Genomic DNA, 57,671 nt, shown 5'->3' on the forward strand with positions numbered 1-57,671 from the left:
GGCGCACCCGTGCTGCTGATCCTCGCCGGCGGGGCCTCGCTCATCGTCTTCGCCCGCAAGCGGGTAGGCAAACCCACCGGCAGCAAACTCACGGACGAAGAGCAGGCCAGGCTCGCCGAGTTGCTCAACCAGACACCGCGACTTTGACGGAGGTCAAGGTCAGTTCGTCCAAGCCGTCCTACTCTCATGGCACCAGATGTTTCCGGAAAGGGAGGTGCACGCATGCAGGCCAAGGACATTATGACGAGCAACGTGGTTTCGATCAGCCCTGCGGCAGGGATCCGCCATGCCGTCGCGGTGATGATGCAAAACAACATCAGCGGGCTGCCTGTCGTTGACGACGAAGGGCGGACCTGCGGAATTCTGACCGAAGGCGATCTGCTGTTGAGGCGCGAGATCCGGCTTGCGCCGCGAACCGCGCGTCATGCGGAGATCACGTCCGATGTCGATCTCGACCGCTACATTCGCGGCAACGGCTGGTCCGTCAGAGATATCATGTCACGCGACGTCATCGTCGCCAGCCCCGACAGTGAGGTCTCGGATATTGCCGAAAGCCTCGAGGTCCATCGCATCAAGCGTATTCCGGTCGTCGACGCCGGACGGCTCGTCGGGATCGTCAGCCGGCGCGATATCCTCGCTTTGATAGCGGACGCACCGACGCTCAGGTTACCGCGCGAGGATGACGCGATCCTCCTGGCCGTTCGAGCACGCCTGAAATACGATCTCGGCCTGACGCCGCAAAGGATCCGCGTCTCCGTCCATAACGGGCAGATCACTCTCGAAGGAAATGTGGAAACCGACTTGCAGCGTCGTGCCGTGCTGGCGCTCGTCGAGAATCTCGGATCGGGAGGCTGCCTCGATCGGTTGCAGCTTGCCGCAGGTTCAGATCCGGACAAGCGGTCGCAACAGGCTTAAGTCCAAGCCACTGATCCAGTCGCAGGCGAGGGGCTTCCGTCAGCCGCCGGCAGCCAATGCCTTGTCGAGTGCAGGACCGATGCCTGTCGACAGGGCCTTGTCGTCGATCGGGCCGACCTGCTTGAACAGGATGTGGCCGTCGCGGTCGATGACGAAGGTCTCCGGCACGCCGTAAACACCCCAATCGATCGCCTCCCTTCCGGTCGGATCGAGCCCGATGGCAGCGTAGGGGACTGGATGAGTTGATGTGCGATCGCACAACGATCGTGATCGCGCATCGGCTTGCCACAGTGCTCAAGGCGGATCGAATTCTGGTGATCGATGGCGGCCGGGTGATCGAGGAGGGGACACACGCCGCACTGATCCGCAAGGGCGGAGTATATTCCAAGCTTGCCGAACTGCAGTTCGACCTCTCGGAAGCAGCGGCTCTCAAGGAGCACGCGGCATGAGCATTGTCCCGATCGATCGCCCACGAGCTGAGAAGATAAGGCCTTTTGCCGCCAAACCTCTCCTATAGGGCGGCTCCTTCTATCCGAATACCTGGAGAGGTCTCGCGACGCCTCCAACCGATTCGAAATCGAACATTTTCTGAGTTACCAACGCTGCGGCGCCGCGTGCCCATGAATTGTCCTCCCAATCGGGAAGAATGGGGGGGGGCATCCTGAAGGTTCTAAGCGCCAGGGCCTCCCGCAGAGGCGCCAGGAAGTGTTCGCCGAGTGAAACAGCTTCTCCGCCCGCCACGACCACTTCCGGATCCGTCACATTGACGAGATTGGCGAGAGCCGTTCCGATGCCGCGCCCGGAATCCTCGACGATCCGCACAGCCGTCGGATCTTCTGCAGCAAGCGCCTGGCGCAGCTCGGGTGTGCCCAGATCCTGGCCCCCGCCATTCGCCTCGCGCCAACGCCGCACCATCGAAGCCTCGGAATGGTAGGCCATCAGGCAGCCGCGCTTGCCGCATTCGCAGAGGCGGCCATTCTCCTCATAGAGCGTGTGTCCGAACTTGCCCGCTGCACCGTTGGCGCCGCGATAGAGCTTGCCCTCGATGACGAGGGCGCAGCTGATACCGACGCCGACCGCCAGCACCGCCATGTTGCGATGCTGGCGGCCGAGGCCGAACAATTGCTGTGCGATGGCATAGGCATTTGTATCGTCCTCGAGCCAGACGGGAACATTCGCACGATTGGCGAGAAGGGATGCCAGCGGAACGTTGTCCCAATTGAAGCGGTGGCTTCTGATGCACATCGTCTGCTCGTGGTTGATGACGCCCGGCATCGATATGCCGATGCCTGTAAGCTTGGCATGCGTGCGTCCCGCAAGTCCGACGAGTCGGGGCACGGTTGCAGCCAGGAGGTCTGCGACATCATCCGGCACCTGGCTGGGCATCGGAATCCTGATGGCGGCGAGAGGGCTCGTCGCGAGGTCAGTCGCGACGCATTCCACCGTGTCGGCCATGAGCTTGAAACCGATCGCCAGCCCGTGCCCATAGTTGATTTCCACGGGGATTGGCCGACGACCGGTGAAGCTTGAAACCGCTTCTCCCTCGGTGACGATACCTTCCTCCACGAGATCACCGACGACGAAGGTGACGGCGGCGGGACTGAGCTGGGTGATCGTTGCCAATTCGGCACGGCTCTTCGGCCCTTCCTGCCTCAGCAGGTTCAAGATCAGACGGCGGTTCATGGCCCTGGCAGTCGTCTGGTCACCTTTGAGCTTCACGACTGAGTTCCTTTATTTTGTAAATAAACTATTGCGACGCTGCCTGATCTATGCATAACTTTGCCTCGTCGATCAACTCGGAATGTGGAGATCGACACGTTGAATGCTCGGCGTCGCCGTTGTGGAGGACGGTCGCCGGGACGTGTTGATCTGCTCAACTGGGAGGAATTCAATGGCATTTTCCAAGCATTTTTCGTCGACCACGCGCCGCACCTTTCTGAAGGGCGCAGGCATGGCATCTGCGGCCGCGGTTGCAGGCGGCTTCCCGATCCCGGCAATTGCCCAGGCCCAGGAAGTCAACGTGATTTCCGCTGAAAGCAACGGCAAGGCGCTCGAAGCGCTGAAGAAGATCGCCGAGGACTTCGGCAAGCAGGCCGGTACGAAGGTCGTCATCAACAATATGGACCACGAGGCCCACAAGACGGCGATCCGCAATTATCTGACGGCAGGTGCGCCGGATGTCTGCTTCTGGTTCTCGGGCAACCGCATGCGGGCCTTCGTCAAGCGAGGCCTGTTCGACGACATCTCGGACCTGTTCGAAAAGGAGAAATACAAGGACGTTCTCGGCGCAAGTACGGGCGCGGTTACAGTCGACAATAAGCAGTACGGTCTGCCCACCGGCGGCACGCTCTGGGGCATGTTCTACCGGAAGGATGTCTTCGATCAGAATGGACTGACGGTGCCGACGACGGCAGAGGAATTCGCGGCCTATTGCGACAAGGCCAAGGCGGCAGGACTGACGCCGGTCGCCATAGGCACGAAGGAGCTCTGGCCGGCCGCCGGCTGGTTCGATCAGATGAATCTTCGCATCAACGGGCTCGACAAGCACATGGCGTTGATGGACGGGCAGATGAGCTATCTCGACCCGGCCCTGGCGCCGGTCTTCGATCAGTGGGAAGCCATGATCAAGAAGGAGGTCTTCACCCCGAACCACACGTCGTTCGGCTGGCAGGAGGCGGCAGCGCTGCTCGCTCAGAAGAAGGCCGGAATGATGAACCTCGGCGCCTTCCTGCGCGCCGCCTTCACGGAAACGGACCTGCCGCAACTGTCTTTCGCACCGTTCCCGATCCTCGATCCCAATGTTCCCCGCTTCGAGGAGTTCTCGCTGAACTCGGTCCACATTCCGACGAACGGCAAGAACAAGAAGGGTGCGTGCGAATTCCTCGCCTATTTCTACAAGCCGGAAAATCTCGCGACCTATCTGGAGCCGGGCGGCAACGTGCCGCCGCGCAGCGACCTTCCGCCCAGCAAGGATCCGCTGGTCAATGCCGCAGTCGAATCCTTGAAGCAGGTCAAGGGAACCTCGCAATATTACGACCGCGACAGCGACCCGGATATGGCGCAGGCAGGCCTTGTGGGCTTCCAGGAATTCATGGCCAAGCCTGACCGTCGCCAGGCGATCCTGCAGCGCCTCGAAGGCACCCGCAAGCGTATCTACAAGATCTAGCTCTCCTCCCGGCGACCGGGGAGCGGAACCGCGGTTCCGCTCCTTCAATCCTCCAAGAGGTTCTGGACAATGTTGACGTTATGGCGCCGCCAGCGTTGGTGGCTCACCCCGACTATGCTTATCGCTCCGGCCATCATCCTGTTTTTCACCGTCATCCTGCTGTCGGCCGTCCGCAGCCTGTGGATCAGTCTCCACGACTGGGACGGAATGGGTCCAATGACGTGGATCGGTTTCGGCAATTATGTCGAGCTCTACAACGATCCGCAGTTCTACACGTCGCTGAAGAACAATCTGATCTGGCTCGTCATGTTCATGGCCGCGCCGCCGCTCGGGCTGGCGATCGCGCTGCTCGTCAATCAGAAGATCCGCGGCATGCGCTTTTTGAAGTCGCTGTTCTTCATTCCGCTCGTGCTCGCCTCCGTCACCGTCGGCGTGGTCTTTACCTGGGTCTACACACCCGAATTCGGGCTCCTCGCACTCGTCTTCAAGGCGTTTGGAGCAACGGCGCCTGCCGTGCTTTCGGACGAGCATTTCGTCACCTTCGCGATCGTCATCGCGGCACTCTGGCCGCAGATCACCTTCTGCATGGTGCTCTATCTCGCAGGTCTCAACAACCTGAGCGAGGAGCTTATCGGCGCCGGGCGCGTCGATGGCGCGAAGGGATGGAATATGCTCTGGCACATCGTGCTGCCGCAACTGACGCAGGTCACGTTCATCGCGATCGCCGTGACCGTTGTCGGTGCACTTCGATCCTTCGATATGGTGTCGGTGATGACGCGTGGCGGACCATTCGGCTCCTCGTCGGTGCTTGCCTACCAGATGTTCGAGCAGTCGATCTTCTCCTACCGCTTCGGATATGGCGCGGCGATCGCATCGGTCCTGTTCGTGATCATGGGGGTCTTCATCGCCTGGTATCTGTCGCGGATCATCCGCACCGAAGAAAGGGGCGGCTGATGTATCCTCGTCCAATTCCCGAGGCGGCCGTCTGGCATCGCCGCTTCTATTTCCTGGCCGTGCTCACCGTCCTTCTCCTGTGGCTCTGCCCGCTCTTCGCCATTATCCTGACCTCGTTTCGATCGACTGCGGACGTGATGGGCGGCAACCTCTGGGGATGGCCGACCGAGTTCGGCCTCGTCGACAATTACACCGCCGTCTTCACCCAGACGCCGATGGCGCAATATTTCCTGAACAGTCTGACGATAACGATCCCTTCGGTGATCGGCGTCCTGATTTTAAGCACGTTGTCCGGCTTCGTCCTGTCGAGATACCGGTTTCCGGGAAACATGCTCATCTTTGCGCTCTTCGTCGGCGGCAATTTCCTTCCTCACCAGATCATGATGATCCCGGTGCGCGACCTGATGGTGCGGCTCGACCTGATCGATACGACAACGGCGCTGATCATCTTCCATGTCGCGTTCCAGACCGGCTTTGCGACGCTCTTCATGCGCAACTTCATCGCAGCCCTGCCTGACGAATTGTTCCAGGCGGCAAGGGCAGAAGGAGCCTCGCCTTTCCAGACACTCATCCATGTCGCCGTTCCTCTCGTCCGGCCGGCACTGGCGGCGCTTGCCATCCTCCTCTTCACCTTCATCTGGAACGACTACTTCTGGGCGGTCGTCCTGACGGTGAGCGATTCCGTAAAACCGGTGACCGCCGGCCTTGCCAACCTTCGCGGCGAATGGGTCTCGGCCTGGAACCTCATCTCGGCCGGAACGATCGTCGTCGCCGTTCCGCCCGTGGTGATGTTCTTCCTGATGCAGCGACACTTCATCGCCGGCCTGACGATGGGAGCGGTCAAAGGATGAACGCGCTGAGGAATCCGGAAATCAGATCTTCAAAAGCAGAGAGCCAGGAAGCATGACCAGCCTCGAACTGCGACAGATAAACAAGAATTACGGCGCCTACCACGCATTGCGAGGGATCGATCTCTCGGTGGAGGAGGGCGAGTTCATCGTCATGGTCGGTCCGTCCGGCTGCGGCAAGTCGACCCTGCTCAAGACGATCGCGGGTCTTGAAGGCATCACCTCGGGTCAGATCCTCATCAACGGGCGCGATGTCAGCCGTGAGGAGCCGGGTGACCGCGGCATCGCGATGGTGTTCCAGTCCTATGCCCTTTATCCCCACATGACAGTCGCCGAGAACATGGGCTTCGGCCTTCGCATGGCGAAAAGACCGAAGGCGGAGATCGATGCGGCAGTTGCGCGCGCGGCCAAAATCCTTCGAATTACCGATCAGCTCGAAAAACGGCCGAAGCAACTGTCGGGCGGGCAGCGCCAGCGCGTCGCGATCGGTCGCGCGATAACGCGTTCGCCGGATGTCTTTCTGTTTGACGAACCGCTGTCGAACCTCGATGCGGCACTGCGCACGCAGATGCGGGTCGAGCTGTCTAGCCTGCATTCCGAGCTCGGTGCGACCATGATTTACGTGACCCACGACCAGGTCGAAGCCATGACCATGGCGAGCCGCATCGTGGTCTTGAACCAGGGTATTATCGAACAGGTCGGATCGCCGCTCGCGCTCTATCGAAATCCCGACAACCTGTTCGTCGCTGGATTCCTCGGCGCTCCCAGAATGAATTTCCTGTCCGTCACGGTGGACGAGGTCTCGGGTCGTCAGATCAGGGTTTCCGCGCCGGGACTTGCCCCTACGACGGTCGAACTCTCAGACCTTGCAGCGCTCCAGAAGGGTGCGAGCCTGACGCTCGGCGTGCGGCCGGAGAATATTTCGGTGGTCACGGATGGAGCAGAGAGCGGCGCAGTGAACGGCATCGTCCGACTGGTCGAGCATCTCGGCCGTGAAACGATCCTCTATGTCGATGCCGGCGAGCTCAGGACTGTCGCGTCGGAGAGCGGAACCGGAAACATCACCATTCAGCTCAGTTACGTCGCGCCGTTCAAGGCCGACCAGCCGGTGACGCTGAAACTCGACGCTGCCGAACTCTATCTCTTCACGCCTGACGGGGGCCGCACGATTAGCGCCCGCAAGGCAATCATCGACAAATAGATATCAGGATCGACGCCCGTGTCTGAAAACAAGTCTGCGACAATCTCCGCTTGGAATCCGGTCAAGACCGACCGCTTTCTCGTTGGCGCTCCGCACTATCCCGAACATGTCGATGAGAGCTATTGGGAGCGCGATGCCGAGCGCATGGCCAAAGCCGGTTTCAACGTCGTTAGGATGGCAGAATTTGCCTGGCATATTCTCGAACCCGAGCTCGGACGCTTCGACTTCGACCTGTTCGACAGGGCGATTGCCATCCTCGGAAAGCATGGCATCGATACGATCATGTGCACGCCGACGGCCACACCGCCGCGCTGGTTGACCGTCGCCCATCCCGAGATCCTGCGGGTGGATGGCAAGGGCCGGGTGATGAGCCACGGGTCACGCCAGCACTGCGACACCGCAAGTCCGGTGTTTCGCGAGCATAGCCGGCGTATCACGACGGCGATGGCGGAGCACTATCGTGACAATCCGCGTGTCGTCGGCTGGCAGACCGACAACGAACTCAACACCAGCATGCCCGAGAGTTTCTCAAGGGCGACGCTCAGCGAGTTTCAGGCCTTTCTCGCCGAGAAGTACGGCGCGATCGACAAGCTCAACCATGCCTGGGGAGGGGATTTCTGGGCGACCGCTTACCAGAGCTTCGACCAGGTGGTGCTGCCGATCGATTTCGGGCCGACCTTTCCAAGCCCCGGCCATGTGCAGGATTACCACCGCTTCCTGGCCTTCTCGACGGCCCGCTTCCAGCATGACCAGGTCGAAATCCTGCGCGCCGTCAAACCGTCCTGGTTCGTCTTCCACAATTTGGGCGGCCTGCGGGATATCGACTTCCGCGGACAGTTCACCGCCGATCTCGATTTCGTCGGCTACGACATCTATCCCATGCTCTACGACGAGTTCCAGCGTATCGGCAATCACGCCAAGGTCCAAGCGCTCCATCTCGACATCTGCCGGGGTTTCTCCGGCAACTATATCGTGCCCGAACAGCAGTCGAGCTTCGGCAGCCAGCCGGGCTTCTGCACCTTGACGCCGGAGCCCGGAGAGATGCGCCGAATGGCGATGTCGTCTGTTGCGCGCGGCGCCGATGGGCTGATGTTCTTCCGTTGGCGGCCTGCCCATTTCGGCGCCGAGATCTACTGGATGGGGATCATCGATCACGATGACATCCCGCGCCATCGCTACGACGAGGCGAAGCGCTTCGCGACCGAAATGACGGCGCTGCAAGACAGGATCCTCGGCACTTATGTGCGCATGGATGTCGGCATTGCCGGATCGGATTTCGACAATCAGGAGGCTCACAAGACCTATTCGATCGGTCTGCCGAGCCCACAGGACGACGCCGTCCTGCTGCATCAATATTGCTACGACCTGGGCATTGCCTGCGGGTTCATTCATCCCGAAGACGATCTCTCGAAGCTGAAACTCCTCTACGTGCCGCACTGGGTCATGTGGAAGGACGAATGGACGGAGCGCCTGAAGTCTTTCGCCGAAGAGGGCGGCACGGTGGTGTTCGGTGCCCGGACGGGGACGCGCGACGAGAACAACCACGTGATCAGGGAGACGGCGCCGGGCACGTCGCTTTCGAAGCTGACGGGCGTGCGGGTGGAAGATTTCGGCCGGCTTGCGGCCCCTGGCGCCAAGGGCCTGTTTGAGGTCATGGAGCGATCCGGCGGCCTGGTCGTGCCGCCGAACAGGCCGGCGGAATCCCACCGTCGCGAGCGCCGCTTCAAGATCGGCAATCGTGAACTCACCGCCGGATATTTCTACGAAAACCTGAGCGTCGACGATGATGTCGAGGCGATCGCCATCTGGTCGAACCGATACGCCGACGGAAGGCCGATGGCGACATCCAGGAAGGTCGGCAAGGGCCGCGTCATCTATCTCGGCACCTATCTCACGCCCGATCTGACGGAGGCATTGTCGGAACGCCTGTTTGGGGATGCCGGGATCGAGCCGCTGGTCGCCGACTTGCCCGAGGGTGTCGAGGTGACGATGCGCATGAACGAGGATCGTCGCCTTCTCTTCATCCAGAACTACACGGACAAGCCCGCCACGATCGCTCGGGTTCCCGCCGGCGCCGATCTTCTCGACGCCGGCAAGCCGGTGGATGGTGCGCTTGCGCTCGACGGCTACGGCTGCGCCGTGGTGCAACTCTCCTGAAACACACCGCGGCCGGAAACGCCGTTGGCTCGACAGGCTTAGGAAAACGATATGACCGATACGGATAGAATTCGCTGGGGCATCCTTGGCCCTGGCCGGATTGCGGGCGATTTCTTCGCGGGCGTTGCTCAATCAAAAACTGGCCGCGTGGAGGCGATCGCCACCCGCGACCCGGATCGGCCGGGGCTGGCCGAGCGCTTCTCCGGTGCACGGATCCTTGCCGGCTACGACGCTCTTCTGGCGGACAAGGAGATCGACGCCGTCTACATCTCGACACCTCACCCGACCCATGCGGAATGGGCGATCAAGGCGGCGAAGGCCGGAAAGCACGTGTTGTGCGAGAAGCCGATCGGCCTTTCGGCAGCCGAGGCCGAAGCCATGCAGGCCGCTGCACGTGCAGTCGGGACCTTCCTTGGCGAAGCCTACATGTACCGATTGCATCCTCTGACGCTGAGACTGATCGAGCTTCTGGAGGAAAAGGCGATCGGCGACGTCCGCATGGTCAAGTCGAGCTTCGGTTTTGCCAAGCCGTTCGAAGAAGACCACAGGCTGTTTGCAAACGATCTCGCGGGTGGCGGCATCCTCGACGTCGGTGGATATCCGGTTTCGATGGTGCGGCTGGTTGCGGGCGTCGGCCAGCCGAACGGCCTCATCGAGCCCGACCAGGTGTTCGCCGTTGGACATCTCGGCTCGACGGGCGTCGACGAATGGAGTGCTGCCATCCTGCGCTTCCCGAATGGCATCGTCGCCGAAGTCGCCTGCTCGGTATCACTTACGCAGGACAATGTCCTTCGCATCTTCGGCACGGCCGGTTCGATCGAGATCGATCATTTCTGGTTCGCTGCGGGCAAGCAGGGCGGTACCGCCGTCATCAGGCTGTTCGACGCCGCCGGAAATCGAAACGACATTCCTGTGGAAGAACCCAGGCACGTCTACAGCTTCGAGGTTGACGCTGCAGCAGAGGCGATCAAAGCTGGGCGGGGCGAATTTGCCTATCCCGGGATGACGGCCCTCGACACACTTGGCAATCTCAAGGTGATGGACAAGTGGCGCGCCGGCATCGGGCTGGAATACGCCCTTGAGACACCCGCCGTTCGGACGAGGACGCTGACCGGCGAGACGCTCCGGCGCAAGGACGTGATCGTACCGCGCGGCCACATTCCCGGCATCGAGAAGGAAAGCTCGATGCTGGCGCTCGGCATGATGCTGTTTTCAACTTTCCCCGCCGCTTCGATCGTTCTTGACGAATTCTTCGAAGCCGGCGGCAATCTCATCGACACCGCCTTCCAGTATGGGGGAGGAACGCAGGACCGGCTCATCGGCGAATGGGTCCGCAGCCGTGGCGTCAGGAGCGATGTGGTGATCATCGAGAAGGGCGCGCATTCGCCGCTCTGCTATCCCGACGTCATCGCCAAGCAACTGACGGCAAGTCTCGAACGGATGCAGACCGACTATGTCGACGTCTACTTCATGCATCGCGACAATCCCGACATACCGGTTGGCGAATTCGTCGATGCCATGGATGCGGAAGTCAAGGCAGGTCGCATCCGTGGGCCAATCGGTGGATCGAACTGGACCCGCGAGCGCATGGACCAAGCGATCGATTATGCGGAGCGTACCGGCAAGACGAGGCCTAGCGTCCTTTCCAACAACTTCTCGCTCGCGGAGATGGTCGATCCGGTCTGGCCAGGATGCATCGCTTCGTCGAACGGAGCCTGGAAGAATTGGCTGAAGGAGCGGAAGGTGGTCAACTTTGCCTGGTCCAGCCAGGCGCGCGGTTTCTTCACCGACAGGGCGGGGCGTGAGAAAATGTCGGATGGAGATCTGGTCCGTGCCTGGTATTCCGAATTGAATTTCCAGCGAAAGGCGCGGGCGGAGGAGCTTGGTCATCGCCTCGGCAAGGATCCGATCCAGATTGCACTCGCCTATGTCCTGCACCAGCCCTGGCCGGTCATTCCCCTGATCGGTCCGGCGAGCCTTGCGGAACTTCGCCATAGTCTGGCGGCCTCCGCGGTCCGGCTTTCGCCCGAAGAAGTGCGGTGGCTCGAGAATGGCGAACGGGCTTGATCGAAAATAGAATCCGGAACCGCTTCCGGTCGTCAGCCAGAAGGATTGCATGACGCCAGACGTGCTCGTCTGGGGCGGCTGGCAGGGTACGAGCCGGAGCAATCTGCTGCTATCGTCAAGAAACTCCTGGAAGGGGAGAACGTCTGGCCATTCGGATGTGAGCGAGCTTGACAAGCGCGCTCGTCGATGAGAACAAAGAGCGAACCAACGGGAAGGTGAGCATTCATGATACGTTTCGCGCCGAAGATAGAGCAGGACGCTGCCCCAGCAATCAAAATTGCAAAGCCGAACGCCAAGATACGATCCGACATCGAGCTCTCGGACACTTCCAGCGCTGCCGTTAAGAACGAAACCGACAAGATAGACGGGCAGGCTGCCACGACGACATCAGGACCTGCCGGGCCTGCCGCAAAACTCCTTGAGTTATCAGGCGAGGAGCTCCCTGCGAAAGGCAGAAAGCCGGGTTCCCGGAAGCGCAAAGAGGCAACAAGCCCCAAGCCACCCGAAGTCAGCAAGCGGGGGCGCGATCAACGCGTTGGCGATTTGCTGCTCGACCTCTGACGATAGGCTTCGAGTACCCGTGCGGAAGGGCGTTTGCGCTTTTTTGTAATCCTGCCTGGATTTTTCAGGGCTCACGCCGCATCCGTAGAATGAGCCGCGATCAATTCCAGCTCGCAAAGCTCATCGATAGTCTGGCGACGGCGGATAAGCCGGGAGTTCTCCCCGTCCATGAGATATTCGGCAGCGTGAAGCCGGCTGTTGTAGTTCGACGACATCGACGCGCCATAGGCACCCGTTCCGTGGAAAACGAGCAAGTCGCCGACCTCGGCAGGAGGGAGCGCACGCGTCTCGACCACGCCATCGGCCCCTTGCGTGAATACGTCGCCCGATTCGCAGAGCGGGCCTGCTACGACAGTAGGGCGTAGCTTAGATGGGCTGAGGCTTCGACCATCGTGCGGGAGCACCGAGATCTCGTGGTAGCTGCCATAGAGGGCAGGGCGCATCAAGTCGTTGAAACCGGCGTCAACGAGGGTGAAGTGATTTCTGCCAACCTGCTTGGTGGCGCGGACCTCGGCCAACAGCGAACCGGCTTCTGCCACCAGGAAGCGCCCCGGCTCGATCTCCAGGCGCACGGCATGGCCGAGCCTGCGTTCTGCTTGCCTGCGCACGCTGTCCCACAAGCTGAAATAATGCGCGGCATCGATCGCCCTGTCCCCGTCGCGATAGGGAACTGACAGGCCACCCCCGGCAGAAATCGCCTCGACATCGTGATCCAGATCGCTCAGGAGACCGGTCATCGCATGACAGACCCGCTCGAGATGGCCGTAGTCGACGCCGGAGCCGATATGCAGGTGAAGCCCGACGAGATGCAGGCGATAGCGGCGAACCAATTCGACAGCCTTGTTAAACTCCGCATGCCAGATACCATGCTTGCTGTTTTCGCCACCCGTATTTGTCTTGCTGCTATGGCCGTGGCCGAAACCCGGATTGGCGCGAAGCCAGACGCGGTGACCGGGCGACAGCTCCCCGAGCTGGTGCAGCATGTCGATGGAGCCGATATTCACCTCAACCTTGTCGTTGACGACGCGGCGCAAAGTCGGGCGGTCGAAAATATCGGCGGTGTAGACGATGCCCGCAGCACCTGAGAGGGTAGGGCCGGCGGAAAATCCGGCCCGCTGCGCGCGATCGATTTCGCCGAGAGACACGGAGTCCACAAGCACACCTTCCTCACGCATGAGGGAGAGGATGTGGATGTTGGAGCACGCCTTCTGCGCATAGCGGATCACGTCGAAGGCGCCGAGCTGCCTTATCCGATCGCGGATCGTCGTCGCGTCGTAGACCCATAAGGGCGTCCCATGCTGGTGGGCGAGAGGGGTGAGGTCATTGGCAGAGATGATGGGCATGGCGCTGATTGTCCGTAGATGGCAGCCCTCCGAACCGAAAGATCGTTTCAAGTTGGGCAATGGGGATTTCACGTACGGGTTGACCACGAAACCGGGCATATGAAAAATATCAATTTTTCCAAACTATATTCAATTGTGATATGAGGTGGGCATGGCTGTTACCCTACGGCATATCGAGGTCTTCAGGGCGGTGATGACGACAGGCAGCGTCACGAATGCGGCCGCTATGCTCAGCACCTCCCAGCCGACGATCAGCCGGGAGCTGGCACGGTTCGAGCATCTCATCCAGATGAAGCTTTTTGAGCGTGTGCGCGGCCGCCTCCGCCCGACTGCGCACGCTCTGCAGTTGTTCGAGGAAGTGCAGCGCGCCTATTTCGGGCTGGACCGGATCATCAGGACGGCGGCGTCGCTGCGCCAGTTCGAGCAAGGGCAGCTCTCCATCATATGCCTGCCGGTCTTTTCTCAATCGCTCCTGCCGCAGACTTGCCGGTATTTCATCGAGCGGTTCCCGAACGTGGGCATCAGTATCGTTCCGCAGGAGTCGCCTCTGCTGGAGGAATGGTTGTCGGCGCAACGCTATGACTTCGGACTGACGGAGGTCGATCATGTCCCGCAGGGTACGGAGGTAACCCCACTCCTGACGCTCGACGAGATTTGTGTGCTGCCGGACGCTCACCCGCTTCTTGAAAAGACCGTTCTCTCACCAGGTGATTTCGAGGGGCAATCCTTTGTCAGCCTGTCGGCGATGGATTGCTACCGGCGGCAGATCGATCAGATTTTTCGAAACGCCGGCATCAGGCGGCGCATGATCATCGAGACCCATAGCGCGGCATCCGTCTGTTCGATGGTGCGGGAGGGAATTGGTCTGGCCATCGTCAATCCCCTGACGGCCCTGGATTATGCCGGCCACGGCCTACATCTTCGCCGGCTATCGTTCTCGATCCCTTTTTCCGTCAACATCGTGCGCCCGATCCATCGGCCGCAGTCGCAGCTGGTCGAGGTTTTCGGGACCGAATTGGCCCGGCAAGCAGGGCTGATCGAAGCCCGGCTTGCCACCCTCATTGATCCCTGATGACTTCGTGAAGGCGCATAAGATAGCGGCGTGTACCGATGCCCTGTCACACGTCATCAGTTCAGCACCGGTTCGCCAGCCGTGATGCGCTGCTCGCCCTCGTCGAACAGGTGGACGGCATCATGGAGCGGAGCAATCCGCAGCACGTCGCCGGGGGCTGCTCTGATCCGCTCCCGGAAGACGCAGCTGATCGTCTGCGTGCCGAGACGGGCAACCACCAATGTCTCGGACCCCGTCGGCTCGACAACGGCGGTTGTCACTTCGATGCCGTCGGGGTCGAGTGTGATATGCTCAGGACGAATGCCGTAGGTGACGGCGCCGGACGGGCGCCGCTCGCTCGGCAGGATAAGCCCGTCTTCAGTTCGGAAACCTTCATTCGTCATGCTTCCCTTGACGAAATTCATGGCGGGAGAGCCGATGAAACCGGCAACGAAGAGATTGTTCGGGCGGTCGTAGAGTTCGAGCGGCGAGCCCGACTGTTCGATCAGGCCGTCCTTCATCACTACGATCTTGTCTGCCATGGTCATCGCCTCGATCTGGTCGTGCGTGACATAGATCGTCGTGGTCTTCAGCCGCTGATGCAGTTCCTTGATCTCGGATCGCATCTGGACGCGGAGCTTGGCATCAAGGTTCGACAGAGGCTCGTCGAACAGAAAGACGGCGGGATCCCGGACGATCGCGCGGCCCATGGCAACACGCTGCCGCTGGCCGCCTGACAACTGCTTCGGATAGCGCTCCAGGAGCGCCTCCAGGCCCAAGATCTTCGCGGCATTGCCAACGCGCCGATCGATCTCAGTCTTCGGCATACGCTTCAGCCGCAGCGAGAAGCCCATATTCTTGGCGACCGTCATATGCGGGTAAAGCGCATAGTTCTGGAACACCATGGCGATGTCGCGATCCTTCGGTGCCAGCTCGTTGACGATATGCTTGCCGATCTGGATCTCGCCCGAGCTTATATCCTCCAGACCGGCGATCATTCTGAGAAGGGTGGATTTGCCGCAGCCGGAGGGGCCGACGAGGACGACGAACTCGCCATCGCGGATATCGACCGATACGCCTTTGATGGCTTTGAACGCGCCATAGTCCTTGCGCGCATTGTTCACTCTAACATGAGCCATTTTCGTCCTCCCCGGTCGCGCTCAAAGCTTGTTCAAGACGTTTCTGAGGTAGGCGAGCCCAAGGCGTTCACCTTCTTTTCGCGCCTCGAGATCCTTGCCCGGCCATCCATAGGCGGCGTCCTCGTGCTCGATCGAAAGGGTGCCGTCAAAGCCGTTGGTCCGTGCCTGACGCAGGAAGCGCGGCCAGTCGAGAAGGCCGTGGCCCGGCAGCTTGTATTGCCACCAGCCCTTGCCGTGATAGCCGACCGCTTGTTGTGTGGCCGCATCGATTGCGGTGTCCTTGGCGTGCAGAATGGCGATGCGGTCCTTGACCGCGTCCATTGCGGCATAGGGATCGACGCCGATGCGGATGAGGTGCGAAGGATCGAATTCGAGACCGAAGCGCCGGTCGGGTATGCGCCTGAAGAGTTCCTGCCACCCCTTCGGCGTGGTTCCGACGAAATTATCCTTGGGCCCCGGCCAGTTTTCGATCGCGAAGACGAGACCGCTCGACGTCGTCTTGCCAATCAGCCGGTTGGCGAAATCGGCAAAATCATCGTAATTGGCTTCGTCGTCGGCATTGTCGTTACGTCCGGGAAAGATCACGAAGATTGGCACGCCCGCTTCGCCGATCGCTTCGGCAAATTCCTCCGTGCGGGCGCGAAGTTCGCCGCGTTTGCCGCTGTCGGCATCGAGCTGATTGCCGAAATAGGTGACCGAGGAGACGAAGAGGTTTTGGTCGCGGGCAAGTGCCACCGCAGCCTGCACCTTGTCCGGCGTCTTGATATGGCCGCCGACATCGATTTCGATTGCGTCGAAACCGGCCGAAGCAGCGAAATTTACCACTTCTTCTAGCGGCCGATCGTTGAATGTCGACGTATAAAAACCAATCCTCATCAATATCCTCCCAGCGGCCTTGCCGGCTGTTTCAGTTGTTCAGGCGATCCATGAATTTGAGGGGCGAACGGGTGCGTTGAACGGCGTCCGCGGATGCCAGCATCAGCGCCGCCGCCATCGGCATCGCCGCAGCACCGAGCGCCGAAGCGTCCTCGCCGATCGAGGCACGATGCAGCGAAGGCAGAGTGGTGTCTCCGGCCGTCAGATGTTCGTGAACGTAGCGGAGCAACTCGTCGATCATGCGGATCGGCAATCGGCCGCCGATGATGATGGCATCGGGATCGACGATCATGCCGATATGCTTGACCGCAACGGCAAGGTGAGCGCTCATTTCCTTCAGCCACTTCGACACCAGAGCCTTGCCACGTGCATCGAGTGTGAGAAGGTCCTGAGGCACGCTTGCATGGACGCCATGTTCGCCAAGAAACTTGTAGAGAAAAAACATCGTCACCATCTCGCCGAGAAGATCGACTTTCGGCGCGGTCTTGTCCCGGTCGTCGGCAATCGGCAGCCATCCGATTTCGCCGCTCAGCGCCATGGCGCCGCGATGGCCGTTGCCGTCGAGAACGAGCCCTCCGCCGAGACAGGCATTGATGGCGATATAAAAGAAACTGCGGCTTTCCGCCCCGAGGCCGTAGTCAAGCTCGGCAAGTGCTGCGGCATTGGTCTCATTTTCGATGAAGACCGGATGCTGGGTCAGGTTTTCGATTGCTGCGCGTACGTCGAATTCCATCCATTCCGAATAATCGTCGGGCATGCCGAGGAAAGGGATCTCTCCGAGCCAGTCGGGCATGGCGAGCCCGATGCCGGCCAGGTGCGCGTCGTCGATCAGGCGGCTTCGCTGGAAATGCGATATCGCATCGGCCGTCAGCTGCATGAACTCGGCCGGACGCACATAGCGTTTTTCGTGGTGGACCCGGGCACGCACGTTGCCGACGGCATCCACAGCGACAATCGTCAGGTGATCGCGATCGATGTTGATGCCGATTGCAAAGAACGCATCGGGGTTGATCTCGAGCTCGATTGCCGGCTGGCCCCTCAGCCCATGCCGCCGGCGAGCTTCGATGATCAGGCCCTCGTCGAGCAGACGATCGACGATCCGGGCGATCGCCGGCTTCGTGAAACCTGTCTGCCGGGCAATCTCGGCGCGCGAAATCGGCGCCTGCCGATGAACGCAACGCAGCACGACGGCTCTGTTGTGCTCGCCCGCATCCTCGACATTGGCCCCCGTCAGATCGGGGGACAGTCTGGCGCCGTTCATCTGGTTCATGGATTGAGATCCTCTATCTGCCACGGACACGCAAACCGACCTTACCCTTTCACCGCGCCGCTGGTCATGGCGCCAAGGATCAGCCGTTGAAGCGACAGGAATGCCACGATCGCCGGAACGACGGAAATCAGGCAGGCGGCGGCTAGCAGCTGGATGGACGAGTCGGTCTGCATGCCACGGAAGTTAAAGATTCCGACGCCGATCGGCATCAGGTCATTTTTGGTGAGCAGCAGGAAAGGCACCAGGAATTGCGACCAGCCGGCGATCACAGTGATGATGAAGACCGAGGCAATGCCCGGTGCCGACAGGGGCAGGATGATGCGCCAGAAGACCGAGAAGCGGTTGCATCCGTCGATCATCGCGGCTTCGTCCAGGCTGCGCGGAATGCCGTCGACGGTGCCTTTCAACAGCCAGGTCGCAAGGGGAACACCGAGCGCGATATAGACCATGACGACGGCAAAATGCGTGTCGAGGAGGCCGAGACGGTTCATGTAGCGATAGAGCGGCACCATGATGACGAGCGGCGAGATCATCTGGAAAAGCAGGAGCCCCATCATCGAGAGGCCCTTACCGCGGAACTGGAAGCGCGAGAAAGCGTAAGCGGCAGGCAAGGCAACGATCAGCACGCCGAAGCCGCTCAAGGCCGCAAGCTTCAGGCCGTTCCAGAGATAGATTGGAAAATAGCTGTTGTTGAGAACGGTGATGAAATTCTGGATGGTGGGATTGTCGGGAATATAACGCGCCGCGCCGCGATAGACCTCACGCTTGTCACGCAGCGCCATCGACAGGAGATAGGTGAGGGGGCCGGCAAAGAAGACGAACATCACCAGCATGAAGAGATAGCTTATGGCATCGCCGAGCCGTGTTCCGGTGCGTCCGCTCATTGCTCTTCCTCCTTCGGCAGGAACGACGCATAGACGAAGGCCAGGCCGAGGCTGATGATCAGCATCAGCACCGAAAGCACGCTGCCGCCGGAGAGATCGTAGTTTCGGAAGACGATGTTGAAGACGTAGAGCGAAATCACCTCGGTCGCGCGTCCCGGTCCGCCGCCTGTCAGCGTGATGATCGCGTCGAAGGTGTTAACCGTCTGGATGGTGATCAGGATCATGTTGACGAGAATTGCGGCGCGCAGCTGCGGAAGTGTCACGAAAAAGAACTGCTGCGAAGCCGTGGCACCGTCAACCTCGGCGGCTTCGTAGAGCGAGGGATCGATCGATTTCAGCGCCGCATACATCACGACCATCGAAAAGGCCGTGCCGCGCCAGATGTTCGAGATCAGCGTCGACCAGGGCGCCATCGCCGGATCGGAAAGCCAGGCAACTGTCGGCATGTGCATCAGCCTCAAAATGCTGTTCAGCGCGCCATAAGGCGCTTCGGAAAACAGCATCTGCCAGATGATGCCGCCGGCGATGCCTGGCACGACCCAGGCGACCAGCGCCGTCGTCCTCAGGATCGTGGTGCCGAACAGGCCGCGCTTTTCGCCGCGGATGACAGTGACAGCGACTGCAAGACCGAGAATCTGCTGGCCGATGACGCTGCCGCCGACGAAGATCAGCGTCGCCCAGAGAATGTCAGGCAATTGCGGCGAGCTGAGCGCATTGGCGATCGAACCCAGCGTATAGTCCTGGTTTTCGCCGATCAGCGTCGCATTGGTGAAGGAAAGCCGGAAAACGTCGATGACGGGATACAGGTAGAATATGCCGATGACGACGATCACGGGCATGATCCAGGGCAGGGGCGCACCAGCGAACCGGCGCATGAACGTTCTGCTTTGAGGCGGGCTGTCAGCCTCGATGGCAATAGGGCTCATTGGCTTCTCTGTCCGGGTTTGGCACTGTCGACGGCGCCTAAAAGGCAGGCGCCGTCGTTATCTGAAGCGTCAAAAAATGCCCGGGATCAGAGCCGCTTGTAGGCCTCCATCGCCGCGCTGAATGCGGCATCAAGGGCTTCTTCCGGTTTCTTCGTTCCCGAGAGCACGTCGCCCATCATGATCTGGATCTGGTTAGAGATCTCCGGATAGATCGGCACGCCGGGACGCGCCTGGCCGTCGACGAGCGCATTGGCGAAGGTCTTGTTGGCTTCCGTCGAGAAGACCTCATACTTGTCGAAGAGCGACTTGCGCGTCGGCAGCTGCTGCTGCAGCGCGTTTGCCGGACCCATATAGACGTCGCGAGCCAGATTGGCGCACATCTCGATCTTCTCCTTGTCCTTGCTGAAGGACGCGATCGTCCAGCCGCCGGTGCCGGTCGAGCGCTCATTGGCCGAAGGGCCGGGGATCGGCGAGAAGGTCCAGTTCTTGAATTCCTCTTCGTCGAGCGTCGCCTTCAGCTGCGCATATTGCCAGTTGCCGCCGATGAAGAGCGCCGTCGTCGCCGCAGCTGCCGCGGCATTCATGTCGTCGTAATTGGCGATAGTGGTAACGCGCTTGGGGGCCGCGCCGGAATCGACGAGATCCTTGAAGTAGTTAAGCGCCTTCAGGAATTTCTCCTTGTTCTCGCCTTCGCCGAAGACCGGCTTGCCCGAGTCGTCGACGAGCTTGCCGCCGAGCGCCCAGTAGTTCGCCAGCCAGTCGAAGGTGGTGCCTTCCCAGCGCCCGCCGTTGAAGAGGACGCCTTCCATGCCTTCCTTGGTGGAGGCAAGTGCGGCCTTCTTCAGGTCGTCCCAGGTCTGCGGCGCATCGGCTACAACAGACTTGTTGCGGTAGAGGACGCGAAGGTCCGTATCCCACCACCAGGCGCGGATCGTCTGATCCTTGTCGGTGATGCCGCTGCGGATGAAGGGGAAGAGATCGTCGACTTCTTCCCTGGTGAAATAGGGCGTAAAATCCGCCAGCACCTTATTGACCATGAACTGCGAGAGCACGAAGGAGTCGACGGCGGCGCAATCCGGCGCATTGCCGGCCTTGGCCTGCTCCAGCATCTTGGCCTGTTCCGTGCCGATGTCGGAGGACATGAACTGCATCTGCAATTTCCAGTCCGGGTGCTTCTTGATGAAGTCGACAAAGAGCTTCTGGTAACCCTCTGCGATGTTGGGGTCGGAATTGTTCGGGCTGTCGTTCGTGAGCCGGACGACAAGGGTTTTTGGCGCATCGGCAGCGCCGATCCTGTCCTTTGTCGCAAGCTCCTGGGCAAATGCGGCAGGCACTGAAAATAACATTGTGCTCAGCGCTAACGCGCTGATGAACGCTCTCTTCATGATGGGTCTCCTCCCCATTTTAAACGGATACAGCCTGGTGGTCAGTTGACCTCTCCTCATTTCCATGCTGCATTAATTAGATTAAGTTACTTTGATTTGATGTCAAGCCGCAGCTTGGGAGGATTGAGATGCCGGCGACATTCAACACAAGTTAGCGGACCGCAGCCGCATTTCCCGATCACAAAAAATCGAGCCATTTCGGGCATCCGCGATGGCACGGTGAGGTTTTGCCTCGGCTACGTGAAGGTGGCCGAACCTGACATCTATGGAGGATCAGATGCGCTTACTCATTCTCGGCACTGGCGGAATGGCCAATCAACATGCCGCAAATTTCAAGGCGATCGAAGGCGTGAGCGTCGTGGGCGGGGTCGACGTCGTACCCGAGCGGCTGGCGGCATTTTGTTCTGAACATAGCATCCCCAATCACTTCAGCACACTCGAGGAAGCCCTTGCCTGGGGCGAGTTCGATGCCGTTGCCAATGTTACGCCCGACCGCATCCACCATCCGACGACGCTACAGGCGATTGCGGCGGCCAAACATGTCTTCTGCGAAAAGCCGCTCGCGACCGATGCCATCAAGGCGATGGAAATGACGGATGCCATCGAAAAAGCTGGCAGGGTCGGCATGGTCAACTTCACCTATCGCAATTCGCCCGCCCTGCAGAAGGGACGGCAAATGGTGCTTGCCGGCGAGATCGGCGAGATCAGGCATGTCGAGGCATCGCATCTGCAGAGCTGGCTTGTGGGGCGTCATTGGGGCGACTGGAAGAGCGAGAGCAAATGGCTGTGGCGCCTCAGCAAGAAGCACGGCTCGAACGGCGCGCTCGGCGATATCGGCATCCATATCGTCGATTTTGCGTCCTATGGTTCGGGGCTCGATGTCGCCCACGTCTTCGCGCGGCTGAAAACCTTCAACAAGGCGCCGGGAGACAAGATCGGCGAATATGATCTCGATGCGAATGACAGCTTCACGATGAATGTCGACTTCACGACGGGTGCGATCGGCACCATCCAGGCGACGCGAACCGCGGCCGGCCAGATGGATCAGCTGCGTCTCAGGGTCTATGGCGAGACCGGTTCGATCGAGATGATCTACGACACCGGAAAGTCGACGCTTCGCGCCTGCCTCGGCGAAGATGTTCACACCGCAACATGGCGCGACATCCCCTTCGATCCGGTGGAAACGAACTATCAGCGCTTCGTGCAGGCCGTCAGGGCAGGCAGGACGCAGGAACCCTCGTTCCGCAGGGCGGCGAATATCCAGAAAGTGCTCGACAAGGCGCTTGCCTCGGATGTCAGCCACACGGACGAGGCGCTTGCCTGATTTGATACTAGGACGTCAGGCGGAAGCCGGTGGCAGCAGGGTGTTGAGGAAGGGCAGCAGTGCCGCCCCCAGCGCCACGCCGCCGCCGCTGAAGCTTGCCGGCTTCATCGGCGAAATCCACGGTGTCAGGAAGGGCCGCTTGGATGTGTCGCGGCGCTCGACGGAGAGCTGGTGGATCAGTGCTTCGACGACGCTTCGCGGCAGGTCGCCGCCGATCATGATCACACCAGGCGCGATAAAGCCGGCCATGGCGATGATCGGGTCGAGCAGGTGGCTTGCCGCATCGCGGATCCACTGTGTCAACTGAGGGGAGGACGGCTCTTCGCCCGAAATGAGGCGCTTGAACTCGTCGTCGCTGACCAGTGCGCGCAGCGCGCCGAAACCGACCACCGTGTTCAGCCGGACATTATCGGGGCCGGTGAGCATCTCACCGATGCTGCCTGCGCGTCCGTGGACGCCCGAATAAGGAATGCCGCGAACGAGGAAGCCGGCCTGGACATCTTCGTCGATGATGATCATCGCCAGTCCGCCTTCGGGGGCAGGCGCGCCGATGGTGCGCTCGGCAAGCAGGCTTGCGGTGCACTCGTTCTCCACGTGACTGACAGGAAGCGTGGATGCTGCGTCGAGCTCTTCGCTTTCCTGCGCGGTCCAGTCGTTAGACCCGATCCCCAGGCCGATGATCGGCATGCCGGCATGCCGGCCGATCATCTTCTGGGTGGCTGAGAGAATTGACGGGACGCGCGCTGCCGCGTTGAGGGAAAAGTATTCCCGATCGTGGACCTGGCCGCTGAGGTCGATAAGGACGGTTTCGCCCCGGTTCTGGCGAACCCTGACACCGATCGAAAACGCGCCGTCAGGGCGCAGGGCAAATTCGGTGGCGGTCGCGCTGTTGCCGGCGCCGTTGCGGCGGTGCGACGTCACCAACCCTCCCTCGCTGAGGCGGCGTAGAATATTGGTGATGCCCGGCCCGGTAAGCCCGGAATGCTGGCCGAGTTCCATGCGGGTCAATGGACCGTGCCGGCGGATAGCCTCCAGAATGACGCGGATATTTCTGTCGGCGATTTCTCCCGATCGCAGACCGATTGTTTTACCCCGCGTTACGGCCGTTTCCTCTGTCTGACGTCGCCGCGGCCCGGATCGAAGATACCGCATAACCGTCTTCCCTAAGCACCTGGATGCTTGTGTATCACAGGTAAAACTCTCGCAACCTATTTCTTGTCCGCTTGACTGCAAAACAAAGTTACTTAATCTAAGGGATGCCACGCGCCTCGGTTGGAGGAGACGGGACGCGGTGGCTGCGGCCTATTTGCGCGACCAGGTTTTCTCCCCACCCGTCACTTGCTTATTTTCCAATAGGACCCGCCATGTCTCTCACCATTGCCCAACGCCTCGATCGCCTGAAGGTTCGCACAGCCGAGCTCGCTCACTGGCGCGACAGGCAAAGCATCGTGATCGACGGCTGGACCTTCGACGGCGAGCCGATCGCCCATGATCAGGACTGGCCGCACCGCAAGGGGACGGTGCATTTCGCGGTATCGGCCACAGTGCCGCGCGACTGGCCAATCGAAAAGGTTCGCCTGCAGCTCGATCTCGGCGGCGAGAGCCTGATCACGCTGCACTATTCCGGCGGCCAGGCAGAGACATTCGGGCTCGACCCCTATCATCAGGAGTTTCCGATCAAAGCCAGGGAATTCTCGATTACCACTGACAGCGTTGCCCGCTTTCCCTTCGGCGAGCCGAACCGGGCACCGAAGCTCAACAAGGCGCGGCTGATCTGGCTGGACGAACCGGTCCACAGGTTGCACCTCCTGTTGCGGCAGATCGGCGAGGCTGCCGACGTGCTCGAAAGCCATGAGGTCGTGCCGCACCTGATCGAGGCGGCCGAACAGTCGCTGCGCAGCCTCGACTGGCCTTCGGACACGTCAGCCTATATTTCACGCACAGCCGGTGCGGTGATGCAGCAGAAGATCTGGGAACTGCCGGAGCTTGAGGCAAACCCGGCCGGCCTTAATGAAGCGCAGAGCGCTTCGGCCGGTGCCGCCTATGATCAGCTGATCGCGCGATTGAAAGAGCTTCAGAAGCGTTTTCCGCCGAACGGTGAACTGCTGCTGACCGGCCATGCCCATATCGACCTCGCATGGCTTTGGCCCTACGACGAGACGCGTCGGAAGATGCGTCGCACCTTCAACACCGCGCTCTCGCTGATGGAACGGTCGGACGACTTCCGGTTCAATCAATCGACTGCCCATTATTATGCGCAGATGGAAGAGGATGATCCCGACCTTCTCGAACGGATCAAGAAGAAGGTCGCCGAGGGCAAGTGGGAAACTGTCGGCGGCATGTGGGTCGAACCCGACACCAACATGCCAACGGGTGAGAGCCTTGCGCGGCAGGTACTGTACGGACAGCGCTATTTCGAGAAACACTTCGGCCTGCGCCACACGGTCTGCTGGCTGCCGGACTGCTTCGGCTTTTCCGGGGCCTTGCCGCAGGTCCTCCAGCTTGGGGGGATCGACAGTTTCTTCACGATCAAGGTGAACTGGAGCGAGACCAATCACATCCCATCCGACTTGTTCTGGTGGAAGGGGCTCGATGGAAGCAAGGTTCTGACCCATACTTTCGACAACCCCATGCATGGCTACAACGGTTTCGTGCAGCCGGATTGCTTCGTGCCGACCTGGAAGAATTTCCGCGGCAAGACGCAGCATGACACATCGCTGCTCGCTGTCGGCTACGGTGATGGCGGCGGTGGCGTGACACCCGAAATGGTCGAACGCGAAGTGCAACTGCGCGACTTCCCGGCAATCCCGAGCGCCCGGTGGGGCACGGTGAAGGGCTTTTACGAAGAGGCCCACCGCACTGCGGCGCAAAAAGAGCTTCCCGTCTGGGACGGGGAAATCTACCTCGAACTGCACCGCGCGACGCTGACGTCGCAAAGCGGCGTCAAGCGCAAGCACCGGCAGGCCGAGCGGTCGCTGATTACGGCCGAGACGATCGCTTCGCTCGCGCATCTCTTGGGTGCCGGCAAACCACAAAGCCTGGAAGCGGATTGGCGCGTCGTCCTGAAGAACGAATTCCACGACATCCTGCCGGGCTCAAGCATCCGCGAAGTCTATATCGACGCCGAGCGGGAGCTCGACGGCGTCATCGACAATGCCGAGTCGGAGAAGGCCAAGTCTCTGAAGACGCTATCAGCTCATCTTCCGGCAGGTGGGGTGACGGATGCGTTGATTGCCGTCAACCCGTCGCTTGCGCCGCGGCCGCTGACCACCAAGCTTTCCGATGGGACGGTCCTGTCATCTGCCGAAATCGTCGCGCCTCTTTCCGTTGCGGTCTTTGATCGCAAGACCCTCAAGCCCGCCGGCTTGCTGAAAGCCGATACGCAGAGCCTCGAAAACGAGCACCTGTCTGTTGTCATCGGCAAGGATGGCGCCGTTTCAAGCCTCGTTCACAAGGCAACGGCCAGGGAGGCGATCGAAGGAGCTGCAAATCAGCTCTGGGTCTATCCGGCCGACAAACCTCGCAACTGGGACGCCTGGGACGTCGATGCCGACTATGCCGAAAAGGCTGTCCGCCTCGACAGGCCCGAGAGCATCACACTTGCCGAACAGGGGCCACATCGTGCCGCGATCCGCGTCGTTTACCGATACCGAAACTCGACGGTCACCCAGCTTTACGTGCTGACGGCCAATGCCCGCAGGCTTGATATCGAGACGACGATCGACTGGCATGACCGGCGTACTCTGCTCAGAACGCTGAACCCGGTCGCCGTGCGTTCACGCACAGCCACCTTCGAATGCGCCTTCGGTATCGTCGAGCGGCAAACGCATACGAACACGTCCTGGGAGCAGGCAATGTTTGAAGCTGCCGCACATCGTTTTGTCGATCTCAGCGAACCAGGTTTCGGCGTCGCTCTGCTCAACAATGCCAAATACGGGCACAGTGCGCGCGGCAATGTCATCGGCATGAGCCTCGTGCGCTCGCCGATCTATCCCGATCCACTCGCCGATGAAGGCGAGCAGAACTTCACCTACGCGCTGATGCCGCATGAGGGCGCCTGGCATGAAGGCCATGTCCTCCAGGAAGCGATCGATCTCAATCAGCCGCTCGTCACCATCGAGGCCAGTGGCCTCTCGGCAGGCACGCTGTCGCCTCTCGGCGTCGAAGGCATACCAGTCGCCTTTTCGGGACTGAAGCCGGCGGAGGAGGGAGAAGGCCTTATCCTGCGGCTTTACGAACCGGCGGGCCGGCGCGGCCGGCTTTCGCTCGCCTTGCCCTCGGGCTGGCAGGCTTCGGGACCTCTGAACATCCTCGAAGAGCCGATCGAGCGTGCAGGGCCTGCCGACATCATGCCGTTTGAAATTCGGACCTGGAGGCTGCAGCGAAGCTAATCGCGTCAGTATCTGGAAAGTTGTCGCTACGCGTTCCGAATCCATTGTCGATCGCTCCCGGGAAAAGTTTCAACATGTCGCAGTGGCCCGGCTCGCGCCGGGCCCTATCTTCCGGCTGGTCTTTCACCAGCTCCCGAGGAAACGATCATGACGGAATCCGTGAAGTCCGTACCTGCGCCCCGCGATCAGCACCTGCGCGACATGGCCAATTGCATTCGCTTCCTCTCGATGGACGCCGTCGAGAAGGCCAAGAGCGGACACCCTGGCATGCCGATGGGCATGGCCGACATTGCTGTCGTGCTCTTTTCCGACTTCCTGAAATTCGATGCCGAAGACCCCTACTGGTTCGATCGGGACCGTTTCCTGATCTCCAACGGGCACGGCTCGATGCTGCTCTACAGCCTGCTCTATCTGACCGGCTACCGGGATATGACGATCGACCAGATCGAAAACTTTCGTCAGGTCGACAGTAAGACGGCCGGTCATCCCGAATATCGCCATGCCACGGGCATCGAGACGACCACGGGTCCGCTCGGACAAGGCATTGCCAATTCGGTTGGTTTCGCACTTGCCGAGCGCATCATGAACGCCAGGTTTGGTGACGATCTTTCAAACCACCACACCTATGTCTTCCTCGGCGACGGATGCCTGATGGAAGGCATCAGCCAGGAGGCCATATCGCTTGCGGGCCACTTGAAGCTCGGCAAGCTGATCGCGTTCTGGGACAACAATTCGATATCGATCGACGGAGCCACAAGTCTGGCGGAATCCGACGATCAGCCGGCGCGGTTCCGCGCATCGAACTGGCATGTGCAGGAGATCGATGGACACGATACTGACGCAATCCGAAACGCGATCGTCGAAGCCCAACGGATCACCGATCGCCCGTCGCTGATTGCCTGCAAAACCATCATCGGCTTCGGCTTTCCGACCCGCGCCGGCACGCAGAAAGCCCACAGTGATGCTCCGGGTGAAGAGGAGATCGCTGGCGCCCGCAAACTTCTCGACTGGAACGCACCACCCTTCGAGATCCCGTCCGACCTTTTGGATGACTGGAGAAAGATCGGCGCCAAGGGACGCAACACCCGGATGGCCTGGGCGGTTCGGGTCCAGACGGCGAAGGCGGATATCCGGGGGGAATTTGAACGCCGCATGAAAGGCGAACTGCCCTCGGACTGGACCAGAGCAATAGAGGCGGCAAAGCAGGAGCTTCTGTCTGCTGAAAAGGACCTGGCAACAAGGCAGGCGAGCGGGATTGTTCTCAACCACCTTGCTGAGACCATCCCCGAGCTCATCGGAGGATCGGCGGACCTGACACCGTCGAACAACACGAAGGCCAAATCCATGATCGAGATTGCGCCCGGTCAGTATAATGGATCCTATGTCCATTACGGCGTGCGTGAACATGGGATGGCGGCTGCCATCAACGGCATTGCCCTTCATGGCGGGTTGATCCCTTATGGCGGCACCTTCCTGACCTTTTCCGATTACGCCCGGCCGTCCATTCGGCTGGCGGCGATGATGGCGGTGCGTTCAATCTTCGTGATGACGCATGATTCGATCGGTCTCGGCGAGGACGGCCCAACCCACCAGCCTGTCGAACATCTGACAGCCCTGCGCGCCATTCCGGGTCTTGCCGTGTTCCGCCCGGGTGATCCGATCGAGACGGCCGAATGCTGGCAGGCAATCCTTGATGCTCCGCGGCAGGCAGCCTTGATCGCACTGTCCCGCCAGCCCATGCCGCTTCTGAGAAAGCAGCCGGGCTCTCGCAACCTGTCGGCAAGGGGCGGATACGTTCTGCTTGAGGCTGAGGGTGGCGCTCGCGAGTTGACGATCATGTCGACCGGATCGGAATTACACCTCGCCGTTGAGGCAAGGGCGAAGCTCCAGGCGGAAGGCGTTCCAACCGCGGTTGTCTCCATGCCGTGCCGTCTGCTGTTTGAGGCGCAGGCACCGGATTATAAGCGTGAGGTTCTCGGAGACGGAACTGCGCGTGTCGCGGTGGAAGCTGCCGTCCAGGATAGCTGGGACCGATATCTCGGGCTCGACGGCCGGTTCGTCGGCATGCACAGCTTCGGGGCGTCGGGCAAGATCGACGACGTCTACAAGAAGTTCGACATCACCACGGACGCCGTTGTGAAAGCCGCGCAAGGGGCACTGGGTTTCCGTCGTCGATGAGTGATCGGCAATCGCGGACGGCTTGCGGTCTCTAACTGCTCATGGTGCAGCCGAAGCTCCTGCGGCTGCCCTTGGCCACGCCCTCATGTGACGCGAATTCCGGCTCTAGCCGGCGCGGCGCGTGGGTTGGTAGCCCCTGCTGCCGTCGAGAAGCGTGCGTGTATAGGAATGTTCGACATTTCCGCTGAGCAAAGCCTCTCTTGAAGCGATCTCCACGAACATCCCGCCCTGCATGACGGCGACGCGATTGCACAGATGAGCAATCACAGCCATATCGTGGCTGACGAGAATGTAGGTCAGTTTTTCCCTTTCGCGCAGGTCCTTCAGCAGATTGAGGATCTCGGCCTGGATGGACACGTCGAGTGCGGATGTCGGCTCGTCGAGGAGAAGCACACGCGGCTTCAGTATCAGGGCACGTGCGATTGCGACACGCTGGCGCTGACCGCCCGAGAGCTGATGCGGAAAACGATGATAGAAGGATGGGGGCAGGCCGACGTCACGCAACACCTGTTCTACGCGCTCCCTGCGCCGGTCGACGCCATGGATTTCAAGGGGTTCGAGGAGCGTGCGGCCGATCGTGTGACGCGGGTGAAGCGAGCCGAATGGGTCCTGGAAGACCATCTGCTGCTTGGCGAGCTGCGATTTTGAGCGATTGGCGGTGATTGCCTCTCCGTCGATCGCAATCGAGCCATCCCATGCTTTGATCCTGCCGGCCAACGCGCCGAGAACAGTGGATTTGCCGCATCCGCTTTCCCCGACGAGGCCGAACGTCTCGCCCGGAGCAACGTCGAAGGAAACATCCTTGACCACCTGTTTGGCGGAGTGGCCGCTGCCGAAGGAAACGGCAAGATTTTTGACTGACATCATCATGCTCATGCCTCCGCCCAGCTCGGGTCTCGCCTTAGGACCTCAAGGCGGTCTCGAGGGTGGTCGAGGCTCGGCAACGCCTGCAAGAGGCCCCGTGTGTAGGGATGGGTTGCCTCTTCGAGCTTTGCGGCTTCAAGCTCTTCGACGATACGCCCGGCATACATGATGATCACTCGATCGCAGAAGCTCTTCACCAGGTTGAGATCGTGCGAAATGAAGATCAGCCCGATGTTGCGCTCGGTGATCAGGTCGTCGAGGATCGACAGGACCTGCTGGCGCACGGTTACGTCGAGAGCCGAGGTCGGCTCGTCGGCGATGATCAGCGATGGGGAGGAAATCAGCATCATCGAGATCATGATGCGCTGTCCCATGCCGCCCGAGACTTCATGCGGATAAAGGTTGAAGACGCGCTCTGGATCGCGAATGTTGACTCGTTCCAGCATGGCGAGTGTGCGTTTGCGCGCCTCGCGGCGGCTGACGCGTTCATGCAGGATGACGGTTTCGGCGATCTGCTCGCCGACCGTCATGACCGGGTTGAGCGAATATTTAGGGTCCTGCAGGATCATCGAAATGCGCCGCCCTCGGATCGAGCGCATATCGGCCTCGCTTGCGCGAACGAGATCGACATCCTCGAAGCGCATTTCGTCGGCAACCACTTTGGCGGTCGCCGGCTGCAGCCGCATAATGGCGCGTCCGGTCGTGCTCTTTCCGGAGCCGGATTCGCCGATGATGCCGACTTTTTCGCGCCCGACGGTGAACGAGACGTTCTTCACGGCCGTGACGACGCCCGACAGGGTCGGGAACTGGACTGACATGTTTTTGACCGAAAGGATCGGCTGGGATTGATCAGGCATTTCGGGGATCCATGATGTCGCGCAGGCCGTCGCCCAGCAGATTGAAGGCAAGGCTGACCACGAGGATTGCGATGCCCGGAACAGTCGTCAGCCACCAGGCGTCGAGCAGATATTGCCGGCCCGACGCTGCCATTGCACCCCATTCGGGCATCGGCGGCTGGGCGCCGAGACCGAGGAAACCGAGGCCGGCCGCCGTCAGGATGACGCTCGACATGTTGAGCGTCAGTCGAATGATGATCGAGGGAGCACAGAGCGGCACGATGTGATGCAGCAGGATACGGCTCATGCCGGCGCCCTGTAGCTCGGCGGCGACGACGAAGTCGGCGGCTCGGAACGTCAATGTTTCGGCGCGCGCCAGGCGAGCAATCGGCGGCCAGACGGTCAGCGCAATGGCGATGACGGCATTCTCAATCCCAGGTCCGAGCGCCGCAGAAAAGGCGAGTGCGAGAACGAGGCTCGGGAAGGACAGGAAGATATCGGTGATGCGCATCAACACGACATCGACCCAGCCGCCGAGATAGCCGGCAGCGGCACCGATCACAAAGCCGATCGGCGCCACGATGACCGTCACCAGAATGCTGATATAGAGCGTTGTGCGTGCGCCATAGACGAGACGCGAATAGACGTCGCGGCCGAACTCATCGGTTCCGAACCAGTTCGCGGCAGATGGCGGCTTAAGCGCCATCGTCAGATCCTGGGCAATGGGGTCGGAGTTGGCGAGCATCGGCGCGAAGGCGGCGACCAGCACCAGCGCAAGCACAACCAAAAAACCCGCAAAAGCCAGCGGATTTGCAAGCAGGCTCAGCCACAGGACATAGGCCTTGTGGAAGCGTGCCTGCCGGGTCGAGGAAAATTCCTCGTTGATCAGCCAATTGTGGAGATCGTTGAAATAGCGTGTCGCCATGATGTCACCGGGTACGCGGATCGAGGAAGCGGTAGGCGATATCGGACAGCAGGTTGATGACGATCGAAATGATGCCGATCAGGAGCACGCTGCCGAGGATCGCGTTCATGTCCGCGAAGAAGAGAGCCGAGGTCAGATATTGCCCGAGGCCGGGCCAGGCAAAGACCGTCTCGATGAGAACCGTGCCGTCAAGCAGGCCGCAATAGGCGAGTGCCACGATGGTCAGAAGCTGCACCCGGATATTGCGGAAGGCGTGTCGCCAGACGATGGCGCGCTGGCCGAGGCCCTTGGCTTTCGCCGTCAGCACATATTCCTGCCGAAGCTGTTCCAGCATGAAGCTGCGGCTCATGCGGCTGAGATAGGCCATGGCCGCATAACCGAGGATCAGGGCAGGGGCTGTGACATGCAGCAAGGCATCGCGGAAAACCTCCCATTCGCCGGCAATGATCGCATCGACGAGAATGGAGTTGGTCGGTCCTTCGACCAGCCCTTCATTATAGACGTCCAGTCGGCCGCTGCCGGGGATGAGCCCGAACTTGGCGTAAAAGACCAGGATGACGATGGTGCCGAGCCAGAAAATCGGCGTTGAATGCCCGATCAGCCCGACGACACGCGCGAGATGATCGACCCATGTTCCCTTGCGAACAGCGGAGATGATGCCGAGCGGAATGCCGAGGCCGGCGCCGATGATCGTTGCGAGCGTCGCAAGCTCCAGTGTCGCCGGGAAAACCCGGGCAAGATCACTTGCCACGGGGTTCTTGGTCACATGTGACTGGCCGAAGTTCAGGTGAGCGACATTGCCGAGATAGGTCGCGAACTGGACATAGAGCGGCTGGTCCAGCCCCATCTCCTCGTAGACCCGCTCATAGGTCGCCTGGTCGGCCTGGTCCCCGATCACGGCAATGACCGGATCAGCCGGGACCATGCGGCCGACGACGAAGGTGATGATCAGCAGGCCGAGCAGCGTCGTCAGGATAACGCTGAAGGATGTCGCCACCTTTCGCACTGCGTCGAGCACGGCTGCTCCGCCGCCCGATGCGGCCTCGGATGTTTGTGAGATGCTCACGTCATTCTCCCTTGGAGGAGGTCACTCGCCCTTGGAAACCGTGTCCCAGCGCGTCAGCCATGTCGAATGGCCGATATAGCCTTTGACTTCCTTGCGAACCGCCTTCGCGTCGGTGCGCAGGAAGGAGGTGATCAGCGGCGGAGACGATTCGAGATAGGCCTTGTTGATCTTCGCATAGAGATCGACCCGCTTCTGCTGATCCGTCTCGTGGGCGGCCGCAGTCACCATATCCTGAATGTCCTTCGGCACATCCCAGGCGGTGCGCCAGGCATTCAGGCCCGTCAGCTTGGCGTCGTCGGAATTGTTGGCATTGGTTGCATAGGACTGGAGAACCGCGTGAGGATCCGGCAGGCGTTCACCCGATCGCGCCGAAAAGATCTCGAATTCGCGCGTGCGGAACTTGCCGATATGATCGCCGCCCTGAAGATCGAGTTTGATGCCGGCCTTGGCGGCATTGGCCTGCAGGGACTGCGCAACCTCATATTCCGGGGTGACCGGCGTTGCGTAATAGACCTTCGAGAAACCATTCGGATAGCCGGCTTCGGCGAGTAGCTGCTTGGCCTTTTCGATGTCGAGCTTGTAGGGATTGACCTCGCTTGCACCCGGCAGGCCGGCCGGAATGATGGTCTGCTGCTTGATGCCGTAATATTTCATGACGGTGTTGGCGAGGCCGTCATAGTCGATCAGGTATCGGAAGGCTTCGCGGACCTTGGGATTGGAAAGAATCTCGTCCTTCTGGTTCAGGGCGAGGTAATAGAAACCGAAACCCGGCGTCTTCTGGATGTCGGCCTTGCCGCCGGACTCGACGGCCGCAAGATCCGTGGAGGACAGACGGGTCGCGACATCGACGTCACCCGCCTCAAGCTGCAGGCGCTGGCCAGAAGATTCCGGCATATGGCGGAGAACGACGCGTCGCATCTTGGGGGCGCCCTGCCAGTAATCCTTGTTGGCATCGGCGATCAGCAGGTCATTGACGCGCCAGGTGCGCAGTGCATAAGGCCCCGAGCCGGCGTCGTTGGCCTGCAGGAATTCGCGCCCCATATCGCCGTCCTTTTCATGCTCGGCCAGGAACTTGCTGTCTAGGATCGAGGTCGAGAAGCTCGCCAGCGAATAGAGGATCAGGTTGGGGTTCCAGAGGCTGGGCGTCTGGAGGACTACGGTGGTGTCGTCGCTCGCCTTGATCAGATCGTCGACATTCTTGTCCGTAAAGCCCCATTGGCGAAGGTCGACGGATGGCGCGAGCCCCAACTTGACGAGACGCCGCAGCGACCACTCGACGTCCTTTGCCGTCAGCGGATTGCCGGAATGGAACTTGATGCCGGAGCGGATCTTGAATGTGAAGGTCTTGCCGTCCGGCGAGACGCTCCAGCTTTCGGCGACGCCCGGAGCCGGCTTGGTAATATCGTCGGCCGGCAACACGATCAGCCGCTCATAAAGGTTCGCGACAATTTCAGCCGCTTCCAACTGATTGATTTCGTTTGGATCGAGGCCGCGCATCGACGACATGTTCGTCGCGATGACAAGCTGGTCCTTCGGCGTGGCTGCGGCCGCAGCCAGTGGCATCATCAGGCTCACGGCAACAAGCGCCGACGAGATCAATAGCCCGCGTCTTTGGATCTTCATTTTCTTCCTCCCAAGCATCTCTGCAAACACATCAGAGCGAATTTTGATATCGACATCGATCTGAAATCTGGTATATCAGATCTCACAAAACGATTTTGTCGTCAACGGGAGAATTTTCGGCTTATGGAAAATAAGATGGAGGGTCGGGCGGGCGACGACCGCATCGAAAAGATCGATCCGCGATTCCTGACGACCCTTCGTGATCATGTTCATAAGACGTTGCGGGCGGCGATCCTGTCCGGTCGCTTTCGCGCCGACGAGCGCGTCAACGAGCGCCAGCTCGCCGAGCAGCTTGGTGTTTCCACCACTCCGATCAAGGAGGCGCTCCGGCAGCTCGAGACCGAAGGACTGGTTGAAACCCTGCCGCGCCGTGGGGTGCTGATCCGGTTCAACGCCGGATGGGCGGAGGAAATGATCCTGGCTCGCGCTGCTCTGGAATCGATGATCGCGCATCTCGCCGCCAAGCGGATCACCAACGAAGAAGCCAGGAAGCTCAGCGATACGGTCGCATTGATGAAGGCGGCCACGGCCGATGGCGGTGCAGACGATCTCATTGCCCTGAACGAGACCTTTCACGAGCAGATCCACATCGCCTCGCGCTGCCAGTATCTCTCGCGCATGATCGAGCGCCAGCAATTCTATGACGCGAGCATTCGCCGCGTCATTCATTCCGACAACAAGGAGCGCGACAAGGCTCTCGCCGAGCATACCGCCATCGCTGCCGCCATCGTCTCGAACGACAGCGACAAGGCCGAGCGGGTAATGCGCGATCACGTCGTCCGCTCCGGCGAAACCTATCTCAACATCGTATTCAGGAAGAAAGAGGACATTTGACGTGACCGTGGGAATGGACAAGATTCGCAAGGCCCTGACGGGCATTTCCGGCGTTCCGGTGACCCCCTACAAGGCTGATGGCAGCATCGATCTCGCCAAGCTTTCCGCATTGATCGCGCGCCTCGCCAGCGCCCGGGTCCACAATCTGATGGCGGCCGGCAATACGGGCGAATTCTTCACCCTGACGATGGACGAGGTAAAAGCGGTCCATGCCGCCACGATCAAGGCAGCGGATGGCAAGGCTCTTATCAGTGCCGCCGTCGGGCGTTCGCTGGCGGAAGCAAAGGCGCTCGCCCGTCACGCGATTGCCGAAGGCACTGACGCGATCATGGGTCACCATCCGATGGATCCCTTTGCCGGGCCGAGCTACCAGGCGAAATATTTCCTCGAACTTGCCGAAGCGTCCACTGTCCCTGTCATTGCTTATGTCCGCAGCGACACGTTCTCGGCCGCCGATTTCCGCAAGCTTGCCCTGCATCCCAATATCGCCGGCATCAAGTTTGCATCCGGAAATCTGATGCTGCTTGCCGAGGTCATCCGCTCGACGAAGGATGCGCCGGCGATCTGGGTCTGCGGGCTTGCCGAGGGCTGGGCGCCTGCCTTCTATGCCATGGGTGCTCGCGGCTTTACCTCGGGGCTCGTCAACGTTTTCCCCGAGCGCTCGCATGCCATCCATCAGGCGCTGGAAGCCGGCGACTACGCGGCTGCCCGTGCCCTTATCGATGACATCGCCGGTTTCGAAGCGCTGCGCACCAAATATCTGAACGGCGCCAATGTCACGGTCGTCAAGGAGGCGCTCGGCATGCTCGGAACCGATGTCGGCCCTGTTCGCCTTCCCGGCGTTGAAAGTCTGACGGACGCGGAACGCGCGGAACTGCGCGCAATCGTCGACAATGTAAGCGGCAAGAACCGCGCCGCCTGAGGAAGAATCGCATGCATATCACCGGCTTCAAGACCTACATGCAGCGCGTCGACGACCGGCCGCGGCTGCTCCTGAAAATCGAGACGAGCGAAGGCATTTCCGGTTGGGGCGAGTGCTACAATCACGGCCCCGACTGGGCGCTGCCGCCGCTCTTCGACTACCTCTTCCATCAGATCGAAGGGGAGGACCCCCGCCGAGTGGAATTCCTTGTGCTGAAACTCAATCAGCAGTGCCGTTTTCCGCCGGGCGCGCTGGGGCTTGCAGCGATTTCGGCGATCGATCACGCGCTCTGGGATATCGCCGGCAAGGCCGCCGGCCTGCCGGTTTACATGCTGCTTGGCGGCAACGTTCGGGATCGGGTGCGCGTCTATTGCGGTGTCTATACCGCGCCGGACCCGCAGACGGCGCAGGACCAGACCCACGAGCTGAACGAAAAATACGGCTACACGGCTTTCAAGCTCAGCCCCTTCCGCCGCGACCTGCATGCCGGTCGCTGGGGCGAGCTTGTAAAGGAAACCGGTGACTGGTTCGCCAAGATACGCGAAATTACGCCATCGCATTTCGAATTCGCATTTGACGCTCATGCGAAGATCTTCGAGCCCTATCAGGCGGTGCAGCTCGCTGCGGCGATTGCCCCAAATGATCCGCTTTTCTACGAGGAGCCGATCCGGCCGGAGCACATTCCGGCATGGGCCGAGCTGAAGTCGAAAGTCTCCGTCCCGTTGGCGACGGGAGAATCTCTCTACAATCGCTTCGAATTCCTCTCCCTGTTGTCGGCCCGTGGCGCTGACATAATCCAGCCTGACATATGCGTTGTTGGCGGCGTGACGGAAATGCGCAGGATCGCAACAATCGCTGAGGCTCACTATGTAACCGTCGCGCCGCATAACCCGATGGGGCCGCTCGCGACCGCGGTCAATATCCACTTCTGCGCCGCACAGCCGAACTTCAAGGTCCTTGAGTTCAAGCCCCATGTCCACGCGCCATGGGCGGCCGATCCGTATATGCCGGTCGATGGCCATATGGAATTGCGGCCCGACCGTCCGGGTTGGGGTTTGGAAATCGATGAAAAGGCATTGCAGACGGAAGACTATATTCATTGGGAGCGGAAAATCACCCGCAAGCCGGATGGATCGACGGCTTATCCCTGATTGGTTCCGTTGAAATGACAAGCCAGCTTTAACGCTAGGGAAGCGCGCGCCACAGATCGTGATCGCGCTTTCCGCACTTCCCAGCTATGCGGGGAACATGGCCACTTTCCCGGCTCTCGATGACGCGCAAATGCTTGCGTCGTGAATTAAGCGGGAATTTGCCCCATCAAGGAAAAGTCTATTTCGTCATCCGCTCTGTAAGATGTGCCCGAGAAGGTGATGGCTCGAAGCTATCGGCGAAATATTGCGTTTCACGGGCCACCAGCCCGTCACGAAATTCCATGATGCTGACGGCATGAGAGGGCGTGCCATCATAGGTGAGTGTGAATTCGGTGACCCACAGATCTCCGCTGCCGATAATTCGTCGGACTGTAAACTGCTTCTTGTTTGGCTGGACGAACCGGCTTTCGTGAATGTTGTGCCTGCCGCGGATCCGCTCCCCTGATTGCGGATAATCCAAAAAGGCATCTTCGTGATAGATCTCGTGTTCGACGTCGAAATCGTTTGCGTCCGAAGCCTCCCAATGGCGCTCCAATGTCCTTTGCACTGTTCGATCTTCCAAGGGGATCTCCAACCTGCGTTTGCGGCCATAATCCTCGGGACAGCAAATAGTCGTGCTTTCGCTGTTCGCAGGGGCGTCATGGGTGCCCCTGCCAATGCAGCCGACCGCGGATCATTCGAAGGATACGCCTGGGGAGGACTGCCGGCAATCTGCGCCGCCGGTACACGCTGATACACTTCAGCCGATTTTCGAAATATGCGGGACACCTCAATCCTTGAAACCGCTCTTCGTTAACAGGCGCTGCGAATGCTGCCGCAATCGAAGGAGAGTGTTTCATGACGAAGACCGACAATGTTTCAACGCGGCGTGGCATCGCCGATCGAGTAATCGCCATAGCGTTTGGTTCTCTGTTGCTCATTCCGGCAGCCTATGCATTGCCGGCCCACGCCGCCGATCTTGCTTCGGGTGCCGCCACGAAAGCTACGAGTTCAGACGACGGCATCCGTCCGTTCCAGATCCACGTTCCGCAGTCGCAACTCGACGACCTGCGCAGACGCATCACTGACACCCGATGGCCAGACAAGGAGACGGTCGACGACGCCTCTCAGGGTATCCAGCTGTCACAGGTCCAGGAACTGGTTCGCTATTGGGGCACTCAGTACGACTGGCGCAAGGCCGAGGCGCAGCTCAATGCATTGCCGGAATTTGTCACCACGATCGACGGTGTCGACATCCAGTTCATCCATGTTCGTTCGCGCCATCCCAACGCTCTTCCTATCATTCTGACACATGGCTGGCCCGGATCGGTATTTGAGTTCATCAAGACCATAGGTCCTCTTACGGACCCGACGGCATATGGTGGCCGGCCGGAAGATGCGTTCGACGTGGTCATCCCCTCGATACCGGGCTACGGATTTTCCGGGCATCCGGTCGATCAGGGCTGGGGACCGGAGCGGGTCGCCCGCGCTTGGGACGTCCTGATGAAGCGGCTCGGCTATGACCACTATGTCTCTCAAGGTGGCGATCATGGTTCGGTGATCTCCGACGCGTTGGCGCGCCAGGCGCCGAAGGGCTTGCTGGCAATCCATCTCAATATGCCCGCGACGGTTCCGGGCGACCTCATGAAGGCCATCAACAGCGGAGACCCGGCCCCCGCGAGCCTGTCGTCGCCCGAGCGAGAAGCGTATAATTCCTTGAGCACCTTCTTCGGACGAAATGCTGCCTATGGCGCGATAATGGTGACCCGGCCGCAGACGATCGGCTATTCGCTTGCCGACTCGCCGTCTGGCCTGGCGTCCTGGATCTACGAGAAATTTGCCCAATGGAGCGACAGTGGCGGCGTTCCCGAGCGCGTTTTTTCCAAGGACGAAATGCTTGATGACATCACGCTCTACTGGCTGACGAATTCCGGCGCATCGTCATCGCGGTTCTATTGGGAGAACAACAACAACAACTTCAGCGCCGAGGCGCAGAAGACGAAGGACATCAAAATCCCGGTTGGCATCACGGTATTTCCGAAGGAGATCTATCGTGCACCGGAAAGCTGGGCCAAGCAGGCCTATCCCTCGCTGACATACTATCATCAGGTCGAAAAAGGCGGGCATTTTGCCGCCTGGGAGCAGCCCCAGCTCTTCGCCGAGGAAGTGAGAGCGGCTTTCAAGTCAGTACGCTGACGACGTCGAAATAGGTGGTCCTCGCTCGAGGGCCACCCCAACCCGACAAGACGTCGCCGCCGCAAACAAAATTGATGTCCTGTCGATCGGGTTGATGATCCGGATCCGGCCGGCGGCGCCTGGAATTTTGCCGCCCCTTCGTCGAAGATGCCATCGTCGGGGAATGCCCGACGAAAATCGGGAGGCGGCCTGGCACACGTGTGCATTTCTCTTCGCTTCTGTCATTCCGATGTTACGCGCCAGGGCTAGCAAGTCTCAGAACTCATCTGGGGCGCAGCCTCGATAGCGAAGGGAGACAGGATATGAATAGACGCGAATTTCTGATCACATCGTCGGCGGCTGCGGGCCTTCTGGCTCTTCCGCGCTTCGCCTCGGCCGCCGCAGGCACGATCGACCTCTACAGCGGCTCGGATTCCAATATCATCGACCTCTGGAACAACATCATCCGTCCGGCTTTCGAAAAAGCTCATCCGGACGTCACGCTGAAGGTTATCGATGCCGGCGACAATAATGGCCTGCGCGCCATTGCCGACCGTACTCTTGCAGCACTTAAGACCAAGACCGATCCGCAGGCCGATCTCTTCGAACAGTTTGATCCGCGCCTTCCGGCCGGTGGTATTGATGCCGGTCTCTGGGTGAAGTTCTCCGCTGAGAATGTCCAGGGCTTCGACCGCGTCAACCCGCTCGCTTTCGATACGCCCTACGCGCTGCCCTATCGCGGCTCGCAGGTTCTGCTTGCCTATGACAAGACCAAGCTCGACCAGAAGGATGCGCCGAAGACCTGGGAACAGCTGACGGCCTGGATCAAGGCCAATCCCGGCCAGTTCATCTACAATCGTCCGGACAAGGGCGGTTCGGGCGGCAATTTCGTCCGCCGTGCCATCCATGAAGCCAACGGCCGCGATCCGAAGAAGTTCAAGATCGACAATTTTACTGCCGACTATGCCAGCCAGACGCTGACGCCGGCCTGGCAGATCCTCAACGATCTCGCGCCGTCGCTCTACCAGAAGGGCGCCTATACCGCCGGCAACACGCAGTCGATCCAGCTGCTCGCCCAGGGCGTCGTCACCATCGCTCCGGTCTGGTCCGACCAGGTCCTGCAGGCGATCTCCCAGGGCGTTCTGCCCGAGACGACCGGCCTCGTGCAGCTCTCCGACCTCGCGCTCTGCGGCGGTTTTTCCTCCATGACGATCTTCACGAACGGCGCCAACAAGGACGCCGCCCTCAAGCTCGCAGCCTTCATGCTGACGAGCGAGATGCAGGAAGCCATCATCACCGAGATCGGCGGCTTCCCGGGCGTTTCCTGGGATCACATTTCTGAAGACCTGCGTAAGAAATATGCCGACGTCATCCCGGCGACCATCCCGACCTTCCCGGGCGGCGATTGGGAAAAGGCGATCAATGATGGCTGGTATCGCAACGTCGCTCCCGGAATCAGCCGCACCTGATGGCGTTGGATGCCGCGCAGCCTGCGGTCACGCGCCGCGCTCAGTCTCCAGGCAGGGGGAGCCTTTACGGGCTCCTCCTCGTCGGCATGCCGGTCTTTCTGGTCGGCTGGCTGATCATCTTTCCGATCTTCTCGGCGATTACGACCACCATCTTCGTCCGTCAGCCGGACGGGACGACCGAGTTTTCGCTTGCCTCCTACCAATTCTTCTTCACTGATGGTTACAGTCTGGCCAACCTCTGGCTGACGCTGTGGACGACTTTCATCTGCGGCCTGCTTTTGCTTGTGATCGGCCTTCCGATTGCCCTCTACCTACGCTTTTCCGGCGGTCGCCTTGCCGCCTATGTGCAGGGCCTCGCGATCTTTCCCATGTTCGTGCCCTCGATCATCCTTTCCTATGCGCTGATCCGCACGATCGGACCGAATGGCACGGTCGACATCCTGCTCAATGCCGTCGGCCTTCCCAAGCTGCCGAGCCCCTATCTGACGCCCTGGGGACCGGTCATCGGCCTCGTCTGGGACAATCTGCCCTTGACCGTGCTGATGCTGACGGCGGGGCTCACGTCCGTTTCCAATAGCTCCATCGAGGCAGCCCGCGACGTCGGCGCGACGCCTTTCAGGGTCTTTGTCTCGATCATTCTGCCGCGCATGGGCAATTCCCTGCTGGTCACCGCTTCCTTTGCCGTTCTCGGCATATTCTCAGCCTTCACACTGCCCTATGTGCTCGGTCCCGCCTCGCCGGAGATGATGGGGCCTTTCATGCAGCGCACCTTTGCCGACATGAACGATCCGCTGAGTGCGCTCACGCAGGCGGTCATCACCTTCGGCTTCTGTCTTCTCTTCGGCATCTTCTACGTCTGGTCGATCGCCCGCAATCGCGAGGGCCGATGATGCGCCAGTCGACCGCCTTGAAATTCGATTGGACAGGCTTTGCTCTTTCGCTCCTGCTCACGCTGTTCATCGCACTGCCGCTGCTGGTTGTCGCCACCTGGGCCTTCACCGAGGTCTGGCGCTATCCTTCCGTCATTCCCCAGCAGTTCGGCCTGCGTTTCTGGTCGCAGACGCTGGCGCGCAAGGATGTCTGGGATGCGCTGTTTCTCAGCCTGCGGCTGACGGCGACGGTGACGCTGCTTTCGGCAATCATCTGCCTTCCGGCCGCCTATGCTTTCGCAAGAATGCGTTTTCCTGGCCGCAATATCCTGTTCCTGTCGTTCCTCGCTTCACATGCCTTTCCGAAATTCGGCCTGCTGGTGGCGATTGCCGGCATCTTCCTGCAGATGGGGCTGATCAGCACCTTCTGGGGCGTGGTGCTGATCCAGCTCGTCGGCACGCTGATGCTGATGATCTGGATTCCCGTTGCCGCCTTCCAGAATGTCGACCGGCGCATGGAGGAGGCAGCACGCGACGCCGGTGCCACGCCGCTTCGCGTCTTCTGGTCGATCACCTTGCCGCAGGCTGCGCCGACGATATCGGCGGCAGTGCTTCTGACCTTCGTCGGCACTTTCTATGAGACGGAGGGCGCCTGGCTGATCGGTGCGCCGGAGATCCGTACCATGCCGGTGCTGATGATCAGCTTCATCAACAACCAGATCGTCGTGCAATATGGCGCGGTCCTCTCCGTCATGCTGTGGGTGCCGTCCTTTGCGGCATTGATATTTGCGCGGCGCGTCGTCGGGACGGGCGCCTTCGCGCGGGGCTTCGGCGCCTGAGCGCCGGCAGAAAGGGTTTCAAGAATGGCACATCTGGCGATCGAAGGCGTTGCGAAGAGCTTCGGCCACACCTTTGCCGTCCGCGACTTCTCGCTCGAGGTCGGTGACGGCGAACTCGTCTGCCTGCTCGGCCCATCAGGCTCCGGCAAATCGACGCTGCTTCGCATGATCGGCGGCTTCGAGCGGCCGAGCGAAGGCAGCATTCGCATCGACGCCAGGGATGTGACGAATCTGCCGCCGGAGCGGCGCCCGACCGGCATGGTCTTCCAGAGCCATGCACTCTGGACGCATATGGATGTCTTCAACAATATCGCCTTCGGCCTGAAGCTGCGGCGCCTGCCGAAGGCCGAAATCCGCCAGCGCGTCGAGGACGCTCTCGCCCTCGTCGGCCTTGCCGATTACGGGCGGCGCGCAGTGACTCAGCTTTCCGGCGGCCAGCAGCAGCGTGTCGCACTTGCCCGCTTGCTCGTTCTTGAGCCGAAGATCCTGCTGCTGGACGAGCCTTTCGCCAGCCTCGACCAGCATCTGCGCGAGCGGTTGCGAGAGGAGGTCCGCGACATCCAGCAGCGGCTCGGCATCACGACATTGTTCGTCACCCACGGTCAGGACGAGGCCCTGGCACTTGCCGACCGCATCGTCGTCATGCGCGATGGCCGCACAGAACAGGTGGCTCCGCCGAGCACAATCTATCGCGAGCCACAGACGGCTTTCGTCGCGGGCTTCATAGGCTCGATGAATTTCGTTGAGAGCGAGATCCGCAACGGGGTCTGCACGCATCCGCTTTTCGGCTTTTCCATTCCCGCTGCGGATGGTCCGGTGACGCTGGCGATGCGCCCGGAAGCCCTGACGGTGCGCCCTGTCAGCCGGGCGGCAGACGCGACCGTCCACCGGGTCAGCGATTTCGGCACGCACAAGATTGTCGATATCGACCTTGCCGATCATGTCAGGCTGAAGGCAATGGTTGCGCCGACCGACATGATCAGAGCCGGGATGGTCGTCACCACCAGCTGCTCCGGCTTCTTAGCCTTTCGCGACAATGCGCTGATCCACCAGTCGGCAGTGGCACAAACGGCTGCAACCGTGCAGCCGCTCTTTACGGCCTGACGTGTCTTAGGCCTTCGGCTGAAAACCTTCCTGCAGCCAGGGATAGAGTGCCTTGCTTGCCGCCAGGATGTCGCCTTTGCCGGTGACGGCGGCGCCTGAAAATCTCGTGACGATACCGCCCGCTTCCTCGACCATCAGTGCCGAGGCGCCAAAGTCATGGACCGACAGGCCGTCCTCGAAAAAGCCGTCCAGCCGGCCGCAGGCGACATAGGTGATCGAAAGCGCTGCCGAACCGAGACGACGCACGCCGGCGGTATTGGCCATAAGGCGCTTGACGGCATCGAAATAAAGCTCTTCCGGGACCGCCTTGACCTGGCCGGGGATCGGCAGGCCGGCACCGACGAGCACGTTCTGGATATCGGCAACCGCGGCGCAATGGATCTGTTCGCCGTTCAGCCAGGCGCCGCTGCCGGCCTCCGCACTGAAGAGCTCGTCCTGCATGGCGTCATAGACGACGCCCGCAACGACACGGCCGGCCTCGGCGATCGAGATCGTCATGCCGAAATGCGGGATGCCCCAGGCGAAATTGGTCGTGCCGTCGATCGGGTCGATATAGATGACCGGTGCATCCGCGCCGGCCTGCCGGTTGCCGACCTCTTCCTCGCCCTGGATCGCATAGGCGGGGAATGCGCCCATCATCTCCTCGACGATGATCCGTTCAACCGCGACATCGATTTCCGTCTGGTAATCGCGCGGCGCCTTGTGGACCATCTCGGCGGCCGTGCGTCGTCTGAGCGCATTGCGCGCCGTCTCTCCTGCCTTGAGGGCTGTTTCGGCGAGTACGAGAAGGCGGGGCGAGGCTGTTGGTGACAGACGCGCGGCGGTCAAAGACAATTTCATGAAGACAATCCGTGTGATGACTGAGGATGGCGAGCAGTTCAGTGCTTCTCATTGCAAATGCGCATGATGCTTTTATGAAGCGAACACAATGGTATGCGACGCCGCGCCGATCTCAATCGACTGCTGCTTCTCAGGTTATGCTCTCTGCCCGCTCGGCTGCGGGTGCCGCGCAGGATTCGCGAAGGATCAGCTTTGGGGAAAAGATCGTCCGCGCGGCACTTGGCGGCGTTTTGTCGGAGATCTCGCTGAGAAGCGTGGAGATCGCCTTTTGGGCCATCTCAAGCACCGGGGCCGCAACGACTGTCGGCGGTGGGTTCATGATGTTTGCAAAATCGAAATCGTCTATCCCGATGACCGAGACGTCATCAGGCACTCTAATACCCAATTCGCGCAGCGCATTCAGGACGCCGAGCGTCATCATGTTCGACAGTGCAAAAATCGCGGTCGGCGGATCCGGCTCGCGCATGCGCCTGATCGTGCTGTCGTGCGCGAGCGCCTGGTCGAAACGCCCCTGAAGCAGCAGACCTGGATCAACCGGCAGGTCATGGGCAGCATGGGCTTGCATATAGCCGGCAAGACGATCTTCACCGGTGATGATGTTGTTGCGCCCGACGGTCACTGCAATCCGTCTGTGACCAAGGCCGATCAGATGCTCCGTGGCGATGCGGCCGGCGGCGATATTGTCTAGCTTGATCACGTCATAGGGCAAGCCCTCGATGAAGCTGTCGAGCAGGATCGTCGGCACATGGATCTTGTCGACCATGCGGGCGCCATGTTCGGCATCCGAGCGTGTCGGAATAATGATGAGCCCTTCGACGCGCTGCATGCGCATCATGGTCAAGATCTGCTGCTCGCGATCATGATCCTCGCTCGTCGAATAGACCGCCGCCATGTAACCGGCATTGAGGCAGGCGGATTCGACGACCTTGGCGACCTTGGCGAAATGTGGGTTGGTGATATCGGGCAATATCAGGCCGATCAGCCGCGATCGGCCCATGCGCAGGCTGCGCGCGCCGCCATGCGGGATATATCCGATGTCGCGAACGGCGGCTTCGACCTTGGCAATCACCTCGTCGCTGACGGGAGCTGAACGATTGAGTGCAGCTGAAGCCGTCGATATGGCGACACCCGCCCGTTTCGCCACATCCTTGATGGTGGCCATCCCGTCCCTCCGGAGCTTTTTCTCGGGCCCTCTTGCCATGAGAGCGTTCTGATGCTCTTATACGAAACGTTTCGACTAAGCAAATGACGCAACGCGGAACCGGAGTGGAACTGGGTCCGCGATATCTGAGAAAGAGCATACGAAACGTTTCGACCGGTGGAGGCCGGGACATATGGGAACGCGCCGGAGGTGGCGCAAAGGGAGGATCACATGCATGAGTTCTCGCGGCGTTCGCTGCTGATTTCGTCTGCCGCTCTTGCCGTCGGCGCAAGTGTCGGCCGCGCCTTTGCGCAATCGGATGTCACGGCGACCCTGAAGATGCAGGGCTTCGGCGGTGATGCCGAGCTATCGGCCATGACCAACGCGATTGCGCGTTTCAACAAGAAATATCCCAACGTCAAGGTCGAGCTTTCCGTCGATCCGATTTCGACCGGGTGGGGCGACTATGTCACCAAGGTCTTCAGCCAGTTCAATTCCGGCCAGCAGGCCGATGTCTATGGCACGGCGATCGAGACCTTCCAGAGCTTCTCGTCGCGCTCTCTTTTTCTGCCGCTCAACGATTTCGTGGCCGCCAATCCCGGCTTTTCCGACTTCGCGCCGAGCCTCTTCAAGCAGTCGAGCTACAAGGGGGATATCAACTATATCCCGATCGGCTGGAACAACATCATGATCAACTACAACAGGGATCTGTTCGACAAGGCCGGGATTGCCTATCCGAAGGACGGCAAATGGACCTGGGACGAATTCCGCGACGTCGCCAAGAAGCTGACGGTCAAGGATGCGTCGGGCAATGTCACCCAGTTCGGTTATGAGGTGCCGAACCAGAACTTCTTCGTCCAGCCATGGTTCTTCTCGAATGGCACCGGCGCTATCAACGACGAGTGGACGGCATCCAACATGCTCGACCCCAAGGTCGCCGAAAGCCTGCAGTTCCTCCATGACCTCATCCATGTCGACGGCGTCTCGCCGATCCCTGGCAAGGATATGATGGACAACCAGTTCATGGCCGGCCAGGTGGCGATGATCAGTCGCGGCCACTGGATCGTCCAGAGCGCCAAGAACAACAAGCTCAACATGGATGTCGCCATTCCGCCGAGCAAGGTGACCGACACGACCGTGATCGGCTTCGGCGGTTACGCTGTCGCCAAGACGAGCAAAGAGCCCGATCTTGCCAAGGCGCTGATCCTTGAGCTGACAAGCGAGGAGACGCAGAAGGAGGAGGGCGAAAAGGGTGGTGGCGTTCCCGGCCGCAAGTCGGCCGCCGAGACCCCGGGGTTCCTGAGCTTCCCGCCGAGTGCCGCGCTCTATTACCAGACGCTGCCGAACACCAAGGCTGTGCCGTCTCCCGCCAATTTCCAGGAGGTCGAGAAGATCTTCATCCGCTACTACACGGCAATGATGGCCGGCGAGGTCTCGATTGCCGATGGCGTGAGGCAGGCAGATGCAGAGCTCAACGCCTCCTTCGAGCGGCTGAAGAAGCGCATGGGCGGCTGATCGATCTAGGGTTCTCACGATCGCCCTCCCGCCGTCGCGGCCGGGTGGCATGTTGCCATGCAGGCATCTGCCATTCCGGGCGCGGCGGATGACAAACCATGTCCGCCATTCGAGCAGATGCCATGACCGCCACTTTCGAAAGACACCAGCCTTCACAGCTACGCCGCGCACAGGCAGCGACCGGCTATCTCTTCGTGCTGCCGGCAACGGTGCTTTACCTGACCTTCGTCATCGCGCCTGTCATCGTCACAACGATCCTCGCCTTTGCCTATTACGATCCAATGCTCGGTTCGCAATGGGTTGGTTTCGACAACTTCGTCCGCTTCTTCACCGATCAGCGCTCGCTTCAGATCCTGTGGAACACGCTGCGCTTTGCGCTCTTTGCCGTCACCTTCAACGTTTCGATCGGGCTTGTACTGGCGCTGGCGCTGAACCGCGCCATGCCGGGCTGGCTGCTCTATTTCTTCCGGCTCGCCTTCTTTCTGCCCGTCATCATCGCTGCCGCCTTCGTCTCGATCGTCTGGACTTATTTTTATGGCGATGATCTCGGCGTCATCAATTATTACCTGCGGCTGATCGGTCTGCCGGGTGTACGCTGGCTCACCGATGCCGGCCAGGCGATGACCTCGATCATCATCATGGACGTCTGGAAGAATACCGGCTTCTTCATGATCATCTTCATTGCAGCCCTGCAGGGCGTGCCGAAGAATATCCTGGAGGCGGCGGTGATGGACGGGACGCCTGCCTGGCGCCAGTTCTTCCGCATCACGCTGCCCTATATCTCGCCGGTCGTCTTCTTCTGCATCGTCTACGCCTCGATCGGCGCGCTGCAGGTGTTCGAATCGATCGTCATCCTGACGCAGGGCGGTCCGGGTGATGCCACGCGCTCGCTGTCGATCCAGATCGTCGAGGAGGGTTTCGGCAGCTTCCAGATCGGCTATGCCGCCTCGATCTCCGTCGTCATGACCGTGATCATCCTCATCATCACCGCCCTCCAGCAGGTCCTCTCGCGCAAGTGGGTGCAGCAATGAACAGTATGATGCAGACACGCGCGGCCCGGCGCTGGATCGACTGGGCGATGATCGCCACCATGGTGGTGATGGCGATCGGCATGCTGCTGCCTTTCCTCTGGTTGTTTTCGATGTCGTTCCGGCCGGTCTCGGATGCCTACAAGCTGCCGCCGAGCTTCCTGCCGCCGAATTTCGACCTCACCAACTATCGGCAGGTGCTGGCCTCGCGCGTGCCGTTCCTGGAGATCTATTTCAACTCGGTCATGATCGCCGTCATCGTCACCGTCGGCCAGATGGTGACCTGCACGTTCGCGGCTTTCGCCTTCGCCAGGCTGAACTTCCGCGGACGCGATACATTGTTCTTCATCCTGCTTATCGGACTGATGTTTCCAGCCCAGGTGACGATCCTGCCGATCTATCTCGGCTATGCGCGGCTCGGCCTGCTCGACAAGCCGATCGGGCTGGCGCTTATGTATCTCACCTCCAGTTTCGGCATCTTCCTGGTGCGGCAATTCATGCTCAGCCAGCCGAAGGCGCTGGAGGAAGCGGCGCTGATGGATGGCGCCGGCTATTTCAAAATCTTCTGGCGGATCTCGCTACCGCAGCTTCGCCCGGCACTCTCTGCCCTCGGCATTATCACTTTCACCCAGACCTGGAACTATTATTTCCAGGCTAAGGTGCTTTTGAGCTCGAATGAATCGCTGACGCTTCCCGTCGCGATGGACGTGCTGCGCGGCTACATGGCCTCCGGCAATCTCTCGGTGGTGATGGCGGCGATGAGCATGTCGATCCTGCCCGTCGTTCTCCTCTTTCTCCTCGCCCAGAAATTCGTGATCGAAGGCATCACGATGAGCGGCATCAAGAACTAACATCAGGGACATTGATTTCATGTGGGATGATCTCGCTTCCATCGAACCTCGCTTTGCCTATAAAGGCGCGCGCACGCGCCATATTGCTTTTCCTCTCGGCGGCATCGGCTCCGGCGGCCTGTCGATCTCCGGCAGCGGCCGGCTGATCGATTGGTCGATCCGCAACCGGCCGGCGCTGCAGGGCTATAACGGCTACTCGCATTTCGCCATCAAGGCCGAGAAGGGTGGGGAACTGGTCGATGCCCGTGTGCTCAACGGCCCCTATGATCTGAACCCTTCCGGCGCGCCGGGCCTGCGCAAGATGTTCGACGGTTTTGGCCATGGCGCCAACCGCCAGACGCTGGTCGGCGTGCCGCATTTCCAAGAGGTCGATTTTTACGGGCGTTTCCCGATCGCCGATCTCGTCTTTAACGATCAGCGTTTCCCAGGCGGCGTCAGGCTGACGGCGCTGAGCCCTTTCATTCCCCACAACGACCGCGATTCCTCGATGCCGGTTGCGATGTTCGAATTCGATGTTGTCAACGATACCGCGGACGAACTGGCCTATACGCTTGCCGGCACGCTCGGCAATTATGGCTCGAACAGCGGCATCCACACGTTCAGACAGGAAGGTGGGATCAGCAGCCTGCATCTGACCTCGTCCGATACGACCCTGCCGGCGACGCAACGCGGCGATCTGACGATTGCAACGGATGCCGATGATGTCGAGCATACCGACCATCACTATCGGGGCCAGTGGTTCGACGATCTCTCGGTCTACTGGAAGGAGTTTGCAAGGCCCGGTCGTCTGCCGAAGCGACACTACGATGAACCGCGCAGCTCCCGGCACATGAGCCTGCAGCCGGAACACGGCACGCTCGGCGCTCGCTTCGCCCTCGCGCCCGGTGAGCGCAAGAAGGTACGCTTCGTCATCACCTGGAATTTCCCGCAAGGCGATGTCTACTGGGCCTATCGCGACAAGCCTGATGGGGCCATTCCCGATCGGCCAACGCCGAGCTGGACGAACTATTATGCGACGCAATGGGCGGATTCGACCGCAAGCGGTACTGAAGCCCTGACGCGCTGGGACGCATTGCACTTGCAAACCGAAGCCTTCCGCAACGGACTTTTCGAAACGACGCTTCCGGCAGAAGTCAAGGACGCGGCGAGCGCGACGCTGGCGCTGCTGCGCACCGCGACCTGCATCCGGCTGGAGAATGGCGAACTCTGGGCCTGGGAGGGCCAACATACCCAGGATGGCTCCTGCGAGGGCACCTGCACCCATGTCTGGAATTACCAGCAGGCGGTCTCTCATCTTTTCCCTGCCATCGAGCGGACGCTGCGCGAGACCGAATTCAGCTACAACCAGTTGCCGACCGGCGGGCTGACTTTCCGCCAGAAGTTGCCGCTAGGCTCAGGTTTCGATATTATCGGCCCCTGCGCCGACGGGCATTTCGGCGCGATCATCAAGACCTATCGAGACTGGAAGCTTTGCGGCGATACCGAGTGGCTGCGCCGCTACTGGCCGAATGTCAAACGAGCCATCGAATATGCCTGGTCGCCCGAAAATCCTGACCGTTGGGATCCCGATCGGACCGGCATTCTCTCAGGCCGCCAGCATCAGACCCTCGATATGGAACTGTTCGGGCCGAACTCGTGGCTCGCCTCCATGTATGTGGCGGCCCTTCTCGGCGTTTCCGAAATGGCGGCGGTCCTCGGCGATACCGAGCTCTCGGAAAAGACGGCGCGCATGGGCAAAGCCGGTGCGGCCTATATCAATTCCGAACTCTTCAACGGCCGTTGGTTCACTCAGAAGATCGATCTCTCCGACAAGGACGTGCTGATACCCTTCGATGTCGGCCGCGCCGCCGGCGTTCTCGCCGATGGTTTCATGGAAACCTACTGGTCGGAGGAATTCCAGGAGCTCAAATACCAGATGGGCGAGGGCTGCATCTCCGATCAGATCCTCGGCCAATGGCATGCGGAGGTCGCCGGGATCGGCGGGTTCCTCGATGCCGACAAGGTCAGGATCGCGCTGAAATCGGTTCACAGGAACAACTTCCGCCCGACGCTGGAAGATCACTTCAACCCCTGCCGCAATTACGCGTATGAGGACGAGGCCGGGCTGTTGATCGCAACCTATCCCGAAGGCATTCGCCAGCCGATGGTCGCTGCGCCCTATGCCGAAGAGGTCTGGACCGGCATCGAATATATGGCCGCCTCGCACCTCATCATGCATGGCCTCATCGAGGAGGGCATGGATATTGTCTGCGGCGCCCGCAACCGCCATGACGGTTCGCGCCGCAACCCCTGGAACGATATCGAATGCGGCTCCTATTACGCACGCTCGATGTCGGCCTGGCAGCTGGTCAACGCCTTCTCGGGGCTCAGCGCCGATTTCGTCTCCGGCACGCTTGCCTTCGCACCGAAAGTGCAAGGCGACTATCGTCTATTTTGGTCAGCCGGCAGCGCATTCGGCACATTGACCCGCAAGGGCGATGGTCTCACTCTCGCCGTGCTCGGAGGCAGCCTCAGGGTCGCTGAAATCTCGGTGGACGATTTGAAGCATCGCCTTGCCGGGAACACGCCCATCGAAGCGGGCCAGTCGATTGAACTTAAGACGGTGGCATAATGGCCGGCATTGAACTCAAGGCAGTCCGCAAGGCCTTTCAAAGTCTCGAAGTCATACACGGTATTGATCTCGCTATCGCCGACGGTTCGTTCACCGTCTTTGTCGGGCCGTCCGGCTGTGGTAAGTCGACCCTCTTGCGCATGATGGCAGGGCTGGAGGAGGTCACGTCAGGGGAAATCCGCATCGATGGCCAGCGCTGCGACCATCTTCTGCCATCCGCGCGCGGCATGGCGATGGTCTTCCAGTCCTATGCGCTTTATCCGCACATGAATGTCGAGCAGAACCTCAAATTCGGCCTGGAGAACCAGAAACTTGCCAGGCAGGAGATCGCCGCCCGCGTCGCCAAGGCGGCCAATATTCTGCAGATCGAGCACCTGATGAGCCGTCGCCCGAGCCAGCTGTCCGGCGGCCAGAGCCAGCGTGTTGCGATCGGCCGCGCCATCGTCAAGGAGCCGAAGGCCTTTCTCTTCGACGAGCCGCTCTCCAATCTCGATGCCGAACTGCGTGTAAAGATGCGCGGGGAACTGATCAGCCTGCATCGGCGGCTGAAGTCGACGATGGTCTACGTCACGCATGATCAGGTCGAGGCAATGACCATGGCCGACCAGATCGTCGTGCTCAACGAAGGCCGCATCGAACAGGTCGGCCCGCCGATCGAGCTTTATGCGCGCCCGGCCAACCTTTTCGTCGCCCGCTTTCTTGGCGCACCGCCCATGAACCTTCTCGCGGGCCGGATCGCGCGCAGTGGTGACATGATGGGCGTTTCGCTTGAGGACGGCACCCACATTCCCTTGCCCGGTCGCCAAGTCGATTTGCCCGATGGCGCCCCGGTCACATTCGGCATAAGGCCCGAACATTGCGAAATCGGAGAGGGCAGCCTGCAGATCGTGGTCGGCGACACCGAGGTCCTCGGTTCGGAAACGATCATCCATGCCGGGACGGCGACCGGGAATGGCTTCACCGTGGCACTGCGTGGCATCAGCCGGGCAGTCTCGGGCGAACGGATCCCGATCGTCATACGAGAACCTTTCGTTCATCTGTTCAACGAGGCTGGCATGACGATCGGTTCTGGCAGTGATTGGCGCGATGCCTATCTGAATTGAATCAAGCTTCATCGGCTTCTACAACCTGCCGGCCGGGGTCGAAGCCGTCGGCAGGGTTTCCATCTACTGTAGCGTCCGACTCACCGAGACAGGAAATTCGAGACAGTCAGGTCCACGAGTTCGTCTCCCCGGCCGTTCATCACCGCGCGAATGGTCCAGAGACCGAAACCCTTCACTTGCGCTGCTTCGATCCTGGGCGGCATCGACAATTCCTGCGTATTGGTAACGACGTCGAGCAGTGCCGGGCCGGGATGCGCCAGGATTTCCCTGATGGCACCGTCGAGTTCGGCGGGATCCTCCACGCGAACGCCATGGACTCCGGCTGCGCGGGCAACCGCCGCAAAATCCGGATTCTTGAGTTCGGTGCCGGTCTCAAGGAAGCCGGAAGCCTTCATTTCCATCGCCACGAATCCGAGAACGGAATTGTTGAAGACGACGACCTTCACCGGCAGATTCTGCTGAACGAGCGTCAGGAAGTCACCCATCAACATGGCAAAGCCACCATCGCCGGACATGCTGATGATCTGGCGCTCCTTATATGTTGCCTGTGCGCCTATTGCCTGGGGAAGGGCGTTGGCCATCGACCCGTGAACCAGGGATCCGATCAGGCGACGCTTTCCGTTCATTTTCAGGTAGCGTGCAGCCCAGATCGTGGGGGTCCCGACATCGAAGGTGAAAACGGCGTCGTCGGAGGCATGTTCGCTCAGAAGGCGTGCAACATATTGCGGATGAATCTTGCCGCCCTCTCTGCCGGTGGCGAGGTCGTCGAGGCCTTCCCGCGCCTTCTTATAGGCGGCAAGGCAGGCATCCAGATGATCCCGGTCCGTTCGCTCCGTCAGCTTCGGCAGCATTGCCGCCAGTGTCGATTTGACGTCGCCGACGATTGCGAGATCCAGCGAGGCCCTGCGGCCAAGATTTTCCGGGCGAATGTCCACCTGCGCGATCTTGGCGTCGGTTGGGTAGAACTGCCGATATGGGAAATCGGTGCCGAGCATAAGAAGCGTGTCACACTCCAGCATGGCCTTGTAACCCGAAGAGAAGCCGATCAGACCGGTCATGCCGACATCGAAGGGATTGTCCCACTCGACATGTTCCTTGCCGCCGAGCGCGTGGACAATGGGCGCCTTGAGCCGATCCGCAAAGGCGATCAATTCGTCATGCGCCCCTTCGCAACCGCGTCCGCACAGAAGGGTGACTTTCGAACTGTTGTTGAGCAGCTCCGACAATCGATCGATCTGATCGTTCGCCGGCACGACGTTCGGCTGGGACAGCGTGAGTGCGGCCGGTGTCGAAATCTTCGCGGTGAAATCGCTCAATGCCACGTCGCCGGAAATGACCACGACGGCAACGCCGCGCTTTCCGATAGCCGTGCGAATGGCCGTTTCGATGACTGCCGGCAATTGTTCCGGATGGCTGACAAGTTCGCAATAGTGGCTGCATTCCCGGAATAGCTGGTCGGGATGCGTTTCCTGGAAATAACCTCTGCCGATTTCGGCCGAAGGTATTTGCGCGGCAATGGCCAGGACGGGGACCCGCGAGCGATGGCAGTCGAACAGGCCGTTGATGAGGTGGAGGTTGCCCGGGCCGCAGCTTCCGGCGCACACGGCCAGTTCGCCACTGAGGTGGGCTTCGGCCCCCGCCGCGAAGGCTGCCGTTTCTTCATGACGGGTATGGACCCACTCGATGTCGCCTCTTTTTCGAAGCGCTTCCGTAAGCCCGTTCAGGCTGTCTCCGACTACGCCATATATCCGCTTGACTCCGGCCGAATGCAGCACCTCTGTCAGGACATCAGCTACTTTGGACTTCATCGAAAGGCTCCCGGGCTTTGGGTTTCAGGTGGATGGTAAAAGGAAGCTAGGCCTCGCTCTACGCTTCTCAACCCGGAGAATTATCAGAGTGGTGGAGACACCAAACTGGACCTTGGTATAGGCGCTGACAGAGAAGAAGCCCGTTTGCCCGATATCCCAGGACGCTGCCTATCAGCCGAGAGCATAGGGTCGCTCCGCGTTTGGCGCCCTTCTTCTGCCGCGACCTATGCTTCCACCTGTTCCCGCTCTTTCATCGCTTCCGCGACAAGTTTCATGAAGCGCGGATGCCGGCGCAGGTTGTCCAGGTCGGAATCATGGGTGAACCATTTGATGTGGTAGACTGAACTGCGGGGCAGCAAGCCCTCCAGGATATCGATCGCCCGTTCCACATGGCCGAGTACGGAGTGGACGCAGGCGAGATTATATTGGGCGACGATATCATCGGGATCGATGGCGCTTGCCCGTGCGGCCCAATCGCAGGCCCGCGCCGCATCACCGAGATGGGCAAGGGCAAGCGCGCCGCGATGGGCGGGGCCGGAATTTTCCGGGTTCTGATTGAGCGCCCGCTCGGCTCTTTCAATGCCTATGCGCGCCCAGCTTTCCTTGTCCACCGTCCGTCCGAGAGAGTGGTATGAGGACATCAGGTGGATCGGCGAAACATAGTCGTCGGGGCGGATTTCGGCGGCACGGCTAAAGTAATGCACCGCCTCGGCGAAATTCCCGCGCATGAAGAAGATGCGGGCATAGTGGAAATTTGCTTCATAGAGGTTGGGATCGAGCGCCAGCGCGCGTTCGAAGGATGCCGTGGCCTCGTCGTCCTCGCCGTTTTGATGCAGCGCCAGGCCGCGGGAGGCATGGGCCTCGGCGAGGTCGGGATCGAGTTCCAGGGCTCTGGCGCTCATTGCGAGGATACGCTCCAAGGGCACGTCGTCAGGTGCCCAGTCGCGGATCGCGGCATCGCAATCGGCGATGCCGGCATAGGCGCGGCCATAGTCCGGATCGAGCTCGACGGCCTTGTAGAACATGCGCCGGGCAAGCTGCAGATAGGATTTTGTCCAGGTATGGGAGAGCTGCCTTCCTCTCAGGTAATAGGTATAGGCTTCGACATTGGCCGTCGGCTCGGCGGCGATCGCCTTGCGTTCCTCCGGCAGCAGCCGCACCTTCAGCTGGCCGACGATCGCGTTGGTGATCTCGTCCTGGATGGCGAAGATATCGGTGAGGTCGCGATCATAGCGTTCGGCCCAGAGATGATCGCCGTTCGTCGTATCGATCAGCTGGCCGGAGATGCGCACCCGCTTGCCGACGATGCGCACGCTGCCTTCCAGCATATAACGCACGCCAAGCTCCTGGGCGACCTGCTTCACCTTCACCGATGTGCCCTTATAGGTGAAGACGGTGTTGCGCGGCACCACATGCAGGCTGGAGACCTTGGAAAGATCGGTGATGATGTCCTCGGTGATGCCGTCGGAGAAGTAATCCTGATCGGCATCTCCGCTCATATTGGTGAAAGGCAGGACGGCGATGAAACAGGTGTTGCGGTTCTGCGCGACGAGGCGGGCAGAACTCGGCTTCTCGAAAGAAACCGTGTAGACCTGCACCGGCTGGCGGATATTTTTGAACACGTGTTCACCCAAAAAATCGAAGCCGAGATTGAGGCGTGAACCGACCTGATCCCGAACGGTTGCCGATACGGCAATGCCGCCAACTGGAGCAATGCCTTCCAGGCGCGCGGCAAGGTTGACACCGTCGCCGAAAATATCGTCATTTTCGACCACGACATCGCCGAGATTGATGCCGATGCGGAATTCGACGCGCTCTTCCTTCGGCACGTTTTCGTTGCGCACGGCCATGCTGCGCTGGATTTCGGCGGCGCAAGCCACGGCATTCACGACGCTCTGAAACTCGGCCAGGATGCCGTCGCCCGTCAGTTTGACGATACGGCCCTTGTAATCGGATATGCGGATGTCGACCAATTCGCAGCGATGGCGGTTCAAAGCCTGCAGCGTGCCCGTCTCGTCCATGCCCATGAGCCGGCTGTAGCCAACCACATCGGCAGCGAGGATGGCACTCAATCGCCGCTCCATGACCCTCTCCATGGATTGTCTCATGTCAGTTTCTCGCTTTTTCCAGATTTTGACCGCGCTAGGACTCCCTCCCTTGCAACCGATATCTTTCGATTCGGCGTGCTGTCACGGCGGCGCAGAGCCTATATCGTTACGGCGCAGCATCAATACTCCGAACGGGCGAAGATTGCGCCAAACGATAGCTCTTTCGGATGGGAAAAACCCCGGATGTGCTGACGTGCTCAATTTTGAGGCCGTGCGTCGATTTTGGAATGCGTCTCGGAAGAAGGGGTCGGGCGCAGTGCGCTCGAACAGGCCCCGGGACAGCGTCTCGTGCCCGTTCCTTGCTTCTGAGAGCCTGCGAGGTCGCCGTCGTCAAAGGCCGCGCTCCATCGAAGCGCGGTTCGATTTGTATAGGCCCGGTCGGTGACCTAGCAGGTAATTTTTCGCGATCCCGTTTGCCGCGGAAGAGCGACAGAATGTTCTGCCAAGAGGAGTTGGCAATCGACAGCGACTGGATGTCAGTTTCTGCGTGTGCAAGGCAGCGAGCTTGGCGTGGTGCGCCAGTAGCCGTGCGTGATGCGAAGCAGATCCGACGACCATACCGCTTGTTGTCTCGCGAAAGGCAAGTCGCGCGTCCACGCAAAAGCCCGTTTGCCTAAAGGATGCAGCCTGTAGGTCGAAAGGGGTAGGACATACTCGTCCACTTTTCGATTATAATCGGAGGTCCGCGTATCGAACGATCCTCATAGATTTGATCCTGGTAATTTCGCGAGAGGGCACACCATGTATCGCAACGCTCGCCGGTGGGCTTCGCGCTCACTCATGATGGATTCGTGGGTTCCCCGGTGGCTGGCCGCCAGTGGAAAGGCAAGGCCGCGCAAGGGCGCCGATCGACCCGAGGATAGTGCTCAACTTGCGACATCCGCGCAGACAGCGGGTGGAAGCAAGGGGGGTGCCCTTGTCGGCAGTCCCGACAACAATTTTGTGCTCAGCGGACATGATGACGAACCGAGAGCGGAAACGGTCGGCGAAGCAGACGGTCGGGGCGATATTGACCAAGTGTCCCCATCCTTGGCGGATGCTTTCGCAGCGGCGCGCGAAACGGGTGTTGGAAGTGGAAATTCTGCCGCGTCTGTTCTGTCGGCCCATAATCCGGTTTTTGCACCTTTCGAGCGGAACGCGAACGGCACCGCATTGCCCCCTTATCGCACCTATGCTGGCATGGGCACCATAGGCGACGATCCCCTGGCTCCGTATCTGCCGCAGAGCCCCGCACCGACAGCGTCAGGGCAAGGTTCCGCCACCGTAGCGGGTGCACGCGCTCACTCCGGCAAGGTGGTCATTCTCGAATCGAGCCCGTCAGCAGCGGCTGCTGCGCACCACGGTGGATCGAATTCATTGGCGTTTGGCATGCCC

Annotated in this window: 45 protein-coding genes and 2 pseudogenes (1 of these 47 running past the window's edge); 27 read left to right on the plus strand and 20 right to left on the minus strand. The window is 60.4% G+C overall.

Going from position 1 to position 57,671, the window contains the following annotated elements:
• Positions 1-147: pseudogene (locus J2X71_RS36445) on the plus strand (cytochrome c-type biogenesis protein CcmH); the annotation flags it as partial.
• 75 nt (positions 148-222) lie between these two features.
• Positions 223-915 (plus strand): CBS domain-containing protein, encoded by a 693-nt coding sequence (locus tag J2X71_RS36450; RefSeq protein ID WP_310390258.1) that lies wholly within the window; start codon positions 223-225, stop codon positions 913-915.
• A gap of 39 nt (positions 916-954) precedes the next feature.
• Here the strand turns inward: J2X71_RS36450 and J2X71_RS36455 are convergent, their stop codons facing one another.
• Positions 955-1,176 (minus strand): hypothetical protein, encoded by a 222-nt coding sequence (locus J2X71_RS36455; protein WP_310390260.1) that lies wholly within the window; start codon positions 1,174-1,176, stop codon positions 955-957.
• On the opposite strand from J2X71_RS36455, the pseudogene J2X71_RS36460 reads away from it, so the two are divergent.
• Positions 1,140-1,364 (plus strand): annotated as a pseudogene (locus J2X71_RS36460) (ABC transporter); the annotation flags it as partial. The gene J2X71_RS36455 and the pseudogene J2X71_RS36460 overlap by 37 nt on opposite strands.
• A gap of 79 nt (positions 1,365-1,443) precedes the next feature.
• On the opposite strand, the gene J2X71_RS36465 reads toward J2X71_RS36460, so the two are convergent.
• Positions 1,444-2,634, minus strand: a complete 1,191-nt coding sequence (locus J2X71_RS36465) for an ROK family transcriptional regulator (protein WP_310390262.1) — start codon at positions 2,632-2,634, stop codon at positions 1,444-1,446.
• Between the two features lie 172 nt (positions 2,635-2,806).
• On the opposite strand from J2X71_RS36465, the gene J2X71_RS36470 reads away from it, so the two are divergent.
• The 6 genes from J2X71_RS36470 (at position 2,807) to J2X71_RS36495 (ending at position 11,308) form a co-directional block, all read left to right on the plus strand.
• Positions 2,807-4,081, plus strand: a complete 1,275-nt coding sequence (locus tag J2X71_RS36470; RefSeq protein WP_310390264.1) for an ABC transporter substrate-binding protein — start codon at positions 2,807-2,809, stop codon at positions 4,079-4,081.
• 69 nt (positions 4,082-4,150) lie between these two features.
• Positions 4,151-5,035 (plus strand): sugar ABC transporter permease, encoded by an 885-nt coding sequence (locus J2X71_RS36475; RefSeq protein ID WP_310390266.1) that lies wholly within the window; start codon positions 4,151-4,153, stop codon positions 5,033-5,035.
• Positions 5,035-5,886, plus strand: coding sequence for a carbohydrate ABC transporter permease (locus J2X71_RS36480; RefSeq protein WP_310390268.1), 852 nt, complete (start codon positions 5,035-5,037; stop codon positions 5,884-5,886). The genes J2X71_RS36475 and J2X71_RS36480 overlap by 1 nt, the downstream gene beginning before the upstream one ends.
• A gap of 52 nt (positions 5,887-5,938) precedes the next feature.
• Positions 5,939-7,084, plus strand: a complete 1,146-nt coding sequence (locus J2X71_RS36485) for an ABC transporter ATP-binding protein (RefSeq protein ID WP_310390270.1) — start codon at positions 5,939-5,941, stop codon at positions 7,082-7,084.
• 18 nt (positions 7,085-7,102) lie between these two features.
• On the plus strand, positions 7,103-9,241 hold the full coding sequence (locus J2X71_RS36490) for a beta-galactosidase (RefSeq protein WP_310390272.1): 2,139 nt from the start codon (positions 7,103-7,105) through the stop codon (positions 9,239-9,241).
• A 51-nt stretch (positions 9,242-9,292) separates the two neighbouring features.
• Positions 9,293-11,308 (plus strand): aldo/keto reductase, encoded by a 2,016-nt coding sequence (locus J2X71_RS36495; RefSeq protein ID WP_310390274.1) that lies wholly within the window; start codon positions 9,293-9,295, stop codon positions 11,306-11,308.
• A gap of 632 nt (positions 11,309-11,940) precedes the next feature.
• On the opposite strand, the gene lysA is transcribed toward J2X71_RS36495, so the two are convergent.
• Positions 11,941-13,212: a diaminopimelate decarboxylase gene (gene lysA / locus J2X71_RS36500; protein WP_310390276.1), complete on the minus strand. Its 1,272-nt coding sequence runs from the start codon at positions 13,210-13,212 to the stop codon at positions 11,941-11,943.
• A 151-nt stretch (positions 13,213-13,363) separates the two neighbouring features.
• Here lysA and J2X71_RS36505 point away from each other — a divergent pair, with 151 nt between their 5' ends.
• The gene (locus J2X71_RS36505; RefSeq protein ID WP_310390278.1) at positions 13,364-14,284 is read left to right on the plus strand and encodes a LysR family transcriptional regulator; all 921 of its coding nucleotides are present in this window, start codon (positions 13,364-13,366) and stop codon (positions 14,282-14,284) included.
• 56 nt (positions 14,285-14,340) lie between these two features.
• Here the strand turns inward: J2X71_RS36505 and J2X71_RS36510 are convergent, their stop codons facing one another.
• The 6 genes from J2X71_RS36510 to J2X71_RS36535 form a co-directional block, all read right to left on the minus strand.
• Entirely contained in the window at positions 14,341-15,402 is a 1,062-nt protein-coding gene (locus tag J2X71_RS36510; RefSeq protein WP_310390280.1) for a sn-glycerol-3-phosphate ABC transporter ATP-binding protein UgpC, read from the minus strand.
• 21 nt (positions 15,403-15,423) lie between these two features.
• The gene (locus J2X71_RS36515) at positions 15,424-16,278 is read right to left on the minus strand and encodes a sugar phosphate isomerase/epimerase (RefSeq protein WP_310390282.1); all 855 of its coding nucleotides are present in this window, start codon (positions 16,276-16,278) and stop codon (positions 15,424-15,426) included.
• A gap of 31 nt (positions 16,279-16,309) precedes the next feature.
• The gene (locus J2X71_RS36520; RefSeq protein WP_310390284.1) at positions 16,310-17,548 is read right to left on the minus strand and encodes an ROK family transcriptional regulator; all 1,239 of its coding nucleotides are present in this window, start codon (positions 17,546-17,548) and stop codon (positions 16,310-16,312) included.
• A 41-nt stretch (positions 17,549-17,589) separates the two neighbouring features.
• Complete coding sequence (locus tag J2X71_RS36525) at positions 17,590-18,432, minus strand: carbohydrate ABC transporter permease (RefSeq protein ID WP_310390286.1); 843 nt, start codon at positions 18,430-18,432, stop codon at positions 17,590-17,592.
• Entirely contained in the window at positions 18,429-19,358 is a 930-nt protein-coding gene (locus J2X71_RS36530) for a carbohydrate ABC transporter permease (protein WP_025669448.1), read from the minus strand. The genes J2X71_RS36525 and J2X71_RS36530 overlap by 4 nt, the downstream gene beginning before the upstream one ends.
• Positions 19,359-19,444: 86 nt before the next feature.
• A complete protein-coding gene (locus tag J2X71_RS36535; protein ID WP_310390289.1) occupies positions 19,445-20,743 on the minus strand; it encodes an ABC transporter substrate-binding protein in 1,299 nt (432 codons plus the stop codon).
• A gap of 277 nt (positions 20,744-21,020) precedes the next feature.
• Here J2X71_RS36535 and J2X71_RS36540 point away from each other — a divergent pair, with 277 nt between their 5' ends.
• On the plus strand, positions 21,021-22,067 hold the full coding sequence (locus tag J2X71_RS36540; protein ID WP_310390291.1) for a Gfo/Idh/MocA family oxidoreductase: 1,047 nt from the start codon (positions 21,021-21,023) through the stop codon (positions 22,065-22,067).
• A gap of 15 nt (positions 22,068-22,082) precedes the next feature.
• Here J2X71_RS36540 and J2X71_RS36545 read toward each other — a convergent pair whose 3' ends face one another.
• The gene (locus tag J2X71_RS36545; protein WP_310390293.1) at positions 22,083-23,219 is read right to left on the minus strand and encodes an ROK family transcriptional regulator; all 1,137 of its coding nucleotides are present in this window, start codon (positions 23,217-23,219) and stop codon (positions 22,083-22,085) included.
• 212 nt (positions 23,220-23,431) lie between these two features.
• On the opposite strand from J2X71_RS36545, the gene J2X71_RS36550 reads away from it, so the two are divergent.
• Together J2X71_RS36550 and tkt are read left to right on the plus strand one after the other, a co-directional pair.
• Positions 23,432-26,458, plus strand: a complete 3,027-nt coding sequence (locus tag J2X71_RS36550) for a glycoside hydrolase family 38 C-terminal domain-containing protein (protein WP_310390295.1) — start codon at positions 23,432-23,434, stop codon at positions 26,456-26,458.
• Positions 26,459-26,605: 147 nt separating this feature from the next.
• Positions 26,606-28,636, plus strand: coding sequence for a transketolase (gene tkt, locus J2X71_RS36555; protein ID WP_310390297.1), 2,031 nt, complete (start codon positions 26,606-26,608; stop codon positions 28,634-28,636).
• A 105-nt stretch (positions 28,637-28,741) separates the two neighbouring features.
• On the opposite strand, the gene J2X71_RS36560 is transcribed toward tkt, so the two are convergent.
• The 5 genes from J2X71_RS36560 to J2X71_RS36580 are packed head-to-tail and all read right to left on the minus strand — an operon-like array spanning position 28,742 to position 33,950.
• Entirely contained in the window at positions 28,742-29,503 is a 762-nt protein-coding gene (locus J2X71_RS36560) for an ABC transporter ATP-binding protein (RefSeq protein ID WP_310390327.1), read from the minus strand.
• 5 nt (positions 29,504-29,508) lie between these two features.
• Positions 29,509-30,357, minus strand: a complete 849-nt coding sequence (locus J2X71_RS36565; protein WP_310390299.1) for an ABC transporter ATP-binding protein — start codon at positions 30,355-30,357, stop codon at positions 29,509-29,511.
• Positions 30,350-31,261: an ABC transporter permease gene (locus J2X71_RS36570; RefSeq protein WP_310390301.1), complete on the minus strand. Its 912-nt coding sequence runs from the start codon at positions 31,259-31,261 to the stop codon at positions 30,350-30,352. The genes J2X71_RS36565 and J2X71_RS36570 overlap by 8 nt, the downstream gene beginning before the upstream one ends.
• A 4-nt stretch (positions 31,262-31,265) precedes the next feature.
• Positions 31,266-32,327 (minus strand): ABC transporter permease, encoded by a 1,062-nt coding sequence (locus J2X71_RS36575; protein ID WP_310390303.1) that lies wholly within the window; start codon positions 32,325-32,327, stop codon positions 31,266-31,268.
• Between the two features lie 21 nt (positions 32,328-32,348).
• Positions 32,349-33,950 (minus strand): ABC transporter substrate-binding protein, encoded by a 1,602-nt coding sequence (locus tag J2X71_RS36580; RefSeq protein ID WP_310390305.1) that lies wholly within the window; start codon positions 33,948-33,950, stop codon positions 32,349-32,351.
• Between the two features lie 123 nt (positions 33,951-34,073).
• Here J2X71_RS36580 and J2X71_RS36585 point away from each other — a divergent pair, with 123 nt between their 5' ends.
• The 3 genes from J2X71_RS36585 to J2X71_RS36595 are packed head-to-tail and all read left to right on the plus strand — an operon-like array spanning position 34,074 to position 36,857.
• On the plus strand, positions 34,074-34,784 hold the full coding sequence (locus J2X71_RS36585; RefSeq protein WP_310390307.1) for a GntR family transcriptional regulator: 711 nt from the start codon (positions 34,074-34,076) through the stop codon (positions 34,782-34,784).
• A 13-nt stretch (positions 34,785-34,797) separates the two neighbouring features.
• Positions 34,798-35,706: a dihydrodipicolinate synthase family protein gene (locus J2X71_RS36590; protein WP_113323839.1), complete on the plus strand. Its 909-nt coding sequence runs from the start codon at positions 34,798-34,800 to the stop codon at positions 35,704-35,706.
• Positions 35,707-35,717: 11 nt separating this feature from the next.
• Positions 35,718-36,857, plus strand: a complete 1,140-nt coding sequence (locus J2X71_RS36595; RefSeq protein WP_310390309.1) for a mandelate racemase/muconate lactonizing enzyme family protein — start codon at positions 35,718-35,720, stop codon at positions 36,855-36,857.
• Positions 36,858-37,035: 178 nt separating this feature from the next.
• Here the strand turns inward: J2X71_RS36595 and J2X71_RS36600 are convergent, their stop codons facing one another.
• Positions 37,036-37,419 carry a nuclear transport factor 2 family protein gene (locus J2X71_RS36600; protein WP_310390328.1) on the minus strand — a complete coding sequence of 128 codons (384 nt, stop codon included), beginning with the start codon at positions 37,417-37,419 and terminating at the stop codon, positions 37,036-37,038.
• Between the two features lie 275 nt (positions 37,420-37,694).
• On the opposite strand from J2X71_RS36600, the gene J2X71_RS36605 reads away from it, so the two are divergent.
• The 5 genes from J2X71_RS36605 to J2X71_RS36625 all read left to right on the plus strand — a co-directional run bounded on the left by J2X71_RS36605 (position 37,695) and on the right by J2X71_RS36625 (position 43,292).
• Entirely contained in the window at positions 37,695-39,032 is a 1,338-nt protein-coding gene (locus J2X71_RS36605) for an epoxide hydrolase (protein ID WP_310390311.1), read from the plus strand.
• 302 nt (positions 39,033-39,334) lie between these two features.
• Positions 39,335-40,480: an extracellular solute-binding protein gene (locus tag J2X71_RS36610; RefSeq protein WP_310390313.1), complete on the plus strand. Its 1,146-nt coding sequence runs from the start codon at positions 39,335-39,337 to the stop codon at positions 40,478-40,480.
• On the plus strand, positions 40,480-41,370 hold the full coding sequence (locus J2X71_RS36615; protein ID WP_310390315.1) for an ABC transporter permease subunit: 891 nt from the start codon (positions 40,480-40,482) through the stop codon (positions 41,368-41,370). The genes J2X71_RS36610 and J2X71_RS36615 overlap by 1 nt, the downstream gene beginning before the upstream one ends.
• Positions 41,367-42,188 (plus strand): ABC transporter permease subunit, encoded by an 822-nt coding sequence (locus J2X71_RS36620; protein ID WP_113323833.1) that lies wholly within the window; start codon positions 41,367-41,369, stop codon positions 42,186-42,188. The genes J2X71_RS36615 and J2X71_RS36620 overlap by 4 nt, the downstream gene beginning before the upstream one ends.
• Before the next feature lie 24 nt (positions 42,189-42,212).
• Positions 42,213-43,292, plus strand: coding sequence for an ABC transporter ATP-binding protein (locus J2X71_RS36625; protein ID WP_310390317.1), 1,080 nt, complete (start codon positions 42,213-42,215; stop codon positions 43,290-43,292).
• A gap of 6 nt (positions 43,293-43,298) precedes the next feature.
• Here J2X71_RS36625 and J2X71_RS36630 read toward each other — a convergent pair whose 3' ends face one another.
• Together J2X71_RS36630 and J2X71_RS36635 are read right to left on the minus strand one after the other, a co-directional pair.
• On the minus strand, positions 43,299-44,132 hold the full coding sequence (locus J2X71_RS36630; protein WP_310390318.1) for an inositol monophosphatase family protein: 834 nt from the start codon (positions 44,130-44,132) through the stop codon (positions 43,299-43,301).
• Between the two features lie 130 nt (positions 44,133-44,262).
• Positions 44,263-45,294, minus strand: coding sequence for a LacI family DNA-binding transcriptional regulator (locus tag J2X71_RS36635; protein ID WP_310390319.1), 1,032 nt, complete (start codon positions 45,292-45,294; stop codon positions 44,263-44,265).
• Between the two features lie 210 nt (positions 45,295-45,504).
• Between J2X71_RS36635 and J2X71_RS36640 the strand changes: the two genes are divergently transcribed.
• From J2X71_RS36640 to J2X71_RS36660, 5 genes are all read left to right on the plus strand, one after another.
• A complete protein-coding gene (locus tag J2X71_RS36640; protein ID WP_310390320.1) occupies positions 45,505-46,788 on the plus strand; it encodes a sugar ABC transporter substrate-binding protein in 1,284 nt (427 codons plus the stop codon).
• Positions 46,789-46,886: 98 nt separating this feature from the next.
• Entirely contained in the window at positions 46,887-47,819 is a 933-nt protein-coding gene (locus J2X71_RS36645) for a sugar ABC transporter permease (protein ID WP_310390321.1), read from the plus strand.
• Positions 47,816-48,667 carry a carbohydrate ABC transporter permease gene (locus J2X71_RS36650; protein WP_310390322.1) on the plus strand — a complete coding sequence of 284 codons (852 nt, stop codon included), beginning with the start codon at positions 47,816-47,818 and terminating at the stop codon, positions 48,665-48,667. Before J2X71_RS36645 ends, J2X71_RS36650 begins: the two co-directional genes overlap by 4 nt.
• A gap of 19 nt (positions 48,668-48,686) precedes the next feature.
• Positions 48,687-51,278: a GH116 family glycosyl-hydrolase gene (locus J2X71_RS36655; protein WP_310390323.1), complete on the plus strand. Its 2,592-nt coding sequence runs from the start codon at positions 48,687-48,689 to the stop codon at positions 51,276-51,278.
• Positions 51,278-52,381, plus strand: coding sequence for a sn-glycerol-3-phosphate ABC transporter ATP-binding protein UgpC (locus tag J2X71_RS36660; protein ID WP_310390324.1), 1,104 nt, complete (start codon positions 51,278-51,280; stop codon positions 52,379-52,381). Before J2X71_RS36655 ends, J2X71_RS36660 begins: the two co-directional genes overlap by 1 nt.
• 80 nt (positions 52,382-52,461) lie before the next feature.
• Here J2X71_RS36660 and poxB read toward each other — a convergent pair whose 3' ends face one another.
• Positions 52,462-54,189: a ubiquinone-dependent pyruvate dehydrogenase gene (poxB, locus tag J2X71_RS36665; RefSeq protein ID WP_310390325.1), complete on the minus strand. Its 1,728-nt coding sequence runs from the start codon at positions 54,187-54,189 to the stop codon at positions 52,462-52,464.
• 224 nt (positions 54,190-54,413) lie between these two features.
• Positions 54,414-56,273 (minus strand): TPR end-of-group domain-containing protein, encoded by a 1,860-nt coding sequence (locus J2X71_RS36670; RefSeq protein WP_310390329.1) that lies wholly within the window; start codon positions 56,271-56,273, stop codon positions 54,414-54,416.
• 765 nt (positions 56,274-57,038) lie between these two features.
• Here J2X71_RS36670 and J2X71_RS36675 point away from each other — a divergent pair.
• Positions 57,039-57,671: part of a N,N-dimethylformamidase beta subunit family domain-containing protein coding region (locus tag J2X71_RS36675; protein WP_310390326.1), annotated on the plus strand (this coding region is incomplete at its 3' end). The annotated region continues 3,598 nt past the right edge of the window; the window shows 633 of its 4,231 annotated nt.

Origin of the sequence: Rhizobium sp. 1399 (assembly GCF_031455475.1) — a bacterium.
Classification (GTDB): Bacteria; Pseudomonadota; Alphaproteobacteria; order Rhizobiales; family Rhizobiaceae; genus Rhizobium.

What these genes read in the sequence shown, in the direction of transcription:
- J2X71_RS36540 (WP_310390291.1), top strand. Translation starts at nt 21,021, where the DNA reads ATGCGCTTACTCATTCTCGGCACTGGCGGAATGGCCAATCAACATGCC.
- J2X71_RS36635 (WP_310390319.1), bottom strand. Translation starts at nt 45,294, where the DNA reads ATGGCCACCATCAAGGATGTGGCGAAACGGGCGGGTGTCGCCATATCG.
- J2X71_RS36670 (WP_310390329.1), bottom strand. Translation starts at nt 56,273, where the DNA reads ATGGAGCGGCGATTGAGTGCCATCCTCGCTGCCGATGTGGTTGGCTAC.
- J2X71_RS36450 (WP_310390258.1), top strand. Translation starts at nt 223, where the DNA reads ATGCAGGCCAAGGACATTATGACGAGCAACGTGGTTTCGATCAGCCCT.
- J2X71_RS36530 (WP_025669448.1), bottom strand. Translation starts at nt 19,358, where the DNA reads ATGAGCCCTATTGCCATCGAGGCTGACAGCCCGCCTCAAAGCAGAACG.
- J2X71_RS36650 (WP_310390322.1), top strand. Translation starts at nt 47,816, where the DNA reads ATGAACAGTATGATGCAGACACGCGCGGCCCGGCGCTGGATCGACTGG.
- J2X71_RS36475 (WP_310390266.1), top strand. Translation starts at nt 4,151, where the DNA reads ATGTTGACGTTATGGCGCCGCCAGCGTTGGTGGCTCACCCCGACTATG.
- poxB (WP_310390325.1), bottom strand. Translation starts at nt 54,189, where the DNA reads ATGAAGTCCAAAGTAGCTGATGTCCTGACAGAGGTGCTGCATTCGGCC.
- J2X71_RS36625 (WP_310390317.1), top strand. Translation starts at nt 42,213, where the DNA reads ATGGCACATCTGGCGATCGAAGGCGTTGCGAAGAGCTTCGGCCACACC.
- J2X71_RS36470 (WP_310390264.1), top strand. Translation starts at nt 2,807, where the DNA reads ATGGCATTTTCCAAGCATTTTTCGTCGACCACGCGCCGCACCTTTCTG.
- J2X71_RS36505 (WP_310390278.1), top strand. Translation starts at nt 13,364, where the DNA reads ATGGCTGTTACCCTACGGCATATCGAGGTCTTCAGGGCGGTGATGACG.
- J2X71_RS36615 (WP_310390315.1), top strand. Translation starts at nt 40,480, where the DNA reads ATGGCGTTGGATGCCGCGCAGCCTGCGGTCACGCGCCGCGCTCAGTCT.
- J2X71_RS36515 (WP_310390282.1), bottom strand. Translation starts at nt 16,278, where the DNA reads ATGAGGATTGGTTTTTATACGTCGACATTCAACGATCGGCCGCTAGAA.
- J2X71_RS36620 (WP_113323833.1), top strand. Translation starts at nt 41,367, where the DNA reads ATGATGCGCCAGTCGACCGCCTTGAAATTCGATTGGACAGGCTTTGCT.
- J2X71_RS36595 (WP_310390309.1), top strand. Translation starts at nt 35,718, where the DNA reads ATGCATATCACCGGCTTCAAGACCTACATGCAGCGCGTCGACGACCGG.
- J2X71_RS36605 (WP_310390311.1), top strand. Translation starts at nt 37,695, where the DNA reads ATGACGAAGACCGACAATGTTTCAACGCGGCGTGGCATCGCCGATCGA.
- J2X71_RS36485 (WP_310390270.1), top strand. Translation starts at nt 5,939, where the DNA reads ATGACCAGCCTCGAACTGCGACAGATAAACAAGAATTACGGCGCCTAC.
- J2X71_RS36520 (WP_310390284.1), bottom strand. Translation starts at nt 17,548, where the DNA reads ATGAACCAGATGAACGGCGCCAGACTGTCCCCCGATCTGACGGGGGCC.
- J2X71_RS36545 (WP_310390293.1), bottom strand. Translation starts at nt 23,219, where the DNA reads ATGCGGTATCTTCGATCCGGGCCGCGGCGACGTCAGACAGAGGAAACG.
- tkt (WP_310390297.1), top strand. Translation starts at nt 26,606, where the DNA reads ATGACGGAATCCGTGAAGTCCGTACCTGCGCCCCGCGATCAGCACCTG.
- J2X71_RS36570 (WP_310390301.1), bottom strand. Translation starts at nt 31,261, where the DNA reads ATGGCGACACGCTATTTCAACGATCTCCACAATTGGCTGATCAACGAG.
- J2X71_RS36565 (WP_310390299.1), bottom strand. Translation starts at nt 30,357, where the DNA reads ATGCCTGATCAATCCCAGCCGATCCTTTCGGTCAAAAACATGTCAGTC.
- J2X71_RS36655 (WP_310390323.1), top strand. Translation starts at nt 48,687, where the DNA reads ATGTGGGATGATCTCGCTTCCATCGAACCTCGCTTTGCCTATAAAGGC.
- J2X71_RS36585 (WP_310390307.1), top strand. Translation starts at nt 34,074, where the DNA reads ATGGAAAATAAGATGGAGGGTCGGGCGGGCGACGACCGCATCGAAAAG.
- J2X71_RS36660 (WP_310390324.1), top strand. Translation starts at nt 51,278, where the DNA reads ATGGCCGGCATTGAACTCAAGGCAGTCCGCAAGGCCTTTCAAAGTCTC.
- J2X71_RS36550 (WP_310390295.1), top strand. Translation starts at nt 23,432, where the DNA reads ATGTCTCTCACCATTGCCCAACGCCTCGATCGCCTGAAGGTTCGCACA.
- J2X71_RS36535 (WP_310390289.1), bottom strand. Translation starts at nt 20,743, where the DNA reads ATGAAGAGAGCGTTCATCAGCGCGTTAGCGCTGAGCACAATGTTATTT.
- J2X71_RS36480 (WP_310390268.1), top strand. Translation starts at nt 5,035, where the DNA reads ATGTATCCTCGTCCAATTCCCGAGGCGGCCGTCTGGCATCGCCGCTTC.
- J2X71_RS36630 (WP_310390318.1), bottom strand. Translation starts at nt 44,132, where the DNA reads ATGAAATTGTCTTTGACCGCCGCGCGTCTGTCACCAACAGCCTCGCCC.
- lysA (WP_310390276.1), bottom strand. Translation starts at nt 13,212, where the DNA reads ATGCCCATCATCTCTGCCAATGACCTCACCCCTCTCGCCCACCAGCAT.
- J2X71_RS36580 (WP_310390305.1), bottom strand. Translation starts at nt 33,950, where the DNA reads ATGAAGATCCAAAGACGCGGGCTATTGATCTCGTCGGCGCTTGTTGCC.
- J2X71_RS36645 (WP_310390321.1), top strand. Translation starts at nt 46,887, where the DNA reads ATGTCCGCCATTCGAGCAGATGCCATGACCGCCACTTTCGAAAGACAC.
- J2X71_RS36640 (WP_310390320.1), top strand. Translation starts at nt 45,505, where the DNA reads ATGCATGAGTTCTCGCGGCGTTCGCTGCTGATTTCGTCTGCCGCTCTT.
- J2X71_RS36510 (WP_310390280.1), bottom strand. Translation starts at nt 15,402, where the DNA reads ATGGCTCATGTTAGAGTGAACAATGCGCGCAAGGACTATGGCGCGTTC.
- J2X71_RS36495 (WP_310390274.1), top strand. Translation starts at nt 9,293, where the DNA reads ATGACCGATACGGATAGAATTCGCTGGGGCATCCTTGGCCCTGGCCGG.
- J2X71_RS36525 (WP_310390286.1), bottom strand. Translation starts at nt 18,432, where the DNA reads ATGAGCGGACGCACCGGAACACGGCTCGGCGATGCCATAAGCTATCTC.
- J2X71_RS36610 (WP_310390313.1), top strand. Translation starts at nt 39,335, where the DNA reads ATGAATAGACGCGAATTTCTGATCACATCGTCGGCGGCTGCGGGCCTT.
- J2X71_RS36560 (WP_310390327.1), bottom strand. Translation starts at nt 29,503, where the DNA reads ATGATGTCAGTCAAAAATCTTGCCGTTTCCTTCGGCAGCGGCCACTCC.
- J2X71_RS36590 (WP_113323839.1), top strand. Translation starts at nt 34,798, where the DNA reads ATGGACAAGATTCGCAAGGCCCTGACGGGCATTTCCGGCGTTCCGGTG.